General features: G+C 71.1%; 51 protein-coding genes and 1 pseudogene (1 of these 52 cut by a window edge). 20 read left to right on the top strand and 32 right to left on the bottom strand.

What is annotated here, in order from left to right; all coding sequences use genetic code 11:
• Positions 1-156, bottom strand: partial view of a class I SAM-dependent methyltransferase gene (locus POF73_RS24340; RefSeq protein ID WP_272119028.1) — the 5' end (the start) only. The gene continues 1,050 nt to the left of window position 1, outside the view; the window shows 156 of its 1,206 coding nt (coding positions 1-156); it begins with the start codon at positions 154-156; its stop codon lies beyond the left edge, outside the window.
• A gap of 441 nt (positions 157-597) precedes the next feature.
• Between POF73_RS24340 and POF73_RS24335 the strand changes: the two genes are divergently transcribed.
• The 7 genes from POF73_RS24335 to POF73_RS24305 all read left to right on the top strand — a co-directional run bounded on the left by POF73_RS24335 (position 598) and on the right by POF73_RS24305 (position 8,119).
• Positions 598-1,806 carry a flavin-containing monooxygenase gene (locus POF73_RS24335; RefSeq protein ID WP_272119026.1) on the top strand — a complete coding sequence of 403 codons (1,209 nt, stop codon included), beginning with the start codon at positions 598-600 and terminating at the stop codon, positions 1,804-1,806.
• Between the two features lie 186 nt (positions 1,807-1,992).
• The gene (locus tag POF73_RS24330) at positions 1,993-3,501 is read left to right on the top strand and encodes a flavin monoamine oxidase family protein (protein ID WP_272119023.1); all 1,509 of its coding nucleotides are present in this window, start codon (positions 1,993-1,995) and stop codon (positions 3,499-3,501) included.
• Positions 3,502-3,634: 133 nt separating this feature from the next.
• Positions 3,635-5,860, top strand: coding sequence for an acetate--CoA ligase family protein (locus tag POF73_RS24325; protein ID WP_272119021.1), 2,226 nt, complete (start codon positions 3,635-3,637; stop codon positions 5,858-5,860).
• 25 nt (positions 5,861-5,885) lie between these two features.
• Positions 5,886-6,722 carry an enoyl-CoA hydratase/isomerase family protein gene (locus tag POF73_RS24320; protein WP_272119094.1) on the top strand — a complete coding sequence of 279 codons (837 nt, stop codon included), beginning with the start codon at positions 5,886-5,888 and terminating at the stop codon, positions 6,720-6,722.
• A gap of 30 nt (positions 6,723-6,752) precedes the next feature.
• Positions 6,753-7,430 carry a flavin reductase family protein gene (locus POF73_RS24315; protein ID WP_272119020.1) on the top strand — a complete coding sequence of 226 codons (678 nt, stop codon included), beginning with the start codon at positions 6,753-6,755 and terminating at the stop codon, positions 7,428-7,430.
• A 67-nt stretch (positions 7,431-7,497) separates the two neighbouring features.
• Positions 7,498-7,653: a hypothetical protein gene (locus POF73_RS24310; RefSeq protein WP_272119019.1), complete on the top strand. Its 156-nt coding sequence runs from the start codon at positions 7,498-7,500 to the stop codon at positions 7,651-7,653.
• A 94-nt stretch (positions 7,654-7,747) separates the two neighbouring features.
• A complete protein-coding gene (locus POF73_RS24305) occupies positions 7,748-8,119 on the top strand; it encodes a zinc ribbon domain-containing protein (protein WP_272119017.1) in 372 nt (123 codons plus the stop codon).
• A 79-nt stretch (positions 8,120-8,198) separates the two neighbouring features.
• Here the strand turns inward: POF73_RS24305 and POF73_RS24300 are convergent, their stop codons facing one another.
• Entirely contained in the window at positions 8,199-9,536 is a 1,338-nt protein-coding gene (locus tag POF73_RS24300) for an MFS transporter (protein ID WP_272119015.1), read from the bottom strand.
• 71 nt (positions 9,537-9,607) lie between these two features.
• Between POF73_RS24300 and POF73_RS24295 the strand changes: the two genes are divergently transcribed.
• Complete coding sequence (locus POF73_RS24295) at positions 9,608-10,651, top strand: GlxA family transcriptional regulator (RefSeq protein WP_272119013.1); 1,044 nt, start codon at positions 9,608-9,610, stop codon at positions 10,649-10,651.
• Here the strand turns inward: POF73_RS24295 and POF73_RS46285 are convergent.
• The 6 genes and pseudogenes from POF73_RS46285 to POF73_RS24265 all read right to left on the bottom strand — a co-directional run bounded on the left by POF73_RS46285 (position 10,559) and on the right by POF73_RS24265 (position 15,737).
• Positions 10,559-11,017 carry a hypothetical protein gene (locus POF73_RS46285; RefSeq protein WP_443049630.1) on the bottom strand — a complete coding sequence of 153 codons (459 nt, stop codon included), beginning with the start codon at positions 11,015-11,017 and terminating at the stop codon, positions 10,559-10,561. The two genes, POF73_RS24295 and POF73_RS46285, sit on opposite strands and share 93 nt — an antisense overlap.
• Before the next feature lie 79 nt (positions 11,018-11,096).
• Positions 11,097-11,888: an RNA-guided endonuclease InsQ/TnpB family protein gene (locus POF73_RS24285; protein WP_272119011.1), complete on the bottom strand. Its 792-nt coding sequence runs from the start codon at positions 11,886-11,888 to the stop codon at positions 11,097-11,099.
• 283 nt (positions 11,889-12,171) lie between these two features.
• Positions 12,172-12,243: pseudogene (locus POF73_RS24280) on the bottom strand (helix-turn-helix domain-containing protein); the annotation flags it as partial.
• Between the two features lie 273 nt (positions 12,244-12,516).
• Positions 12,517-13,566: an alcohol dehydrogenase catalytic domain-containing protein gene (locus POF73_RS24275; protein ID WP_272119010.1), complete on the bottom strand. Its 1,050-nt coding sequence runs from the start codon at positions 13,564-13,566 to the stop codon at positions 12,517-12,519.
• On the bottom strand, positions 13,566-14,717 hold the full coding sequence (locus POF73_RS24270; protein WP_272119009.1) for an acyl-CoA dehydrogenase family protein: 1,152 nt from the start codon (positions 14,715-14,717) through the stop codon (positions 13,566-13,568). Before POF73_RS24270 ends, POF73_RS24275 begins: the two co-directional genes overlap by 1 nt.
• Positions 14,718-14,825: 108 nt before the next feature.
• A complete protein-coding gene (locus tag POF73_RS24265; protein ID WP_272119007.1) occupies positions 14,826-15,737 on the bottom strand; it encodes an SDR family NAD(P)-dependent oxidoreductase in 912 nt (303 codons plus the stop codon).
• A 96-nt stretch (positions 15,738-15,833) separates the two neighbouring features.
• Between POF73_RS24265 and POF73_RS24260 the strand changes: the two genes are divergently transcribed.
• Positions 15,834-16,760, top strand: a complete 927-nt coding sequence (locus POF73_RS24260) for a cyclase family protein (protein WP_272119005.1) — start codon at positions 15,834-15,836, stop codon at positions 16,758-16,760.
• Positions 16,761-17,192: 432 nt separating this feature from the next.
• On the opposite strand, the gene POF73_RS24255 is transcribed toward POF73_RS24260, so the two are convergent.
• The 3 genes from POF73_RS24255 to POF73_RS24245 all read right to left on the bottom strand — a co-directional run bounded on the left by POF73_RS24255 (position 17,193) and on the right by POF73_RS24245 (position 20,175).
• Positions 17,193-17,654 (bottom strand): ATP-binding protein, encoded by a 462-nt coding sequence (locus POF73_RS24255; protein ID WP_272119092.1) that lies wholly within the window; start codon positions 17,652-17,654, stop codon positions 17,193-17,195.
• Between the two features lie 508 nt (positions 17,655-18,162).
• Positions 18,163-19,038 carry an acyl-CoA dehydrogenase family protein gene (locus POF73_RS24250; protein WP_272119003.1) on the bottom strand — a complete coding sequence of 292 codons (876 nt, stop codon included), beginning with the start codon at positions 19,036-19,038 and terminating at the stop codon, positions 18,163-18,165.
• A 3-nt stretch (positions 19,039-19,041) separates the two neighbouring features.
• On the bottom strand, positions 19,042-20,175 hold the full coding sequence (locus POF73_RS24245; RefSeq protein ID WP_272119001.1) for an acyl-CoA dehydrogenase family protein: 1,134 nt from the start codon (positions 20,173-20,175) through the stop codon (positions 19,042-19,044).
• 151 nt (positions 20,176-20,326) lie between these two features.
• Here POF73_RS24245 and POF73_RS24240 point away from each other — a divergent pair, with 151 nt between their 5' ends.
• Positions 20,327-21,835, top strand: coding sequence for a class I adenylate-forming enzyme family protein (locus POF73_RS24240; RefSeq protein WP_272118999.1), 1,509 nt, complete (start codon positions 20,327-20,329; stop codon positions 21,833-21,835).
• Between the two features lie 3 nt (positions 21,836-21,838).
• On the opposite strand, the gene POF73_RS24235 is transcribed toward POF73_RS24240, so the two are convergent.
• Positions 21,839-22,351 carry an EF-hand domain-containing protein gene (locus tag POF73_RS24235; RefSeq protein WP_272118997.1) on the bottom strand — a complete coding sequence of 171 codons (513 nt, stop codon included), beginning with the start codon at positions 22,349-22,351 and terminating at the stop codon, positions 21,839-21,841.
• 237 nt (positions 22,352-22,588) lie between these two features.
• Complete coding sequence (locus POF73_RS24230; RefSeq protein ID WP_272118995.1) at positions 22,589-22,969, bottom strand: STAS domain-containing protein; 381 nt, start codon at positions 22,967-22,969, stop codon at positions 22,589-22,591.
• Positions 22,970-23,343: 374 nt separating this feature from the next.
• On the opposite strand from POF73_RS24230, the gene POF73_RS24225 reads away from it, so the two are divergent.
• Complete coding sequence (locus tag POF73_RS24225) at positions 23,344-23,928, top strand: sigma-70 family RNA polymerase sigma factor (protein ID WP_272119090.1); 585 nt, start codon at positions 23,344-23,346, stop codon at positions 23,926-23,928.
• Positions 23,925-25,427 (top strand): MDMPI N domain containing protein, encoded by a 1,503-nt coding sequence (locus POF73_RS24220; RefSeq protein WP_443049626.1) that lies wholly within the window; start codon positions 23,925-23,927, stop codon positions 25,425-25,427. The genes POF73_RS24225 and POF73_RS24220 overlap by 4 nt, the downstream gene beginning before the upstream one ends.
• Before the next feature lie 165 nt (positions 25,428-25,592).
• On the opposite strand, the gene purU is transcribed toward POF73_RS24220, so the two are convergent.
• A complete protein-coding gene (gene purU / locus POF73_RS24215) occupies positions 25,593-26,474 on the bottom strand; it encodes a formyltetrahydrofolate deformylase (protein WP_272118992.1) in 882 nt (293 codons plus the stop codon).
• 47 nt (positions 26,475-26,521) lie between these two features.
• Complete coding sequence (locus tag POF73_RS24210; RefSeq protein ID WP_272118991.1) at positions 26,522-27,022, bottom strand: SCO4402 family protein; 501 nt, start codon at positions 27,020-27,022, stop codon at positions 26,522-26,524.
• Positions 27,023-27,139: 117 nt separating this feature from the next.
• On the opposite strand from POF73_RS24210, the gene POF73_RS24205 reads away from it, so the two are divergent.
• Positions 27,140-28,447 carry an ABC transporter substrate-binding protein gene (locus POF73_RS24205; protein ID WP_272118989.1) on the top strand — a complete coding sequence of 436 codons (1,308 nt, stop codon included), beginning with the start codon at positions 27,140-27,142 and terminating at the stop codon, positions 28,445-28,447.
• A 35-nt stretch (positions 28,448-28,482) separates the two neighbouring features.
• Here POF73_RS24205 and POF73_RS24200 read toward each other — a convergent pair whose 3' ends face one another.
• Both POF73_RS24200 and POF73_RS24195 read right to left on the bottom strand, forming a co-directional pair.
• Positions 28,483-30,492, bottom strand: a complete 2,010-nt coding sequence (locus POF73_RS24200; RefSeq protein ID WP_272118988.1) for a hypothetical protein — start codon at positions 30,490-30,492, stop codon at positions 28,483-28,485.
• 202 nt (positions 30,493-30,694) lie between these two features.
• Positions 30,695-32,080 carry a transcriptional regulator gene (locus tag POF73_RS24195; RefSeq protein WP_272118986.1) on the bottom strand — a complete coding sequence of 462 codons (1,386 nt, stop codon included), beginning with the start codon at positions 32,078-32,080 and terminating at the stop codon, positions 30,695-30,697.
• A gap of 318 nt (positions 32,081-32,398) precedes the next feature.
• Here POF73_RS24195 and POF73_RS24190 point away from each other — a divergent pair, with 318 nt between their 5' ends.
• The 3 genes from POF73_RS24190 (at position 32,399) to POF73_RS24180 (ending at position 35,514) form a co-directional block, all read left to right on the top strand.
• Entirely contained in the window at positions 32,399-33,061 is a 663-nt protein-coding gene (locus tag POF73_RS24190) for a bifunctional DNA primase/polymerase (protein ID WP_272118984.1), read from the top strand.
• Between the two features lie 93 nt (positions 33,062-33,154).
• Positions 33,155-33,925, top strand: a complete 771-nt coding sequence (locus tag POF73_RS24185) for an ABC transporter ATP-binding protein (RefSeq protein WP_272118982.1) — start codon at positions 33,155-33,157, stop codon at positions 33,923-33,925.
• Positions 33,922-35,514 (top strand): transporter, encoded by a 1,593-nt coding sequence (locus POF73_RS24180; RefSeq protein ID WP_272118980.1) that lies wholly within the window; start codon positions 33,922-33,924, stop codon positions 35,512-35,514. The genes POF73_RS24185 and POF73_RS24180 overlap by 4 nt, the downstream gene beginning before the upstream one ends.
• Before the next feature lie 25 nt (positions 35,515-35,539).
• Here POF73_RS24180 and POF73_RS24175 read toward each other — a convergent pair whose 3' ends face one another.
• Positions 35,540-36,406: an alpha/beta fold hydrolase gene (locus POF73_RS24175; protein WP_272118978.1), complete on the bottom strand. Its 867-nt coding sequence runs from the start codon at positions 36,404-36,406 to the stop codon at positions 35,540-35,542.
• A 692-nt stretch (positions 36,407-37,098) separates the two neighbouring features.
• Positions 37,099-37,791 carry a metal-dependent transcriptional regulator gene (locus POF73_RS24170; RefSeq protein WP_062703554.1) on the bottom strand — a complete coding sequence of 231 codons (693 nt, stop codon included), beginning with the start codon at positions 37,789-37,791 and terminating at the stop codon, positions 37,099-37,101.
• Positions 37,792-37,940: 149 nt separating this feature from the next.
• Here POF73_RS24170 and POF73_RS24165 point away from each other — a divergent pair, with 149 nt between their 5' ends.
• Together POF73_RS24165 and POF73_RS24160 are read left to right on the top strand one after the other, a co-directional pair.
• Positions 37,941-38,066 (top strand): hypothetical protein, encoded by a 126-nt coding sequence (locus tag POF73_RS24165; protein WP_272118976.1) that lies wholly within the window; start codon positions 37,941-37,943, stop codon positions 38,064-38,066.
• Positions 38,067-38,118: 52 nt separating this feature from the next.
• The gene (locus POF73_RS24160; RefSeq protein WP_272118975.1) at positions 38,119-38,874 is read left to right on the top strand and encodes an SIS domain-containing protein; all 756 of its coding nucleotides are present in this window, start codon (positions 38,119-38,121) and stop codon (positions 38,872-38,874) included.
• 135 nt (positions 38,875-39,009) lie between these two features.
• On the opposite strand, the gene POF73_RS24155 is transcribed toward POF73_RS24160, so the two are convergent.
• The 4 genes from POF73_RS24155 to pdxH all read right to left on the bottom strand — a co-directional run bounded on the left by POF73_RS24155 (position 39,010) and on the right by pdxH (position 42,437).
• The gene (locus tag POF73_RS24155; RefSeq protein WP_272118974.1) at positions 39,010-40,455 is read right to left on the bottom strand and encodes a PAS domain-containing protein; all 1,446 of its coding nucleotides are present in this window, start codon (positions 40,453-40,455) and stop codon (positions 39,010-39,012) included.
• Positions 40,456-40,590: 135 nt separating this feature from the next.
• Entirely contained in the window at positions 40,591-41,031 is a 441-nt protein-coding gene (locus tag POF73_RS24150) for a GNAT family N-acetyltransferase (RefSeq protein WP_272118973.1), read from the bottom strand.
• Positions 41,024-41,434 (bottom strand): RidA family protein, encoded by a 411-nt coding sequence (locus POF73_RS24145; protein ID WP_272118972.1) that lies wholly within the window; start codon positions 41,432-41,434, stop codon positions 41,024-41,026. Before POF73_RS24145 ends, POF73_RS24150 begins: the two co-directional genes overlap by 8 nt.
• 334 nt (positions 41,435-41,768) lie before the next feature.
• Positions 41,769-42,437 carry a pyridoxamine 5'-phosphate oxidase gene (gene pdxH / locus POF73_RS24140; RefSeq protein WP_272118970.1) on the bottom strand — a complete coding sequence of 223 codons (669 nt, stop codon included), beginning with the start codon at positions 42,435-42,437 and terminating at the stop codon, positions 41,769-41,771.
• 334 nt (positions 42,438-42,771) lie between these two features.
• On the opposite strand from pdxH, the gene POF73_RS24135 reads away from it, so the two are divergent.
• Together POF73_RS24135 and POF73_RS24130 are read left to right on the top strand one after the other, a co-directional pair.
• On the top strand, positions 42,772-43,872 hold the full coding sequence (locus tag POF73_RS24135) for a citrate synthase 2 (protein ID WP_272118968.1): 1,101 nt from the start codon (positions 42,772-42,774) through the stop codon (positions 43,870-43,872).
• Between the two features lie 228 nt (positions 43,873-44,100).
• On the top strand, positions 44,101-45,477 hold the full coding sequence (locus POF73_RS24130) for a serine/threonine-protein kinase (protein ID WP_272118965.1): 1,377 nt from the start codon (positions 44,101-44,103) through the stop codon (positions 45,475-45,477).
• Positions 45,478-45,517: 40 nt separating this feature from the next.
• Here the strand turns inward: POF73_RS24130 and POF73_RS24125 are convergent, their stop codons facing one another.
• The 9 genes from POF73_RS24125 to POF73_RS24085 all read right to left on the bottom strand — a co-directional run bounded on the left by POF73_RS24125 (position 45,518) and on the right by POF73_RS24085 (position 56,920).
• On the bottom strand, positions 45,518-46,150 hold the full coding sequence (locus POF73_RS24125; RefSeq protein ID WP_272118962.1) for a TetR/AcrR family transcriptional regulator: 633 nt from the start codon (positions 46,148-46,150) through the stop codon (positions 45,518-45,520).
• Positions 46,138-46,884: an enoyl-CoA hydratase family protein gene (locus POF73_RS24120; RefSeq protein ID WP_272118960.1), complete on the bottom strand. Its 747-nt coding sequence runs from the start codon at positions 46,882-46,884 to the stop codon at positions 46,138-46,140. The genes POF73_RS24125 and POF73_RS24120 overlap by 13 nt, the downstream gene beginning before the upstream one ends.
• Entirely contained in the window at positions 46,881-48,458 is a 1,578-nt protein-coding gene (locus POF73_RS24115; protein WP_272118959.1) for a 4-coumarate--CoA ligase family protein, read from the bottom strand. The genes POF73_RS24120 and POF73_RS24115 overlap by 4 nt, the downstream gene beginning before the upstream one ends.
• A 37-nt stretch (positions 48,459-48,495) precedes the next feature.
• Entirely contained in the window at positions 48,496-49,635 is a 1,140-nt protein-coding gene (locus POF73_RS24110; protein ID WP_272118958.1) for an acyl-CoA dehydrogenase family protein, read from the bottom strand.
• Positions 49,636-49,690: 55 nt separating this feature from the next.
• Complete coding sequence (locus POF73_RS24105; protein ID WP_272118955.1) at positions 49,691-51,538, bottom strand: acetyl/propionyl/methylcrotonyl-CoA carboxylase subunit alpha; 1,848 nt, start codon at positions 51,536-51,538, stop codon at positions 49,691-49,693.
• A 5-nt stretch (positions 51,539-51,543) separates the two neighbouring features.
• Entirely contained in the window at positions 51,544-53,142 is a 1,599-nt protein-coding gene (locus POF73_RS24100) for an acyl-CoA carboxylase subunit beta (protein ID WP_272118952.1), read from the bottom strand.
• Positions 53,139-54,917, bottom strand: a complete 1,779-nt coding sequence (locus tag POF73_RS24095; protein ID WP_443049641.1) for an acyclic terpene utilization AtuA family protein — start codon at positions 54,915-54,917, stop codon at positions 53,139-53,141. The genes POF73_RS24100 and POF73_RS24095 overlap by 4 nt, the downstream gene beginning before the upstream one ends.
• A gap of 65 nt (positions 54,918-54,982) precedes the next feature.
• Complete coding sequence (locus tag POF73_RS24090) at positions 54,983-55,777, bottom strand: TIGR03084 family metal-binding protein (RefSeq protein ID WP_272118948.1); 795 nt, start codon at positions 55,775-55,777, stop codon at positions 54,983-54,985.
• A gap of 153 nt (positions 55,778-55,930) precedes the next feature.
• The gene (locus POF73_RS24085) at positions 55,931-56,920 is read right to left on the bottom strand and encodes an EamA family transporter (RefSeq protein WP_272119086.1); all 990 of its coding nucleotides are present in this window, start codon (positions 56,918-56,920) and stop codon (positions 55,931-55,933) included.
• Between the last annotated feature and the right edge of the window lie 104 nt (positions 56,921-57,024).

Below are 57,024 nucleotides of genomic sequence, written 5' to 3'. Positions count from 1 at the left end.
CAGCAGCGCCGTACCTTCGCAGGCCAGACGGTAGGCGACCTCGGCTTTCATACGGTCGTCCGCGACGACGACCCGGCCGGGCGGCGAGGCGGCGCTCTCGGAATGCCACCGGGCTGATCGGGCGGTGTGGGCTTCGGTCCAGCGGATCGTGGACACGACGTACTCCTCGTGATCGAACGTGCGGGGGCACGAAGAGCACTTCGACGAGGAGCGGGAGAGAGCGCCTGGGCCAGGACCGGCCGGACGCCGCGGGCCCGGCGGGAATGGCCGGACAGCCCCTACGGCACAGGCGTGAGCATCAGGGCAGGCAGGGCTACCGCTCCCGCGTCGAAGCGCGAGAGGAGACGTCGCCGAGAACCATGCCGAGTGTCACGATCAGCCCTTTCACAGAGGTCACGCAGAGGCTCGCACAGCCCTCTGCCCGCAGGCAACCGGCGACAGGCCATATCCGGACTCGCCCGAAGCCCACCCCACAGCCACAACCAGGAGACCTACGCCACAGACCCCACCCACTCCTCCTACAGCCGTGATCGATCCGCAACCAATTCCGGGCTTGACCGAGACCCATCAAGCGGCTGCGTGATTACGCTCCCGACCATGGCCGACACCCCCCAACACACGGACCACCCCGCCGCGGACCACCCGGTCTATGTCATAGGCGGCGGCCCCGGCGGACTCTCCGTCGCATACGCGCTGCGCGCCCAAGGGCTGCGGGCTGTCGTGCTGGAGAAGTCGGACCGGGTCGGTGCCTCGTGGCGGCGGCACTACGACCGGCTTCATCTGCACACCACCCGGCGGCTGTCGGGCCTGCCGGGGCTGGCGATACCGCGCCGCTTCGGGCGCTGGGTGGCCCGGGACGACGTCGTGCGCTACCTGGAGAAGTACGCCGAGTACCACGACCTGGAGATAGTCACCGGCGTCGAGGTGTCACGGATCGAGCCCGCCCCCGACGGCTCCGGCTGGCTGCTGCGCGCCACCGGTGGCCGTGAACTGACCGGCGCCGCGGTCGTCGTGGCCACCGGCCACAACCACACCCCGCGCCTCCCGGACTGGCCCGGCCGCGACACCTACACCGGCGAGTTCCTGCACGCCGGCGAGTACCGCAACCCCGCGCCCTACGCCGGCCGCGACGTCCTGGTCGTCGGCGTCGGCAACACCGGTGCCGAGATCGCCGTGGACCTGGTCGAGGGCGGCGCCTCGCGCGTGCGGCTGGCGGTTCGCACCGCGCCGCACATCGTGCGCCGCTCCACCGCCGGCTGGGCCGCCCAGTTCACCAGCATCCTGGTACGGCGGCTGCCGGTCCGTCTCGTCGACCGGCTGGCGAGGCTCATGGCCAGGCTCAGCGTGCCGGACCTGTCGGCCCGCGGACTGCCGCGCCCCGACAGCGGGCTCTACAGCCGGGTCAAGGAGGGGGCGATCCCCATCCTCGACGTCGGCCTCATCGACGCCGTACGCAACGGCCGCGTCGAGATCGTGGCCGCCGTCGACGGCTTCGAGGATGACAAGGTCGTCCTCGCCGACGGCAACCGCGTCTCGCCGGACGCCGTCATCGCCGCCACCGGATACGTCCGCGCCCTGGAGGACCTCGTCGGCCACCTCGACGTGCTGGACACGCACGGCAGGCCCGTCGTCCAGGGCGCCCGCACACCGGCCCACGCCCCCGGCCTGTACTTCACCGGCTACACCAACCCCATCAGCGGCAACCTCCGCGAGATGGCGATCGACGCCCAGAAGATCGCCAAGGCCGTCGCCGGCGGCCGAAAGGGCGACCACGGCAGACAGGTCTCCCGGCTGCCGGTGACCTAGACACCCGGACGCCTGGACGCCTGGACGCCTGGACGCCTGGACACCCTCAACTCTCCTACGTATCCCTCCTGTTACTTACGAGTCAGTTGTGACGAGAGAGCTGTACCGCGCTGCCGCACAGGGCCAGAATGTGAGCACTGTTCAACTTTTCTGCTCCACTCCCTCTCGCCCTGACGGAGGACGCACGTGGCAAGCGAAAGACAGCTCCCCGGCACCGCTCGACTCTCCCGGCGCTCCCTGCTCGGCGGCGCGGCTGCCGCCGCCGGTGCCGCAACCCTCACCGCCACCGGCACCGGCACCGCCTCGGCCGCCGCCGCCCGCGAGGTCGACGTCGCCATCGTGGGCGCCGGTCTGGCCGGACTCACCGCGGCCCGCGACCTGGTGGCCGCCGGCAGATCGGTCGCCGTCCTGGAGGCCCGCGACCGCGTCGGCGGCCGCGTCATGGGACTCGGCCTCGCGGGCGGCGGCGTCACCGAAGGCGGCGGTGAGTTCATCGGCCCCACCCAGGACCGCATCAAGGCCCTCGCCGACTCCCTCGGCGTGCAGACCTTCACCACCTACAACTCCGGCAACAACCTCCTCTACAAGGACGGCAAGAAGACCCCCTACGCCACCGACGGCGTCCTCGGCTCCGTCCCGCCCATCGACGCGGCAGGGCTCGCCAACGCCGCGATCGTGCAGGCCACCCTCGACGACCTGGCCAAGCAGATCCCGGTCGACGCGCCCTGGACCGCGGCCAAGGCCGAGGAGTGGGACCGGCAGACCTTCGAGACCTGGCTGCGCGCCAACGCCGTCATCCCGTCCGCCAAGTTCCTCTTCGACGTGGCCTGTACGTCGATCTTCTCCGCCGAACCCCGCGAACTCTCCTTCCTCTTCGTCCTCTTCTACATCGCCGCCGCCGGCAATGCGTCCAACCCCGGCACCCTGGAACGCCTCACCGAGACCGCGGGCGGCGCCCAGGAACTGCGCTTCGTCGGCGGCTCCCAGCTGGTGCCGGTCAAACTCGCCGCCACACTCGGCGACCGGGTGGTGCTGGGCGCCCCGGTGCGCACGATCGCCAAGTCGGGCGGCAAGTACGTGGTGACCGCAGACGGCATCACCGTCACCGCCAAGAGGGTCGTCGTCGCCGTACCCCCGCCCCTCGCCGCCCGTATCACCTACGACCCCCTCCTCCCGGCCGCCCGCGACCAGCTCACCCAGCGCCTGCCGATGGCCTCGGTGGGGAAGGCCATCGCCATCTACGACACCCCCTTCTGGCGTGCCGACGGGTTCAACGGCCAGGTCGTCAGCGACACCGGCGTGATCAGCTCCACCTTCGACAACTCCCCGCCCGACGCCTCCTACGGCGCCCTCATGGGCTTCATCGAGGCCGACGCGGCCCGCAAGCTGGACGCGGCGAGCGAGGCGGAGGTCCGGGCGGCCGTACTGAAGGACTACGCCACCTACTTCGGCCCGAAAGCGGCCTCCCCCACCTCCTTCGTCCTGCAACGCTGGAACAACGAGGCCTACACCCGCGGTGGCCCCGTCTCCATCGCGGCGCCCGGCGTCCTGACCCAGTACGGCCCCGCCCTGCGCGAACCGGTCGGCGGCATCCACTGGGCCGGAACGGAGACCTCCACGCACTGGATGGGCTTCATGGACGGGGCGGTGCGGTCGGGCGAGCGGGTGGCGAAGGAGGTGCTGGCGGTGCTGTGAGCGACGCCGGCCCGGCATTGATCCGATCCCCGTTCCGCCAACTTTGCGTGCACAACCGTTCCTGACATGGCGTCAGTTCCTTTAATCTGACACTGCGTCAGTTAATCGCTGTCACACAGGAGCGGGCGGACCGATGCTTGGATCAACCCACGGCACCCTCACCACCGACTCCCGCCGGGCCCGGGTCATCGCCTGTGGCGAGCAGCCCGGACCCGCCGTCCACGGCCGGCCCGCCGAGGTCGACGATCTCGACGTCAGCGGCCGTCCCCTGTACTCCGACGTGCCCGATCTGGACCGCTTCTTCCGGCCGGAGTCGGTCGCGGTGATCGGCGCCTCGGATGCGGAGGGCCGGCCGAACACCGGTGTCACCCGCCAGCTGATCGCCTGGTCGGAGCGGGTCGGCGCCCGGATTCTCCCGGTGCATCCGAGCCGCCCGTCCGTCTTCGGCATCCCCTGCTCTCCTTCCGTCGCCGACCTGCCCGAGCAGGTCGATCTCGCCGTACTGCTGGTAGCCGACCCCCTTCCGGTGATCGAGGAACTGGCCGAGGCCAAGGTGAAGTTCGCCGTCGTCTTCGCGTCCGGGTTCGCGGAGACCGGCGAGGAGGGCGCCGCCGCGCAGGACCGGCTGACCGCCGCCGTAGAACGGTCCGGGATGCGACTGCTGGGCCCGAACACCAACCTCAACGCCTTCGAGCGGTTCCGCGACGACCTGGGCGGGCCCGCCATCGCGCTCATCACCCAATCCGGTCACCAGGGCCGCCCCGTCTTCGCCCTCCAGGAGCTCGGCATCCGGCTCTCCCACTGGGCGCCGACCGGCAACGAGGCCGACCTGGAGACCGCCGACTTCATCTCCTACTTCGCCGAACGGCCCGAGGTCGGCGCCATCGCCTGCTACGTCGAGGGACTCAAGGACGGCCGCGCCTTCCTGCTGGCCGCCGACCGCGCCGCCCGCCGCGGGGTGCCGGTCGTCGCCGTCAAGGTGGGCCGCACCGAGACCGGCGCCCGCACGGCCGCCTCACACACCGGCAAGCTGACCGGCGCGGACGCGGTGGTGGACGCGGCGATGCGGCAGTACGGCGTGATCCGGGTGGACGGCCTGGACGAACTCCAGGACACTGCCGCCCTGTTGGCCCGCGCGCGGCCGCCCCGCGCCGACGGCGTCGTCGTCTATTCGATCTCGGGCGGCACGGGCGCGCACTTCGCCGACCTGGGGACCGAGGCCGGGCTCACGCTGCCGGAGCTGTCGGAGGCCAAGCAGGCCGAGCTGCACCAGTGGATACCCGAGTACCTGAGCGTGGCCAACCCCGTCGACAACGGCGGGCATCCGGTCGGCGACCACCGCGGCCGGAAGATCATCGACGCCCTCCTCGACGACCCCTCGGTGGGCGTGCTGATCTGCCCGGTCACCGGACCCTTCCCGCCCCTCAGTGACAGGTTGGTCCAGGACCTGGTCGACGCCGCCGAGCGGACGGACAAGCTGGTCTGCGTGGTGTGGGGGTCGCCGGTCGGTACCGAGCCGGCGTACCGCGAGGTCCTGCTCGGCTCCTCGCGCGTGGCCACCTTCCGCACGGTGGCGAACTGCATCACCGCGGTCCGCGCCTACCTCGACCACCACCGCTTCGTCACCGGCTACCGCTCCCCCTTCGACCGGGCGCCCCGCACCCCGTCCCCCTCCTTCCGCAAGGCCCAGCCACTGATGCGCCCGGGCCAGCAGCTGAGCGAGCACGCGGCGAAGCAGCTGCTGCGGGCGTACGGCATCCGGGTGCCGCGCGAGCAGCTGGTGACCAGCGCGGCGGCGGCCGTACGGGCGGCTGCACTGGTCGGCTACCCCGTGGTGATGAAGGCGTCCGGCGCGCGGATCGCCCACAAGACCGAGCTGGGCCTGGTCAAGATCGGACTGACCTCCGCCAGCCAGGTCCGGGACGCCTACCGGGAGTTGGCCGACATCGCCCGCTACGAGGACGTCTCCCTGGACGGTGTCCTCGTCTGCCAGATGGTCGAGCGGGGCGTCGAGATGGTCGTCGGAGCCACCCACGACGAGCTGTTCGGGCCGACCGTGACGGTCGGGCTCGGCGGGGTGCTCGTGGAGGTCCTCGGCGACTGTGCCGTACGCGTGCCGCCCTTCGGTGAGGAGCAGGCGCGGGACATGCTCGGCGAGCTGCGCGGGCGGGCCCTCCTCGACGGGGTCCGGGGGCGCCCCCCGGCGGATCTCGACGCGCTGGTCGAAGTCGTCCTGCGGGTGCAGCGCATGGCCCTGGAACTGGAGGACGACCTCGCAGAGCTCGACATCAACCCGCTCATGGTGCTGCCCAGGGGGCAGGGCGCGGTGGCGCTGGACGCGCTGGTGGTGTGCCGCTGACATGGGTACCGACGACGACGTGAACATGCCCATTTCCCCCCGTGTGCCCGGAAATTCCGTCGATTCATTGGTACAGCACGCCACTGACAATCAGGTCTGCCGCATCACTCTCAACCGCCCCGAGGCCCTCAACGCGATCACCCCTGACCAGCGGGAACGCATCATCGAGCTGCTCGCCGACGCCTCCGCCGGCCCCGCCGTGCGGGCCGTCGTACTGACCGGAACGGGCCGCGGCTTCTGCGCCGGGGCGGATCTGCGGGGCGGGGCGGCGGCCGCTGAGCGCACGTCCCGTGACCAGGTCCCGGGCGATGTCGCCCGCACGATCCGGCTCGGCGCCCAGCGGTTGATCGCGGCCGTCCTCGACTGCGAGAAGCCGGTGATCGCGGCGGTGAACGGCACGGCGGCCGGCCTCGGCGCGCATCTGGCGTTCGCCTGCGATCTCGTACTGGCCGCCGAGTCCGCCCGGTTCATCGAGGTGTTCGTCCGCCGCGGCCTCGTCCCCGACGGCGGCGGCGCCTACCTCCTCCCGCGCCTCGTCGGCCCCCAGCGGGCGAAGGAGCTGATGTTCTTCGGCGACGCGCTCACCGCGCCGGACGCCGAACGCCTCGGCCTGGTCAACCGGGTCGTGCCGGACGAGGAGTTGGCCAAGACGGCCCGCGAGTGGGCCGAACGCCTCGCAACCGGCCCGACCCGCGCCCTCGCCCTCACCAAACAGCTCGTCAACGCCTCCCTCGACACCGACCGCACCACCGCCTTCGCGGCGGAGGCGGCGGCGCAGGAGATCAACATGACGACGGAGGACGCCCGGGAGGGAGTGGCGAGTTTTGTGGAGCGCAGGGGTGCCGAGTTCAAAGGAGGCTAAGGCTTCCTATCTGACGCATCGTCAGGTTCAATGGCTGACGTGATGGGACATGCAGGGATGGCGGCCGCCGCCGTCCGTTACCTCAGGTTGGCCCACGAGGCACCGTCCGAGACGGAATCCGTCGAAGTACTGCCGCGCCCGGAGTTGCGGTGTGTCAGCGAGGACGAGCGGGCCCCCGTGGACCAGGCCGAATTCCGCCGGGCCCTGGGGAGCTTCGCGACCGGCGTCACCGTTGTCACGGCACCCGCCGCCAACGGCAATGACGGCCCCGCTGGCTTCGCCTGCCAGTCCTTCTCCTCCCTCTCGCTCGACCCACCGCTCGTCGTCTTCATGGTCGGCCGCGCGTCGACGACGTGGCCGCGTATCGCCCGTGCGGGCGTCTTCTGTGTGAACGTCCTGAGCGCCGGCCAGGGCGAGCTGTGCCGCGCCTTCGCAGTAAGCGGGGCAGACAAGTTCTCGGGAGTTACGTACGACGCGGCACCCATCTCTGGCTCCCCCCGCCTCGCGGGCACGCTGGCATGGATCGACTGCACGATCCACGCGGTGCACACAGGAGGCGACCACCTAATCGTGGTGGGGCGGGTGAACGCGCTGGGGACATGTGACGAGGACAAGGCCCCCCTACTGTTCCACCGCTCTCGCGTGCAGGGTGCCCCGTCCCTCAGGTCCGGGAAGATCGCGTGCCCTCACGGAGCAGGGCAGGAGTAGCCGAATCCCCGTCAGGGCGCTTCGGCGTCCCACCCGGGGCGACTGCGCGCCGCATGGCCATTGGCGCATGGGAAGGAAGCCCGCGCCGGGGTTCACCGAGCAGTGCAGGCAGCTCACCGAAGCTCGGCAAGAGAACGAGTGGCTGCGTGCAGGAAATGCCGATGTGCAGCAGCAGGCGTTGAAGGACTTCGCCAAGGCCAGAGCCGCTGCTCAAGGCCCGTGAGGCGAACCGGCGTAGGGACTGGTGCGAGAAGACCTCGACCCTACTCGCCCGCGCTTACGACCTGGTTCGGTTCGAGAAGCTGAACATCAAGAACATGACCGCCTCCGCTCGGGGGACAGTCGAACGGCCAGGCCGACGCGTGAAGCAGAAGGCCGGGCTTAACAGAGCGATCCCCACCCAGGGCTGGGGGCTTCCCCGCCGCCGGACTGAGGAGAAAGCTCCTGGCCGGGTCGAGGACGTCCCGGCCCCGTATACCTCTCTGCGATGCAGCGCCTGCGGATGGATCGAGAAGAACTCACGCAAGAGCCAAGCCGAGTTCGTCTGCGTATCCTGCGGCTTCACCTGCAACACGGACGAAAACGCAGCGAACAACGTCGCGGCAGGACAGGGCGGGATTCCCCTCCCCCAGGCGCCAAGCCTGTGCCGGAGGGACGACACCGCCCACACAACGGTCGAGCGTCCGTGAACCTCAACCCAGATGGGTTGGAATCCCCCTCTTTCAAGAGGGGGAGGATGTCAAAAGGGGCGGTTCCTCTGGTGGAGACCTAGGCCGCCACCACCGTCGGAGCCGGACGCCGCCGGATCACCAGGGCCATCAGGGCCGCCGCCGCACACAGCGCCCCCGACGCGTACCAGACCATGTCGTACGTACCGAAGACGTCCCGCGCGACCCCGCCGAGGAAAGCGACCAGCGCGGCGCCGACCTGGTGGGAGGCGAGGACCCAGCCGAAGACGATGGCGCTGTCGTCGCCGTACTGCTCCCGGCACAGGGCGACGGTGGGCGGGACGGTGGCGACCCAGTCGAGGCCGTAGAACACGATGAAGAAGAGCATCGGCGGGTGGACGCTCGGCGCGAGCAGCATCGGGAGGAAGAGCAGCGAGATGCCGCGCAGGGCGTAGTAGACCGCGAGCAGCCGACGCGGCTCGAAGCGGTCGGTCAGCCAGCCGGAGGCGATCGTGCCGACCACGTCGAACACGCCGATGACCGCGAGCAGCGAGGCGGCCGCCGTGATGCGCATGCCGTGGTCGTGGGCCGCCGGCACGAAGTGGGTCTGGATGAGGCCGTTGGTGGAGGCGCCGCAGATCGCGAAGGTGCCGGCCAGCAGCCAGAAGGGGCCGGTGCGGGCCGCCGAGAAGAGCACCGTCACCGCCCGGCGCGCGGCGCCCTGCACGGGGGCCGGCTTGGGCACGAACTCCTGCGCGCCGTACGGCTTCAGACCCACGTCGGCCGGGTGGTCACGCAGCAGCAGCCAGACGAAGGGGACCACCACGAGGGCCGCGAGGGCGACCGTGACGACGGCCGGCTGCCAGGTGTGCTTCTCGACCATCCAGGACAGCAGGGGCAGGAAGATCAGCTGGCCGGAGGCCGAGGCGGCGGTGAGGATGCCGGTGACCAGGCCGCGCCGCTCGGTGAACCAGCGGTTGGTGACCGTCGCGGCGAAGGCCAGCGCCATCGAACCGGTGCCGAGTCCCACCAGCAGGCCCCAGCACAACAGCAGCTGCCAGGCCGCCGTCATCCAGTACGTCAGCCCCGAGCCGAGCGCGATCATGCTCAGGGCCACCGCGACGACCCGCCGGATGCCGAAGCGGTCCATCAGCGCGGCGGCGAACGGGGCGGTCAGACCGTACAGCGCGAGGTTGATGGAGACGGCGGCCCCGATCGTGCCGCGCGACCAGCCGAAGTCGTCGTTCAGCGGGTCGATGAGCAGCCCCGGCAAGGAGCGGAAGGCGGCCGCGCCGAGGATCGTCACGAAGGCGACGGCGGCGACGAACCAGGCGCGGTGCACTGAATGTGTGCGGTTCCGCCGCGGGCGGGACTTCCTGATCGGCCGACTGTCCTCTGCGGTGGCTGCTGCCTCGGTCGTCTCGGTTGTCTGGGTCACGACATAGAGCTTCGGGCCTGTGATCGTCCGAAACGAGTGGCCCGAGGGACAGCATTCGTTAGGATCGGGCCATGGATACGGCCAGCAGCGCGGCGCGCGCCCAGCAGGAACCCTTCCGACCGCATCGCGTCGTCGTCCTCGCCCTCGACGGCCTCCTCCCCTTCGAGCTGGGCATCCCGCACCGCATCTTCGGCCGCCCCAAGGACGCGCGGGGACGGCATCTGTACGACGTCGTCACCTGCTCGATCCGGCCACCGGGCCCGGTGCGGACCGACGCCGACTTCGCCGTCCAGGTCGAGCACGGCCCGGAGGCCCTGGCCACCGCGGACACGGTCGTCGTACCGGCGCTGTACGAGCACGGCCCGCTCTACGAACAGGGCGTCCTCACCCCCGAACTGGCCGCCGCCCTCGCCCACATCCGCCCCGGCACCCGGCTCACGTCCATCTGCACGGGCGTGTACGTCCTCGCCGCCGCCGGTTACCTGGACGGCCGCCCCGCCACCACGCACTGGGCCGACGCCGAGCGCTTCCAGGCGCTCTTCCCGCGGATCGAGGTCGACCCGAACGTCCTGTTCATCGACGACGGCGACGTGCTGACCTCGGCCGGGGTGGCGGCCGGGATCGACCTGTGCCTGCACATGGTCCGCAGCGACCACGGCACGGCGGTCGCCAACGACGTGGCCCGCCGCACGGTCGTACCGCCGCACCGGGACGGCGGCCAGGCCCAGTACATCCACCGCCCGGTCCCCGACCCCCAGCAGGCGTCCACGACCACGGCCCGCGCCTGGGCCCTGGGCCGCCTGCACGAGCCGCTCCAACTGCGCGACATGGCCGACCAGGTGTCCATGTCCGTGCGGACCTTCACGCGCCGCTTCCGTGAGGAGGTCGGCGTCAGCCCCGGCCAGTGGCTCACCCAGCAGCGGGTGGAACGCGCCCGGCACCTGCTGGAGTCCTCCGACCTGTCCGTCGACCAGGTCGCCCGGGACGCCGGCTTCGGTACGGCCCAGTCGATGCGACAGCACCTACAGACGGCCCTCGGCGTCACCCCCACCAGCTATCGGCGCACCTTCCGCGCCGGCGGCAACGTCGACGTCCAGGTCCCCAGCGGCACTTGACCTCTCCAGACGGGCATCGTCCTGCCGGGCCCAGCCCCGGCGCGGCCCATCCCGGCGGGCCTCGCCCCACCAGCCGAGCGCCGTCAGCAGCACGGGATGCGCCCCGGCCAGCACCCCGAGCCCCATGAACCCCACGGCTCCGCCCGCGAGCCCGACGGCCAGATGACGCCGACCCCTGGCCGGGGCCAGCCGCATCCCCAGCACCGGGGCTCCGGCGATCTCGCCGATCACATGGGCCGCCGCGAGAGTCGCACCCAGGGTGTAGCCGCCGGGCCGCTCCCGCACCAGGAACACCAGAGCGGAAGCGACGTCTCGATAGCTGACATCCTCCCCGGCCTGAAGGCCGGGGGCTCCATCCACCCGCATAGTGCGGGTCCTGGTGGGTTCCTGTTTCATCGAGCACCGCCCTGGCTAGGCAGGGTCTTACACGCTCTCCGCAGGCGTTTTACTTCTCGGCCTGCCCGGCCGCGAAGATGCGCCGTCCTTCGGCGCGGATGTTGCGTTCTGCGTTCTCGTCCCGGTCGTGGGATGCCCCGCAGGAGCACGTCCACTGCCGGATGCGCGGTCCTTCCAAGCCCTTCGGGCCCTCGATGCTGCCGCAGACGGAGCACGTCTGGGTGGAGGGGAAGAACCGGTCGACCTTGGCGAAGTCGCGCCCGTACCGGGCGCACTTGGCTTCCAAAGTGCGGGCGAACATGCCAAGTGACTGGTCGTGCACACTCTTTGCTCGCTTGCCGCTGCCCATGCCTTTCACGTTCAGGTCCTCCAGGTACACGGCTTGGCTTTCGCGCGTGATCCTGGTGGTTTCCTGTTCGATGAAGTCGCGCCGTTTGTCGGCGATCTTGGCGTGGATCCTGGAGACGGCGAGCTTGGCCTTCCTTCGGTTGTTGGAGCCCTTCTGAGAGCGGGACAGCTTGCGCTGTGCGCGACGGAGCTTCTTCTCCTGGCGGCGGAAGAACTTCGGTGAGGCGATCTTCCTGCCGCGCAGCACCGCATAGGAGGACAGGCCCAGGTCGATGCCGGTCTCGGTGTCGTCCAGGTCCAGTTCCGGCATTGGCTTGTCTTCGGTCTCCACCACGAAGCTGGCGAAGTACCGGCCGGACGGGTCCTTGATGATCGTGACCGATGACGGTTCGGACGGCAGCGGACGTGACCAGCGCACCGCCACATCCCCGAGCTTCGCGATGAACAGGCAGCCGTTGTCCCGCGACTTGAAGCCGTTGCGGGTGAACCGCAATGACTGACGGCCGGACTTCTTCTTCATGCGCGGGGGGAGCCATCTTCGGCCCCTTGCGCACACCCCGCTTGGACGCGAAGAAGTTCCGGTACGCGGCATGCAAGTCCGCGAGCGACTGAACCAGCGCCACCGACGGCGCTTCGGACAGCCACTCCCTCTCGGACGTCTTCTTCGCGGCCGTGATCACCATCTTCTGCAAGGTGACGTCCGAGATGTACGGCTCGCCGTTCCGCCACGCCGCCCGGCGCTCCCGCAGGCCGTCGTTGTAGACGACACGGGCACAGCCAAAGAAGCGCGCCAAGTCCCGCTGCTGCTGGGTGGTCGGATAGATCCGCTCGTTGTACCGCAGTTTCATGACTCACCTCCCCGGCGTGGTCGTGATCAACTGTCCGTGACCTTGCGCCAGTAGAGTGACTAATTGTCAACTGGGTTCCTGCCTCGCCAGCGGACCGTTCCGCCTATCCCCGCCCTGAAGGACGAGGCCCGCGGCGGCAGTAGAACTGGTCATGCAGATGACGGTGGGCGCCCCCACTGACAACCCGGCAGCCACTTTCCGAGCCTGTGGAAAACTTGCTGTCCCGGCCTGTGGAAAATGCCGCCGGGCTCCCTCGGAAAGTCCGTTGAGCACTCAGAACGTGAGCACTCCACGAGCCACCTTCCCCGCCTCCGCGTCCGCCGCCGCCCTCTCGAACTCCTCCACCGGATACGTCTGCGTCACCAGCTCGTCCAGCAACAGCCGCCCCGCCCGGTACAGATCGGCGTACAGCGCGATGTCCCGCTGCGGCCTCGACGACCCGTACCGGCAGCCCAGGATCGACTTGTCCAGATACATGGAGGACACGACGAAGGACGCTTCGGCCCCGGCCGGCGGAACCCCCAGCAGAATCGCCTGTCCGTGCCGGTCGAGCAGATCGACGGCCGCCCGGATCAACTCGACGCGCCCCACGCACTCGAAGGCATGGTCCGCGCCCGTCGGCAGCAGCTCCCGCACGCCCTCCACCGACGTCAGGAAGTCCGTCGCCCCGAACTGCCGGGCCACCGCCTCCTTCGCCGGATTGGCATCGACGGCGACGATCCGCAACGCACCCGAGATCCGCGCCCCTTGCAGGACGTTGAGCCCGATCCCCCCGGTACCGATCACCAGCACACTGTCCCCGCGGTCCACCTTCGCCCGGTTGAGCACGGCGCCCACTCCGGTCAGCACCCCACACCCGATGAGCGCGGCCGAGGGCAGCGGAATGTCCTTCGGGATCGGCACCACCTGCACGGCCTTCACCACGGTCCGCTCGGCGAACGCGGAGTTGGACGCGAACTGGAACACGGGCCGTCCGTCTCGCATGAACGGCTGCCCCGGCCGCCCTATGGCCTGCCGGCACATGGTCGGCCGCCCCCGGTCGCACTCGGCACACACACCACAGTTGGCGAGCGTGGACAGCGCCACATGGTCTCCGGGCCCGACATGGGTGACCCCCACACCAACCGCTTCGACCACCCCCGCGCCCTCATGCCCCAACACCACAGGAACGGGGAAAGGTATGGTCCCGTCCACCACGGACAGATCGCTGTGGCACAACCCGGCAGCCGAGATCGCGACCAGCACCTCCCCCGGCCCCGGATCCCGCACCACCAGGTCGTCCACGACCTCGACCCGCTTGCCGTCGAACAACACACCGCGCATCAGACGACCCCCTTGGGCTCCCTGGGCAGACCGAGCACCCGCTCGGCGATGATCGTGCGCTGAACCTGGTCCGAGCCCCCGTAGATCGTGTCGGCCCGGGAGAACAGGAACAGATGCTGCAGAGCGTCGAGTTCATACGGCGACGAGGGCGCCCAGTCCCGCGGCCCCACGCCCGCCACCGCGCCCCGCACCTGCATCGCCAGCTCCCCGAGCCGCTGATGCCAGCCACCCCACAGCAGCTTGGCAGCACTGGGCGCCCCCGCGTCCCCGGCCCGCCCCAGCGTGCGCAAGGCGTTCCAGCGCATCACCCGCAGCTCGGCCCACTGCCGCACCAGCCGCTCCCGCACGACGGGATCGTCCACCGCACCGGACCGCACGGCCGCCTCCACGACCCGCCCCAGCTCCTGCGCGAACCCGATCTGCTGGGCGAGCGTCGAGACCCCCCGCTCGAACCCGAGCAGACTCATCGCGACCTTCCACCCGGCGCCCTCACCGCCGACGACATGCTCCACGCGCGCGTGCGCGCCGTCGAAGAACACCTCGTTGAAGTCACTGGTCCCGGTCATCTGCCGAATGGGCCGCACCTCGACACGTCCCGGCTGATCCATCGGAACCAGCAGAAAGCTCAGCCCGTGATGCCGCCGGGAGTCCGGCTCGGTCCGGGCCAGCACAAAACACCAGTCGGCCTCATGAGCGAGGGAGGTCCAGATCTTCTGCCCGGTGACCCGATACGTCCCGTCCGGCCCCCGCTCGGCCTTCGTACGCACCCCGGCAAGATCCGACCCCGCCCCGGGCTCGCTGTACCCCTGACACCACAGCTCCTCACCAACGGCGATCGCCGGCAGAAAGCGGCCCTTCTGCTCATCTGTCCCGTGGGCGAGCAGAGTCGGGGCCAGCAACTTCTCCCCGATATGCCCGGACCGCCCGGGCGCCCCCGACCGCGCGTACTCCTCGGCCCAGACGACCTGCTGGGTGAGCGAGGCGGTCCGATTCCCATACCCGCCCTCCCCCCACCCGAGCCCGATCCATCCGGCCTTCCCGAGGGTCCGTTCCCAGGTACGACGGTCCTGCGCACCCTCGACGTGCTCGGAGAGCCACGCCCTGACCTCCACCCGAAACACGTCATCCGCAGCACTGAACCCAAAGTCCACCGACATCTCCTCCAGTCGCCGGGCCAGGCCAACCCCTCGGGGCGCGGGGAACTGCGCGACAAGCCACGATCGACCCGCAGCCGCCCCACAACACATCCCCCCGAGCTCTTAGGCGTTGGGCCGCGCACCCTCCCGCGCGGCCTTCTCCATGGCCTCCAGTTGAGCCAACATCGGCATCGGATCCACCCCCACCGACCCAGCCAACGCCTCCGCAATCGCCCCTACCGTCCACCCGCCGGAGGCATACGCGGCACGCAACTCCCTCGGCTGCGCCCACACCGCGATCTTCGGCCCGGCGACCGTGTACACCTGCCCGGTAATCCCCTGCTCCCGAGCCGCATCCGACAGCAGGTAGACCACGAACGCGGCCACGTCCTCCGGCTCCCCGATCTCCGCCAGCTCCATGGGCACGTTGGCAGACATCCGCGTACGAGCGACCGGCGCGACGGCGTTCGCGCTCACCCCGTACTTGTGCAGGCCCAGCGCGGCGCTCCGCACCAGCGAGATGACCCCGCCCTTGGCCGCGCTGTAATTGGCCTGCGAGACCGACCCCTGATGATTGCCGCTGGTGAACCCGATCAGGGTCCCCGCCCGCTGCTTCCGCATCACGGCCGAAGCGGCCCGGAACACGGTGAACGTCCCCTTCAGATGAGTGGCGACCACCGGATCCCACTCCTCCTCGGTCATGTTGAACAGCATCCGCTCCCGCAGGATCCCGGCCACACACACGACCCCGTCGATCCGCCCGAAGGCCGACACGGCCGTATCCACGACGCGCTGCCCGCCCGCCATCGTGGAGATGTCGTCCCCGACCGCGACGGCCTCCCCGCCCGCCGCCTCGATCTCCTTCACCACGGCCTCGGCGACCTCGCTGGTGGGCGACGCGCCGTCCATGGAGACGCCGTAGTCGTTGACCACGACCCGCGCCCCTTCGGCGGCGGCCGCGCGCGCGACGGCCCGCCCGATCCCCCGCCCGGCGCCCGTCACGGCGATGACCTTGCCTGCCAAGAAGTTCCCCACGCCCCGGCCCCTTCCCGCAGTTTCTGACGGTCCGTTAGATTCGCATCAGATTCTACGACCCGTCAGATACACGGAGACAAGCCCCGGGGAGGACTCATGTCACTGCCGGACGCGTTCCACGAGATCGCCAAACGCGTGAACAACTGGGGGCGTTGGGGGTCCGACGACGAGATCGGCACGCTCAACCTGATCACCGACGAGGTGGTCCGCGAGGCCGCCGCCTGCGTCCGCACCGGCCGCCGCATCCCCCTCGCCCTCCCGCTGCAACAGGACGGCGTCCAGACCGGGTTGATCCCCGGACGCGTCAACCCGTTGCACGCCATGGTGCAGATCAACCAGGAGCTCTTCGGTCCGGGAACCGTCGCCTGCAGCGACGACACCGTGACCATGGGGCTGCAGGCGGCCACCCACTGGGACGCACTCACCCATGTCTCGCACTCGGGCCGGCTCTACAACGGCCGCCCCGCCGACACCATCACCCCGCACGGCGGCGCGGAGTTCAGCGGCATCGACAAGGCCCGGCACATCGTCTCGCGGGGTGTGCTGCTGGACGTGGCACGCGCGCGTGGCGTCACGCGGCTCGACGGCGGGCACGCGGTCACCCCCCAGGACCTGGAGGCGGCCGAGGAACTGGCGGGCACGCGCGTGCGTGCCGGCGACATCGTGCTCGTCCGCACGGGGCAGATCCAGGTCTATGCCGCCGGGGACAAGCACGCGTACGGCTATCCCTCACCGGGTCTGTCGATCCGTACGCCGGAGTGGTTCCACGCGCGCGACGTGGCGGCGGTGGCGAACGACACGCTCACATTTGAGATCTTTCCGCCGGAGATGGAGGATCTGTGGCTGCCCGTGCACGCGCTCGACCTGGTGGAGATGGGGATGCTCCAGGGGCAGAACTGGAATCTCGAAGAGTTGTCCACAGCCTGTGGAGAAGAGGGCCGTTACGCGTTCCTGCTGTCGGCGATGCCCGAGCCCTTCGTCGGCGGCACGGGGACTCCCGTGGCACCCGTGGCCATACTCTGACGCCGCGACCTGCGGCACCACGACTGCGTCACTGAGGTCGGCTGGCGGCGCGGCTTCCCACTCTCGGCTTCGTCCGAGCGGGAGGTGCCCCCACCGCCCCGAGCACGGCACCGCGCGCCGCCATCCGACTCCGGCGTACCCGCCCCGGCCCTCCTGGCCCCGAGAGAACCGACGCCGAATCACGACCCACACTCGGCAAGGGCTTCCGTCACCGAAGCCCTCGTCGTCCCCTCGCGGCGAATCGCTGACCACAAGCGTGATCAACCGGACACGCGGCGTCAACACCCAGTCGGGGATTTGTTACTTACGCCCTATTTGCAGAAGACGCGCATGGAAGCACAACCCGGCGCACCCATGCCTGTCCGAACTGCGGTGACAGCGCTTTCTGCAACTGTGCATCGAATCCAGTCGAATTCTTTCGGCGTGCGCCCGTCAGACCGCCTCGTAGGCGAACCCTTCATAGGTCGACGCCCCACTGCCGTAGGCGGAGGCAGACCCCTCCGACTCGACGGCGCGGTCCAGTTCGCACCAGATCCGCTTGCCGACACCCTCGGAGCTCCAGCCCCACCGGTCCGCGAGACCGTCGACGAGTGCGAGGCCCCGGCCGCCCGTGGCGTCTCCGTCGACACAGCGGGGCACGGGCGCACGGCCGCTGCGGTCGGCCACCTCCAGCCGTACGGTGGCGCACTCCTCGGCCGCACAGGGCAGCGACAGCCGCAGCACGGCCGGACGGCCGGTGTGCACCACGGCGTTGGTGACCAGTTCGGAGACGAGCAGGATCAGCGTCTCGGCGAGCGGTTCGTCGACCTGTATCCCGGACCCGGCGAGCCGCGAACGGGCCCACCGGCGGGCTCGCCCCACTTCAGCAGGGTCGGGCCGGATCTCCAGCTGCACTTGAAGCACCTGCACCGTTCACACCATCCGAACCGGCGGACACATAGCCCCGCGCCTCACGAGGGCCACGATCCTAGCCATTTTTTTCATGGCCAGAACAATGGCCAAAGCCAGGGTCACGGAACGTGAATCCCTTAGCTGACAGCATGGTTGACGTACAGTCACCCCAACAAGCGCTTCGGGCATATTCCAGCGCGAAGGAGTACCCGTGCGGCATACTGTGCGACGCTTGCTGCGAGGAGTCGAACAGGTGGGGGCAGAAGGCCCTCCCACCCAGCGAGCAACGGCGCGCACCGCCGATTCCGGAGCCACCTCAAGGGCAACTCCGGCACGGCTCGTGCTCGGAACCACTCGCATCTCACACAAGGTACCGGAGCGGACCGCCGACTCCAGGCCGTGACGAGTCACACGTAGGACACAACCCGATATCAACGCTCCGTAATTCCGGTATGCCACAATCCGCGACATCCATACGGGGCCGATCGGCGACACCGCAGTCCAGGGCCCTTCACCTCGATTCGACGAGAAGCGTGGCCGCCAATCGCTCCTCACTCTGCGTAGCGTCCGCCGTACGGTGCGTTCGCACCCATGCGCGCTTCAGATGCAGGTGGACCTCGAACTCCCAGGTGAATCCCATGCCGCCGTGCACCTGGAGACAGTCCCGCGCGCCGCGTACGGCCGCCTCGTCGGCGAGCAGCCGGGCGGTGTCGACGTCGACGGGGTCGGCGGTGACGGCCGCCGCGTAGACGGCCGCGCGGGCGGTCTCCGTCCGCACCAGCATCTCCGCGCACAGATGCTTGATCGCCTGGAAGGCCCCGATCGGCTGCCCGAACTGCTCGCGCGTCCGGGCGTGTTGCACGGCCAGCTCGCACGCGCGTGTGGCGCCGCCGAGTTGCTCGGCCGCGGTGAGGAGTACGGCGACGGGGTCCGCGTCCGAGGCCACGGGAACCCGGTGCAGGGGCGTCAGCGGGTCGACCGACCGCAGCGGTACGGCCCCGGTCGCGTCGCCCCGTACGACGTCGGCCTCGGCGAGCCACTCCACCAGGCCGTTGCCCACGGCCGCCACGACGACCTCGCCGGTGGCCGCTCCCGGCACCTCCTCCGCCGCGAGATGCGTGGCCACCAGGGGGCCGGGCAGCAGTGCCCGACCCGCCTCCTCGAAGGCCAACACCGTCTCGGGCAACCCGAGTCCGACCCCGCCGTCCGCCTCCGGCAGCCGTAGCGCGAAGAACCCGGCCGCGCCGAGCTCCCGCCACAGCGCCCGGTCCAGGCGTCCGGGCTCGTCGGCCGCGGCCCGCAGCGCCTGCGCGTCGAAGCGCCGCGTCAGCAGTTCCCGCACGCCGTCCCGCAACGCCCGCTGGTCGTCCGTGAGTTGGAAACGCATCCGTCATCGCCCCTTCGGCAGCCCGAGGATCCGCTCGGCCACGATGTTCCGCTGGATCTGCGAGGTGCCGGCGGCGATGGTGTACGACAGCGAGGACAGCCGGTCGAGCACCCACGGCCGGTCGAGGTCGAGCGAGTCCGGCCCCAGGACGTCGGCGGCGGCGTCGTAGAGCTCCTGACGGGCGTGCGAATACCTCAGTTTGAAAACCGAACCCCCGACGCCCGGTACCCCGCCGGTCAGTTCCGCCTCGCTCACGTTCCACTGCGTGAGCCGCCACAGAGCCCGGAACTCGGCGTTCAGCCGCCCCAGCCTCCGGCGCAGCACCGGGTCGTCCCAGCGGCCGTTCTTGTGCGCCTCGGCGGCGAGTTCGCGCAGCACACGGCGGCAGGCGACGACCTCGCCCACGAAGGCCGTGCCGCGTTCGAAGGACAGGGTCACCATCGTCACGCGCCAGCCGTCGTTCTCGCCCCCGACCCGGTTGGCGACCGGCACGCGGACCTCGTCGAGGAACATCTCGGCGAACTCGGCCGACCCGGCCAGGGTTCTCAGCGGCCGTACGGTGATGCCCGGCGCGTCCATGGGCATGGCGAGCCAGCTGATGCCCCGGTGTTTCTCTGCCGCCGGGTCGGTGCGCACCAACAGCTCGCACCAGTCGGCCACTTCGGCATGGGAGGTCCAGATCTTGGACCCGCTCACCACATAGTCGTCGCCGTCCCTACGCGCGCGTGTGCGCAGTGCCGCGAGGTCGGATCCGGCGTCCGGTTCACTGAAGCCCTGGCACCAGACCTCGTCCCCGCGCAGGATCGGCGGCAGCCAGCGCGCCCGCTGCTCGGGGGTTCCCTCGGCGGCGATGGTGGGCCCCGCGTGCAGCAGCCCCACGAAGCCCGCGCCCACGTAAGGGGCGCCCGCCTTCTCGGTCTCCTCCAGGAAGATCAGGCGGGTGCTCGGCGAGGCACCCCAGTGGACATCGCCGTACCCGGCGTCGTACAGCCTGCGCTGCCAGCCGAGGTCGTAGGCGCGGCGCCCCGGCCAGTCGTCCGGGGAGGGCTTCGGCGGGAGTGCGGGCAGCACTTCGCCCAGCCACTCCCGCAGCCGCGCCCGGAACTCCTCCTCCTGTGGCGTGTGGGCGAGGTCCATGTGCGGCCACTCCATATCTGATGAGCCGTCAGATATCGCTCTGCGGGAAGGCTAAGTCCCGCACCCCTGGACCGACAAGGCGGTGGGCCCTACGCTCTGCCCACGATCTGACTGACCGTCAGCTACACCTATCCGGTGGCAGGGGGCCGTCATGTACGACATCGCTCACACCCTGAGTTCCTCGCGCACCCTCTGGGACCTGGTCGCCGCCCGCGCCGCGCACACCCCCGACCGCCCGGTCCTCCTCCAGGACGCCCGCTCGCTGTCCTTCGGCGAGCTACGCGCGCGTGCCGAGCGGGTGGCGGCCGGCCTGTACGACATGGGCGTACGCCCCGGCACGGTCGTCGCCTGGCAGCTGCCCACCCGGATCGAGACGGCCCTGCTGTCCTTCGCGCTGGCCCGCCTCGGCGCCGTGCAGTCGCCGGTCATCCCGTTCTACCGGGACCGTGAAGTCGGGTTCGCGCTGCGGGAGTCGAAGGCGGAGTTCTTCGCGGTGCCGGGCGAGTGGCGGGGCTTCGACCACACCGAGATGGCGCGGCGCCTCGGCGCGAAGGGGATCTTCGAGGCGTACGACACCCTGCCCGACGGCGATCCCGCGGTGCTGCCCCCGCCGCCCGCCGAGGGCACCTCGGTGCGCTGGATCTACTGGACCTCGGGGACCACGTCCGACCCCAAGGGCGTCCTGCACACGGACCGTTCCCTGATCGCGGGCGGCTCCTGCCTGGCGCACGCACTGCGTCCGAGGGCCGACGACATCGGGTCGATCGCCTTCCCGTACGCCCACATAGGCGGCCCCGACTACATGGTGATGCTGCTGCTGTACGGCTTCCCGGCGGTGATGTTCGAGCAGTTCGCGCTGCCGGACGCGCTGGAGGCGTACCGCGCGCACGGCGTGACGATCGCCGGCGGGTCGACGGCCTTCTACTCGATGTTCCTGAACGAGCAGCGCAGGCAGCCGGACGGCGCGAAGGTCGTCCCCTCGCTGCGGCTGCTGGCGGGCGGCGGGGCGCCGAAGCCACCGGAGCTCTATCACGCCGTGGTCCGCGAGATGGGGGTGCAGCTCACCCACGGCTACGGCATGACCGAGGTGCCGATGATCACGATGGGGGCGCCGGACGACACGGCGGAGAACCTGGCGACGACGGAGGGACGGCCGCCGCGGCAGATGGAGGTCCGGATCGTGGAGGGGGAGGTGCGGCTGCGCGGGGAGGCGGTGTGCCGGGGCTATCTGGATCCGGCACAGTCTGCGGCGGCCTTCGACGAGGAGGGGTTCCTGCGGACCGGTGACCTCGGGTATCTGACGGGCAGCGGGCATCTGGTGCTGACCGGTCGCCTCAAGGACGTGATCATCCGCAAGGGCGAGAACATCTCGGCGAAGGAGATCGAGGATCTGCTGCACCGGCATCCGGCGGTCGGAGACGTCGCGGTGATCGGGCTGCCGGACCCGGAGCGCGGGGAGCGGGTCTGCGCGGTGGTGGAACAGCCGGCCGGCGCGGAGCGGCTCACCCTGGGGGCGCTGACGTCGTATCTGCGCGGGGAAGGGCTGTCGACGCACAAGCTGCCGGAGCAGCTGGAGGTGGTGGACGCCCTTCCGCGCAACGAGACCCTGCGGAAGGTGCTGAAGTACCGGCTCAGGGAGCGGTTCTCGGGAACGGCGTAGGGATCACTCGGGGACCGTGAAGTAGCGGGCGAACGCCGTCACGATCTCGCCCTCGGCCACCTTGCCGTCGCTGTCCGCGTCCAGTGTGGCGGCCGCCGCCCGGGCCACGTCCTCCTGGACGCCGAGGCTGACGAGCACGCGCGCGGTGTCGTCGACGGTGGCGTATCCGTCGCCGTCGGGGTCCGCCACGGCGAGGGCGCCGTGCAGGAAGGGGCGGGCGATCTCCGCGAACCGCTCCGGGTTGTCGCGCAGCCGCTTGACCGCGCCGTTCACGAACTCCTCGCGGGTGATGCGCTGGTCGCCGTCGCGGTCCGCGATGCCGGCCATGCCCTGCCAGAACGCCTCCGCGCCGATGTACAGGGCCTGGCCCTTGTCGGAGCGGGCGGTGGTGCCGAACTCCGCGAGCAGCGCCTTGGCCGCCGCGTTGAAGTCCTCACGGTCGATGTAGCCGTTGCCGTCCTGGTCGAAGCCGGCGAACCGGGCCGCGATCCTGCGCTCGTACTCGCTGCTGACCATGTCTTGTGGGGCCGCCTTACGTCACGTGGGGTGCATCTGCAACGGAGCGTACGACGCCGGGGGCGGTCGGGGCGCGGTAAAACGGCGGTTGTGCCAAGACCGGGGGAATTTTGGGACAACGATGTGGCACTTCGAGGGACTCGGCACTGCTCAGGCCGCTGGTGGGGTATTTGCCCGGCTCAGACCGCCGAAGCGATATCGGCCCGGCTCAGACCGCCGATGCGGTATCGGCCCGGCTCAGGCCGACAGCGGTCCGGCGTCGTCCGCGACCGCCGCCGCGACGTCCGGATACACCTCGAACAGCCGCCGCACGCCCAGTGCCCCCAGGACCCGGTTGACGTGCGACCCGTCCGCCGCGCCCTGTGCCGGGAGTATCAGCCGCAGGCTGCCCTGGCAGGAGCGGATCAGCCGGCGGGACGCGATGAGGACGCCGACGCCGCTGGAGTCGCAGAACATGACCTCGGAGAGATCCAGGACGAGACTGTGCCGACCCTCGGCCACCGCGTCATGCACATGCTGTCGCAACGCCGGCGAGGTCACCAGGTCCAGCTCGCCCGACACCTGGAGCACGGCCCAGTCGCCCCGCTCGCCACCGGTCACTTTCAACGTCACCACCACGCCCCTCGCTCGCCGGACTCGCCGAAACGGAAGCCACACCTACGCTTCCTTGCAGCGCGGCTGCCCAGCGGCTGTTCCCTGAAACTCCCTCCAGAAAACGGTCACCGATCAGAAAAGGCTTGTTCCAATCGCATTCGATCCTGTTCGATCAGGTCTGATCACCCGGTGACCGGGTAGCCGAGCGGGACCGAGCCCCCGCGAGACCCCCGTCACGAGCGGGAGGCCCTCTACCACGGGTGCGAGGTACGTCACCAGCCATGACAGTCCGAGGGGCGCACATTGCCACAAAGGGGCGTGCGTTCTCAGACGTGCCGACTACATTCGAGGAGACGGTGGACGCAGGCTGGACGGCACGGACCGGTGAGGGGGGCCGTATGGCGAAGAGGGACGCACCGCCCCGCTGGGACCGCAAGATGCAGCAGCGCCTGGCGCGCGGCGAGGCGGCCGCCCTCGGCGAGCTCTACGACCGGTTCGCCTCGCTGGTGCACGGCCTCGCGCACACCGTGCTGGGCGACGAACGCGCCGCCGACCACCTCACCCGCGACGTCTTCGCGCACGTCTGGGAGCACGCGGACACCTACGACCCCAAGCAGGGCCCGCTGCGCTCCTGGGTCGCCGCGCTGACCCACCGCCTCGCGGTGCAGCGGCTGCGCGCCACCGAGACCGCCGCCCTGGTGCAGGCCGGCCACGGCTCCACCGAGGAGCTGGAGCGCAAGGTGCGGCACGCCTCGGTCGCCGCCCGCGCCGACTACATCGTCCAGTCCATGCCCGTACCGCTGCGCGCCGCGCTGGAGCTGGCGTACTTCCAGCGCCGCGACTACCGCCAGACCGCCGCCGACCTCGGCGTCACCGAGGACGAGGCCCGCCGCCGCCTCCGCCTGGGCCTGCAACTGCTCTCCACGGCCCACGACGCCGGAGCCGCCCCCGGGGCGCCGCCGGGATACGGGGGTGCGGTGTGAACAAGGCGGGACGTTTCGAGGTGTACGACGACCATGAGGGGCGCGGGGGACACGAGGGACACGGAGGCCGGGAGCCGAATGACGACTCCCCGCACGGCGGCTCCTCCCACGACGACTCCCCCGGCGGCAAGGAACATGACAAGAACAGGGCGGAGAGCGGTTCCGGAGACACCACCCGTGGAGCCGACGGCATGAGCAGCGGCCAGGGCGACGGCCACGACCCCGCCGTCCCGAAACCGGACCCGGACGAGCCACCCCGCATACCGCTCCCCCGCGCCTCCGTCGAGGACACCGGCCGGCCCCTGCCCGATCTGGCCGACCTGCCGGATCTCGCCGACCCGGCGCCGCGCCGGCCCCCGCTCGTCCTCGAACACCGGGTCCTGAAGTCGCTGCTCGGCGCGTGGGCGCTGGCCGCCTGTTCGCCGGAGGAGACCGCGGCCGTGGAGGAGCACCTCGGCGACTGCGGCTTCTGCGCGGACGAGGCACTCCGACTGCGCGAGGCCGTCGGCCTGCTGCATCCCGCCGAGACCCTCGACCTGGACCCGTCCCTGCGCACCCGCGTCCTGGAGGGCTGCCTGGAGCGCCGCCCGCCCCGCATTCCGGTGCCCGGGTGGGCGACGCCGTACGACGCGGAGACGGCCCGGCTCGACGCCCTGCTGCAGGACTTCGGCGACGCCGAGTGGCACGCGCCCGTGCGGCTGCGGTGGTTCGAGAGGGACGAGCCGACGAGCCGCCGTACGACCGTCGCCGGGGTCATCGCGCATCTGCTGGCGGTCGACGGGCTGGTGGCGATCGCGCTCGGCCTGGAGGACCCGATGGGCGACGTCGGCGCGGACCGGCCGACCCCGTCCGCGCGCACGGAGGCGTACTGGCGGGCCTCGCACTACCCGCCCACGCGCGCGGTACGGGCGCCCTGGCGTGAGCAGACCCACGACCTGGTCCGCACGGTGTCCTTCACGGGCGACGGCACCGAGGGTGGCATCGGCGGCGGGGGCAAACTGTCCGTCCCCTACGGCGACTTCGAGCTGCCGCTGCGCGACGCGATGCTGGACCGCGCCTTCGAGTGCTGGGTGCACGCCGAGGACATCGCCGAGGCGGTGGACTACCCCTACGAGGCGCCGTCCGGCAGCGATCTGCACCAGCTGGTCGGCCTCGCGGCCCGGATGCTCCCCACGGTCCTGGCGGCCCGCCGCCGCGTGGGCCTGGCGGCGCCGTCACCGGGTTCCCACCGCCACCTCGTCCCGGTCGGCGAGCCCGGCCGCAGTCTGCGCCTGGAGATCGAGGGTTCGGGCGGCGGGGAGTGGCTGATCCCGCTGGACTCTCCGGCGGCGGTCGGTTCCGCGGAGCACGAGGTGGCGCATATCGCGCTCGACGGCGGGGAGTTCTGCCGCCTGGCCGCGGGACATGTGTCTCCGACGGAGGCCGCGGCGGGACAGATGGGTGACCGGGAGGCGATCAGGGATGTGCTGTTCGCTGCGGCGAGCTTGAGCCGGATGTAGGGGTGGGTTGCCGATTCGTCGGCGGCTGCGGGTGCGTGGGGGCCGTTCGCGCAGTTCCCCGCGCCCCTGGAGATACGTCCACTGCACGTACTTCAGGGGCGCGGGGAACTGCGCGAGCAACCACCGACTACCCGTAGCCGCCCGCCAAGCAGAACCCCCGCGCTCCTAGGCGAAAACGACCGTCCGCCGCCCGTTCAGCAGAATCCTTCGCTCGGCATGCCACTTGACCGCGCGAGCCAACGCCTGGCACTCCACGTCCCGCCCGACCGCGACCAGCTGGTCCGGCGTGACGTCATGCCCCACGCGCTCGACCTCCTGCTCGATGATCGGCCCCTCATCGAGATCGGCGGTGACGTAATGAGCCGTCGCGCCGATCAGCTTGACGCCCCTGGTATGAGCCTGGTGATACGGCTTCGCACCCTTGAAGCTCGGCAGGAACGAGTGGTGGATGTTGATGATCCGCCCGCTCAGCTCCTTGCACAGGTCGTCCGAGAGGACCTGCATATAGCGGGCCAGCACGACCAGCTCGATGCTCTCCCCGCGCACGATCTCCAGCAGCTGCGCCTCGGCCTCGGCCTTGTTGTCCCTGGTCACCGGGATGTGGTGGAAGGGGATGTCGTACGACCCCACCAGCTCGGCGAAGTCGGTGTGGTTGGACACCACGGCGGCGATCTCCACCGGCAGCGCCCCGATCCTGGCGCGGAACAACAGGTCGTTCAGGCAGTGCCCGAACTTGCTGACCATCAGCAGGACCCGCATCTTCTCCTCGGCCCGATGGATCTGCCAGTCCATCTGGAAGGAGTCACCGATCGCCGCGAAACTCGCCCGCAGCTTGTCCACCGTCACCGGCGCCTCCGCCGAGAAGTGGACGCGCATGAAGAACAGACCCGTGTCGTGGTCGCCGAACTGCTGGCTGTCCTCGATGTTGCAGCCGGTCATGAAGAGGTAGCTCGACACGGCGTGCACGATGCCCTGCTTGTCGGGGCAGGCAAGGGTGAGGACGTACTGGTCGGAGGGGACCGCGGCTCGGTCGGACTGCTCGCTCATGCAGCAAAGGGTCCCATATCCGGGGCCCTCGGCGGACAGTCGTCCCGTTACGCGGACCGCGTCATGATCCGCAGCACTTCGAGGGTGCGCGGCGGGGCGTCCGGCTCGTCGCCGTCGGCCATGGCCATCCGGACATGCGCGTCCCGCGCCGCCCGCACCGCCTCCGGCCACCCCTGGTTCTCCATGTACGCGGAGACCGGTGCGTCCGGGCCGACCTGGTGCATGATCCGCAGCACCCGCAGCACCGCGGTGTCCACGAGTGCCGCCTCCTGCGAGTCCCTGAATATGGTGCCGACGTATTTCTCGGCGGACCAGTTGTCCAGCCAGGTGTCCTCGACCAGGCGGTACACGGCGTCGGTGACGTCCCCGTATCCGTCGATCCCGGCCAGCCAGACGTCCCGCTGGAAGACCGGATCGGAGAGCATGTGCAGCGCGGAGCGCACATTGCTGCGCCAGCGCCACCACGGCATGTCGTTGAGTGGCATGCCGCCCATGGTGGAGGAGCGACGGCCGCGACGGGAAGAGCTATCCGAACCTTGCACGGTCACCGATCGTACGTTCCGCCCCACTCACGCATCACAGACCCCTGCAATTCACCTTCTCGTCACCACGTGATAACCAAGGGTCACGCGCGGGTTTGTTGTGTGGCGGAATCGTCACTGTCCATGACCGGCAGGCGACGCACCCGCAGCACCTTCCTCCCCACGATCACCAACCGGCCCGTCCGTGCGACCGTCCGGACGGCGGCGGCCCTGGTGGCCGGCGGGTCACTCGTCGCCGGTTGCGGGGTCATCCCCGGTACCACGGGGGGTTCCGGGGATGGCTCGATCACCGTCATGACCTGGGCCCCGGAGGACACCAAGGCCACCAACAAGCCCGGTATGCCCGCCTTCGCCCAGGCCTACGCCCGCTGGGTCAACGCCCGCGGCGGCATCAACGGCCACAGGCTGAAGGTCCTCACCTGCAACGACCACAACGACAGCGTGGCCGCGGCACAGTGCGCCGACCGCGCCGCCGAGGAGAACGTCGTCGCGGTCATCGGCTCCTACAGCCAGTTCGGCGACACCTTCCTGCCCTCGCTGGAGGGCGCCGGCATTCCGTACATAGGCGGCTACGGCGTCACCAACTCCGAGTTCACCAGCCCGCTCTCCTATCCCGTCAACGGCGGCCAGCCCACCCTCCTGGCGGGCCTCGGCAAGGAGCTGGCCCGCCGGTGCGGCCCCGTCGCGCTGGTACGCCCGGACAGCATCGCGGGCGACGAGCTGCCGCCCCTGCTGAACTCCGGCCTCAAGGCGGGCGGACACCGGGCCGCCGGCGACCAGCTGGCCGAGGAGGACGCCACCGAGTACAGCGGGCAGTCCGGACGGGCCCTGGAGTACGCCGCCGGCCCGACGCAGACGGGCTGTGTGGTGCCCGCCCTGGGCGACCGCACCACTACGTTCATGGACTCCTTCCGGCGTTCCCGCGACGACTACGCCGGCGTGCGCACCGCAACCGTCCTGGGCAGCGTCGACCAGACCGTGATCAACGCGAACGGCGGGGCGTCGGGCCCCTACGAGGGGTCGTACATCACCGGCTGGTACCCCGTCGCGACCGATCCGCGCTGGGACGGCATGAAGAAGGTGATCAGCGAGCAGGCCTTCGGCGACAACCGCATCGACCCCGCGGACGCCGGTGTGCAGACCACATGGATCGCGTACACGGTGTTCAAGAAGGTCGTCGAGTCGCTGGGCGACGACGAGGTGACCGCCGACTCCGTGCGAGAGGCCCTGAACGGCGGCCTGAAGGTCTCCACGGGCGGGCTCACCCCGACCCTGCGGTGGAAGTTCCAGGACGTCCTGGCCGCCGTCGGCTTCCCCCGGCTGGTCAACCGCGAGGTGACCCTCCAGGTCGTACGGGACGGCCGGCTGGTGGCGGCCCGCAAGGGCTTCATCGACGTGACGAAGACCCTGCAGAACGCCGAAGTGAACTGACCACCCCCTGGCCGGTCCGGCCGGCCCGGCCGCGGCTACAGCTGGGTCGGCTGGCGCTCCGTCAGGCCGTACTGCTTGGCGATGGGGTTCCACAGCTGCGCGGCCGTCTTCTTCTGCTCGCTGGCGGTGCCGCTGGCACGGTTGCCGGCCTGGGTCTGGCCGGTGGCGCGGGCCTGGCCCTTCTTGCACAGCTTCTTGTTGCCGGCGACCTGGTCGGCCCACGCCGCGTAGTGGTTGTCGGCGGACGCCGACGCCTGCCACGCCTTGGTCAGCGCGCCGGTCAGCGCGGCGTGGTTCGGGAGCTTGTCGACGGAGAGCTTGGACAGGTCGGTGACCAGCTGGTTGCGCTGCTTGGCGGCGCCGCGCAGGTCCTGGGCGGCCTGGCCGAGGTTGCCGCAGGACTTCACGGCGGCCACCGCGTTGATCACCGCCGTACGGCTGTCACCGCTGTCGGCGAGCAGCTTGTCCAGCGCGATCGCCTGCTGCTCGGCCGGGTCGGCGGACGACGAGGCGGAACCCTCGGTCGCCGGGGCCGTGGCGGAGACGGGTCTGTTGTCGTCGCTCTTCTCGTCGTCCCCGTCCCCGCCGGCGAGCAGCGCGCCCGCGCCGATGCCGAGGACGGCGATGCCGATGCCGACGGCCGCGATGACCGGCAGCCGGGAGCCGGTACGGCCGCCCCGGCGGCCACCGTCGTCGTCATCCGGGCCGTAGGAGCCGTGCGGGCCGTTCGAGCCCGGCGGGAAGTACGCCGGCCCTTGCCCGCCCTGCTGCTGCGGTTGCGGCTGCTGGAAGCGCGGCAGCTGCTGGGTGGCCGCGGCCGGGGGCTCGCCGCCCGGCTCGCTGCGGAAGAGGCTGTCGAAGTCGGAGAGCGGCTGCCGCTCCGCCCCGCCGTGCGGCGCCGCGCCCGGCCGGCCGGTCACCGGCGGGATGTACCGCGTGGCCTCCGCGTCGGGCCCGGCAGCGGGCGGCATCGATCCGGCAGCGCCCGCGGGACCGGCGCCGCCGCCCTGCCGGGCGCGCCCCAGGATCTGCGTGCTCTCGTTGGACACCTCGGGCGGCAGCGCCCCCGGCCCCACCGGCGGGATGTACTGCGTGGCACCCTCGTCCGCGCCGGGCGCGGAGGATGCGGGAGCCGGACCGCCCGGACCGACGGGCGGCAGATAGCTGGTGGCCTGGTTGTCCGCACCCGCGGGGGCGGCACCGACCGGCGGGATGTACTGGGTGGCGCCCTCGTCGGCCGGAGGCAACGGCGCCCCGAAGCCACCGGCACCGGCGTGCGGCAGGAGCTCGTTGGTGCCGCCGTGCACGGCGGGCGGCAGCGCACCCCCGGCGCCAGGAGTGCCGTACGTCTGCCCACCGGCGGGCGGCAACGGCGCGCCCCCACCGTGCGCCCCGTACGCCTCCCCACCCGTGGTCGGCGGCGACGCCGACGGACCGCCCTGCCCGTACCCAGGCTGCTGCGGCGCGGGCATCGGGGAACCGGCCTGGGCGTCATGCCCGTAGGACGGCGCGCTCGGCGGCGGGTTCTGGGCACCCTGCCCGTCGGCGTCATGCCGGTACGACGGCGTGCTCTGCGCACCGTGTCCACCGGCGTCATGCCCGTACGACGGCATGCTCGGCGGCGCGCTCTGCGCACCCTGCATGCCCCCGCCGTATCCGGCGCCGTCCTGCGGCAGCGGCTGGGACGGTACGCCTCCGACGGCGTCCGGCGCCGTGCCCCAGGTGTCCGGTGTCGGCGTCTGCTGCTGCTGTTCCTGCCAGGGCCGGCCGGGCGGTGTCCCCCAGGACTGGCCTGGCGCGGCCTGCGGCGGAGCAGGCGGATTCTGCGGGTTCTGGCCGGGTCCCCAGGAGTTGCCCCACGCCTGGCCGCCCGGCGGTGCCGAGGGCGGGGGTGCGGTCGGTGGCGTGGCCGGTGCCGGGGTCGGCTGGCCGGCGTGCCCGCCCGTCATTCCCGGCAGCAGCGGCTCACCACCGTCCGAGGGCAGCACGATGCCTTCGCGCGCGGGTCGCGCCGCGGGCTCCTCGCCCTGTCCGCTCTGCGTCACCGGGACTCCTACGAATGGGGGACCTTCGGAATCGTCGGCTCACGCTACCGGGTCCGCCGTTCCGGGTGCTACGCGGCCGAGGACGTGACCTGCGTCCCTGTGACCGCGGTAACAGCACCGGCCCCCAATCCGCTATATACGCCCCCCATTTTCCGCCGGAGCCTTCGTTTCCCTGCCGTTCACGCCGTCGTACCCACCGATTTCACGCCGCGGCCTGGAGGTCCAGCCGTGCCCCGAACTCCCTTACCACGGGCTCGTCCCGGTACGGCTCCAGTCGTTGCTGGAAGTCCTCCAGATACTCGGCGCCCCTGTTGGAGCGCAGGGTCTCCAGCAGTTCCACGGCCTTCAGCCCGGTGTGGCAGGCCTGTTCGACCTCGCGCTGCTGCGCCTGCGCTGTGGCGAGCAGCACATAACCGATGGCCCGGCGTCGTGCCTTCGTCTCCGGCAGTGCGGCGAGCGACTCCTCGGCCCTGCGCGCCGCTGCCTCGGCCTGGCCGAGATCGCGATGGCAGTGTGCCAACTCGTCGGCGAGATAGGCCTCGTTGAAGTGCGTGATCCACGCCGGGTCGTCCCCGGACTCCGGATCGGCCGCCTCCAGCGCGCCCACGGCCCGCCCGGACGCCACCTGGGCGGCCCGCGCGTCGCCCATCAGGGCGTGACCGCGCGCCTCGGCGGCATAGAACATGGCCTCCGCGCGCGGGGTCACGCGCCCCCGCGCCCCCTCCTGCGCCGCCCGCGCCAACTGCGCGATCTCCCGCGGGTTCCCGAGCTGCGCGGCGAGATGGCTCATGGAGGCGGCCAGCACATACCCGCCGTATCCGCGGTCGCCCGCCGCCTGCGCGAGCCGCAGCGCCTGGATGTAGTACCGCTGGGCGAGCCCCGGCTGCCCGGTGTCGACGGCCATGTACCCGGCGAGCTCGGTCAACCGCGCGACGGCGGCGAAGAGTTCACGCCCGACCGCCTCCCGGTACGACCCGGCCAGCAGCCCGGAGACCACGCTGTTGAGGTAGTGCACGACGACCGGGCGCACATGCCCGCTGCCGTACTGGTGATCAAGGTCGACGAGCGCCTGCGTCATCGCCCGCACGGCCTGCACGTCGGACTGGCCCACGCGCGGCCCCGCCGAGCGCCCCACCTGTGAGTCGGGCGACGAGATCAGCCAGTCCCGGCTGGGCTCGACCAGCGCGGACGCGGCGACGGACGAGCCGGACAGGAAGTCCCGCCGCCCGACGTCGCTGCGCCACAGCTCGCAGACCTGCTCGATGGCCCCCAGTACCGTCGGCGAGAACTGGAGACCGACGCCGGACGCGAGGTTCTTGCCGTTGGCCATGCCGATCTCGTCGATCGTGACCGTACGGCCCAGCTTGCGGCCGAGTGCCTCCGCGATGATCGCCGGCGCCCGTCCCCGTGGCTGCTGTCCGCGCAGCCAACGCGCCACGGACGTCTTGTCGTAGCGCAGATCGAGGCCGTGCTCGGCGCCACACATGTTGACCCGGCGGGCCAGCCCGGCGTTCGAGCAGCCCGCTTCCTGGATGAGCGCCTGCAGCCGTTCGTTCGGCTGTCGCGCGACGAGAGGCCTTGCGGCCATGGCGTACCCCCTGTGGCTGCGGTGCCTGCCCACGCACCGAGTTGACGTTCTTCCACGGCCGAAATCCGAGCCCGGGGCACCGGCTGTGCACCGCAGGATTCCGGCCGTGAAGATCAATGCCCCGTCGGCATACCGAAAATGCGAGGCTTGCGAGGATTGCCGGGGTAAAGGCGGAAGCCGACCCCACAGGTGGCTACCCAGCTCCGGCCACGGTTCCTCCCGCGCGCCCCCAGACATGCACCCATGCGCCCCAAATGCGAATTCAATGCTCCTCCCCCGCGCGCGCGACGCCCGTAACCCGAGGTGGGTGCGGGAGTTGTGTTCAGCGTGGAAGAGACGATCCCGGCCACCGAAGCCGCACAGATTCCGAAGCAGCGCGGCGAAACGCTGCTGGAGACCGCCGTTCGCTACGCCGAGGAGCGCCACTGGGACGTGTTCCCCGGGACCTGGCTGGAAGCCCTCGACGGCGTCCAGCACTGCTCCTGCGGCGACACCGACTGCCCCGCGCCCGGCGCGCACCCCGCACGTCCGGACTGGGCGACACAGGCCACGGGGAGCGCGACGGTCGCGCGCCGCATGTGGCAGAAGCAGCCCAACGCGTCGATCCTGCTGCCGACGGGGCGCACCTTCGACGCGATCTCCGTCCCGGAGACGGCCGGGTTTCTCGCGCTGGCCCGGATGGAGCGGATGGAGCTGTCGCTGGGGCCGGTGACCTTGACGCCGAATCGCCGGATGCATTTCTTCGTGCTGCCGGGTGCGTCGGTGAAGGTGCCCGAGCTGGTGCGCAAGCTGGGGTGGTCGGTCGGGTCGCTGGACCTGGTGGCGCTCGGCGAGGGCGCGTGGGTCGCCGGGCCGCCCACCCGGTTCGGGTCCCGGGGGGCTGTGCAGTGGGCGTGCCGGCCCACGCCGGCGAATCGGTGGCTGCCGGACGCGGAGGAGTTGATCTCGCCGCTCGCCTATGCGTGTGGGCGTGATCGGTAGCGCCCTCTCATCTGCCGGGTTGCCGATCGACGCCGACTGCGGGTTGCCTGCGGTTACTCGCGCAGTTCCCCGCGCCCCTTAGGGTTGGCACCCATGACGTCGGCCGTTCGTGTACGTGGGTTGTGGAAGCGCTTTGGGCAGCAGGTTGCTGTCGCCGGAATCGACCTGGAGTTGCCCTCGGGCAAGTTCATCGGGCTTGTCGGCCCCAATGGTGCCGGGAAGACCACCACCCTCTCCATGGTGACCGGGCTGCTGCGGCCCGATCAGGGGTCCGTCGAGGTCGTCGGGCACGACGTCTGGCAGGACCCCGTTGAAGTCAAGGCGCGGATCGGGGTGCTGCCCGAGGGGCTTCGGCTCTTCGAGCGGCTCTCCGGACGGGAACTGCTCGCGTACACGGGGCGGTTGCGCGGACTGCCCGGCGCCGAGGTCGACAAGCGGGCCACGCAGCTGCTGGACGTACTCGATCTGGCGGGGGCCCAGCACAAGCTGGTCGTCGACTACTCGACCGGCATGCGCAAGAAGATCGGGCTCGCGGCCGCGCTGCTGCACAACCCCGAAGTGCTGTTCCTGGACGAGCCGTTCGAGGGTGTCGATCCCGTCTCGGCGCAGACCATCCGGGGCGTCCTGGAGCGCTACACCGCCTCCGGCGCGACCGTCGTCTTCTCCTCCCACGTCATGGAGCTCGTCGAGTCGCTGTGCGACTGGGTCGCCGTCATGGCCGCCGGGCGTATCCGGGCCCACGGCACCCTCTCCGAGGTGCGCGGCGAGGCGGCCTCGCTGCAGCAGGCGTTCCTCGAACTCGTCGGTGCGAACGGCCGCGACGCCGGGACCGACCTCGACTGGCTGGGCGGCGGGGCGCGATGAGCCCGGACGTCACAGCGGTCGTCGTACGGCTGAAGCTGTCGCTGCTCAGGAACGGGCTGCGGCAGTCCGGTGGCCGACGGGCCGCCTACGTCGCCTCGGCCGCCGCGGTGCTCCTGTTCGCCGCGCTCCAGCTCCTCGGCCTGATCATGCTGCGCGGCACCGAGCACGCCGACCCCCTGGTCGTCCTGCTGGTGGCCGTCCTCGCGCTCGGCTGGGCCGTGATGCCGCTGTTCTTCCCCAGCGGCGACGAGACCCTCGACCCGACCCGGCTGGTGATGCTGCCCCTGCGTCCCCGGCCCCTGGTGCGCGCCCTGCTCGCGGCCTCGCTGATCGGCATGGGCCCGCTGTTCACGCTGTGCCTGTTCGCGGGTTCGGTGATCGCGGTCGCGCGGGGCGCGTTGGCGTACGTCGTCGGCGTCGTCGGTGTCGTTCTGGCCCTGCTGGTGTGCGTGGCGCTCGCGCGGACCGTCGCCGCCGCCAACATCCGTCTGCTGACCAGCCGTAAGGGCCGCGATCTGGCGGTGCTGAGCGGGCTGTTCGTCGCGGTCGGGGCGCAGGTCGTCAACTTCGGGGCGCAGCGGCTCGGTTCATCGGGCCTGGCCCAGCTCGACCCGGCGGCGGACGTGCTGCGCTGGGTGCCGCCGGCCTCCGCGATCGGGGCCGTGCGGTCGGTGAGCGAGAGGTCGTACGCGACCGCTCTCCTCCAACTCGCCCTGAGTGCGGCCGCGTTGGTCGTCCTGATCGCCGTGTGGTCCCGGCATCTGACCCGGCTGATGACCTCACCCGACGGCTCCACGCTCCAGGCGGCCACGGAGACCTCGGTACGGGGACGGACCTCGACCGGGCTGTCCCGCCTGCTGCCGGCCGGCCGTACCGGCACCGTGATGGAGCGCAGTCTGCGGTACATCTGGCGCGACCCGAAGACCAAGGCGGCCTGGGTGACCTCGCTGGCCATCGGTCTGATCGTGCCGCTGTTCAACGCCCTCCAGGGCACTGGCTCGATCTACTTCGCCTGCTTCGCCGCCGGGATGCTCGGCATCATGATGTACAACCAGTTCGGCCAGGACACCTCCGCGTTCTGGATGGTCGCGATGACGATCTCGTCCCCCCGGGACGCCTACGTCGAACTGCGCGGCCGGGCCCTGGCGCTCCTGCTGATCACCCTCCCGTACGCCACCCTCGTCACCGTCCTGACGACGGCGCTCCTCGGGGACTGGCCGGGGCTCCCCGAGGTGCTGGGCCTGTCCTTCGCCCTGCTCGGCGCGATGCTGGCCACGGGTGCCTGGACGTCGGCGCGCTTCCCGTACTCCATCCCGCAGGAGGGCTACAAGAACGTCGCTCCCGGCCAGACGGGCCTGGCCTGGATCTCCATCTTCGGCGGCATGATCGCGTCGGCCCTGCTGTGCGCACCGGTCATCGCGGTGACGATCTGGCTGAACGTCAGCGAGAACGGGGACGCGTGGACGTGGCTGCTGCTGCCGGGCGGGGCGGCGTACGGGGCGGCGATCACGCTGCTGGGACTACGGCTGGCGGCGCCGCGAACGGCGGCCCGCCTGCCGGAGATCCTGACGGCGGTGAGCAAGGGCTGACGGCCGAGCTCAGCGGCACCCGGCATCAAGTGCGTACCGCGTCCAGGAAAGGCTCGATGGCGGCCCGCCACCCCTCCGGCTGGTCGTAGTGCACGAGGTGCCCGGCGTCGGACACCTCCGCATACTCCCCGCGGGGCAGCACCCGGACCATCTCCTGCGCCTCGGCCCGCCCCAGCTCACCGTCGAGCCCACGGACGACCAGCGCCGGGCACTGCACCTGCGCCAGCTCCTCCCAGTGCGCGTCGAACACCCAGGTCTCCCGGGAGGTGAGCATCTGGTCCGGCACGAACACCGGCCGCCAGCCGTCCTCGCACTCGTGCATGACCTCGGCGTAGAACTCCCCGCGCGCGGCGTTCGGCCGCTCGACCCACGGGTCGTCCTCCCCGAACCACTTGCGCACGTCGGCGAGCGTGGCGAAGGGCACCGGCCAGGACTTGAACCAGTCCGCCCACTCCCGCTGCGAGGCCGCCCCGAGTGCGGAGGCCCGCATGTCGCAGATGATCACGCCGCGCACCAGGTCGGGCCGCTTGGCGGCGAGCTGCCAGGCGGTCAGCGCGCCCATGGCGTGGCCGATGAGGACGGCCGGGGCGAGACCTAGCTGTTCGAGGGCGGCCTCGGCGTCGTCGACGTACGCCTCGCGTGTGAAGGAGGCCTGCGGCGACTTGTCGCTACGGCCGTGCCCGCGCTGGTCCAGGGCGACCGCGCGGTGCCGCTCGGAGAGCCAGCGGGCGGTGGAGGCCCAGTGCGAGGCGCGGCCCATGAGGCCGTGCAGTAACAGGACACCGGTGGTTCCGTCGGGTTCCTTCGCGGGGTCGGTCTTGGGAGGGTCGCCGAACTCCCATGCCGCGAGACGAACGCCGCCTGTCCCGGTCACGTCGATGCGCCGCGCCATTGGTCCTGGCACCCCCCTAGCTCCGCTCGGCCCGCTCGCTCCCACTCGATGCGGCCGACCCTGTGAACCGCGTCCTGTCTGCCTTGCCTGCCGTATCCGCTGCCGCTCCGGCGGGCACCGAGCGCCACCTGTGTCACACGCGCCGTCGATGCCCTCGCATGCGATGTGCATGTCCTGTGTGTCTCACGTGATCTTATGCGCACATCCCTGAAGCGCACGTTCCGCGTGACCTGTCACCCCGCAGACTATCGAACCCGTATTCGAAAATAGGGTCTCCGCGGCCAACACCGCTCATTCGAGTGACCCCCGGCAAGGATTGATCGCCACCGCCGAGGGGAGACCTTCACCGGGAGGCGGACCGCTCGGGGAAACCGGTCCGAGGGGAATGACCCTGAGAGCTCGGGGCTCCGGGTCAGCACAGGGGAGGACAGGCCCCGGCGCCGTAAGGCGCCGGGGCCCTCTCCACAACCACGGCACATCCGCCCGCCCCCTCACCGGCCGCTCGCATGCGATCACGGCCCAGAGCCCTCAGGTCATATGCCTCTCGCGACAGCCTTGCACGCGAAGAGTTCCAGCGCTGCGATTTGGCGCACTGAATCTTGGAATCAACGCGTTCGGCAGAACGCCACAACTCCCGCTCCCGTACCGGGAATTACGCGGAACGGAACCCGAGATGGACAGCTGCCGGTGGGTCAGCGCTTCGCGACGAACACATGCGAGGCGACGTCCGCCTCCAGCTCCGCAGCCTCACCGCCGCTACCGACCAGCACACCACCCGCGGACTCGGTCACGCTCACCACCGAGCCGGGCTGCACCCCCGCCCGACGCAGCGTGTACATCAGCTGCGCGTCGGTCTGGATCGGCTCCCCGATGCGCCGCACCACGACCGTCTTGCCCTCGACACCCGGGTCCAGATCGGCCAGCGAGACCATGCCCTCGTCCAGGAACGGATCGGCGCCGTCCTTCTCGCCGAGCTCCTCCAGCCCCGGGATGGGGTTGCCGTACGGCGACTCGGTCGGGTGCCGCAGCAGCTCCAGCACGCGCCGCTCCACGGCCTCGCTCATCACGTGCTCCCAGCGACACGCCTCGGCGTGCACCTGCTCCCACTCCAGCCCGATCACGTCGACGAGCAGACACTCCGCGAGGCGGTGCTTGCGCATGACACGGGTGGCCAGCCGCCGACCCTCGTCCGTGAGCTCCAGATGCCGGTCGGTCGCCACGGACACCAGTCCGTCACGCTCCATCCGCGCCACCGTCTGACTGACGGTGGGTCCACTCTGGTCCAGCCGCTCGGCGATCCGGGCGCGCATGGGGACCACACCTTCCTCCTCCAACTCAAGGATGGTGCGGAGATACATCTCCGTGGTGTCGATCAGTCCGGACATACGTGCCCCTCGATTAGCTCTGCGATTAGCTCAGCCGGAAGCGAGACAGCTCCACGGCGCGTGCGCTGGCCCTGTAGTCAATTCTGCCGGATACCACTGACAACCGTGCCGCGCAGTTGAAACCAACGGGTTAAGCGAGGATCCACCCCATGGCCCACAGCCGCACGGCCCCGCAGCCGCCCACGGCGGGAGGGGACATCCGCAACGGACGGCAACGGGCCGCCGCGGGCGTCCCCGGCCGTATTGACACCGCACTGGTCCAGACCGCACGGTGATCCGCGACACACACGCGCCCGCACCACCCAAGCCACCCCGGAGGGGCCCCGCATGAGCGACAGCAGCCCGGCCGACCAGTTCTTCGACGCCGCGATCGGCCTGCTCCACCGGGTCCGTGCAGAGGAAGCCGAGAACATCGAGGCAGCCGGCACCCTGCTCGCCGACACCGTCGCCGCCGAGGGCCGCCTCTTCGCCTTCGGCGCCGGCCACTCCTCCCTCGCCGCCCAGGACATCGTCTACCGCGCGGGCGGCCTCGCCCTGATGAACCTGCTCGCCGTCCCCGGCGTCGTAGGCGTCGACGTCATGCCCGCCACCCTCGGCTCCGCCCTCGAACGCGTGGACGGCCTGGCGAGCGCCGTCCTGGACAGCTCCCCCCTGCGCGCGGGCGATGCCCTGATCATCATCTCCCTCTCCGGCCGCAACGCCCTCCCCGTGGAGATGGCCGTCAAGGCCCGCGCCCTCGGCGTCAAGGTCATCGGCGTGACCTCAGTGGCGTACGCCTCGGAGACGAAGTCCCGCCATGTCTCCGGGACCTACCTCAAGGACCACTGCGACATCGTCCTCGACTCGAAGATCGCGATCGGCGACGCGACCCTCACCCTCGACACCGTCCCGGCCCCCTTCGCCCCGGCGTCCACGGTCGTCACCACGGCACTCCTCCAGGCGGTCATGGCCACGGCAGCCGGCTCCCTGGCCACCCGAGGCATCGAGCCCCCGCTCCTGCGCTCCGGCAACGTGGACGGCGGCCACGACTGGAACGGCGAGGTGTTCGAGAAGTACGGCGACAGGATCTTCTACCGGCAGTGAACCGCCGACGGACCGGCGCGCTCCCGGATCTCCCGGACCTCCAGGATCCCCCGGACCTCCAGGATCCCCCGGACCTCCAGGATCCCCCGGACCTCCTGGAGCTCCCAGACCTCCCAGACCCCCCGGGAGCCCCCGCTACTCCGCCTCCAGAACCCCCGCCAAATCCAGCGCGGAGGCGATCCGCACCGCGACATCCTCCGCGTACACCGCATCACTGCGCTCGAACGCGCTGCGCCCCGAGCCCCGCAGAAACGTGACGACCCCCAAGGTCCGCCCCCGGCTCCGCAACACGGCACACAACGCGTGCACGGCGTCCGCCGGCCACTGCCGTCCCACGGCCCACTCACGCGCCCGCTCCGCCGGCATGTTCCCCGCATCGGCCCGCACCGACCCGGCCCGAGCCACGCACTGCAACGCCGGATGACCCTCGGCATAGCGCACCGGCAGCCCGGCCTCCCCGCCGAGCAGACTCGGGCCCGGCGCCCCGGACGGCGTCACGGCGACCCGGACGAGCCGTACCGGCTCCGCCGTATCCGTATCCGAATCCGTGACAGCCCCACCGGCCCCACCCGCGGCCCGGTCGATCAGCGCATGGTCGGCGAACCCGGCCAGCGCGAAGTCCAGATGCACGGTGGCCGCCTCGACAGGGTCCTCGCACTCGGCGGCGGCACGCGCGGCCCGATGCAGCTGGTTCGTCCGGAACCGCAGCAGCGCCGCCTCCTGCTCGCTCTGCTTGGCCGCGGTCACGTCCTGGAAGAGCCAGCCCACCCCCAACGGCACCGGCTCCTCCGCGAGCGGCGAGGCCAGCCGTACGAAGCCGCACCGCCAGCACCGCCGCCGCTCGCCCTCCGGTGTCCGTACGCTCACCCAGATCTCGGCCGGCGCGGGCGGCGCGCCCTCCGCCAGCACATGCGTGAGCGCGCTCTCCAGCTCCTCCACCCCTTGGGCGAGCAGCTCACCGAGCGGCCGGCCGAGCACGGACGTACGCCCGATGCCCAGCGCACGGGCCGCGTGCGCGTTCACCACGGCCGGCCGCAGATCGGCGTCGACCAGGACGACACCCCACGACGCGTCCTCGAACAGGGCCTCGCTCAGCGCGATCGACCGCTCCAGATCGATCTGCGCGTGCACCTCGCTGAAGGCGCAGTACACCCCGGCGGGCTTCCCGTCCGGACCGCGTACGGCCGCCGACTGGGTCCGTACGAGAACCCGGCCGCCGTCCTTGGTCAGCAGTGCGAACTCGTGCACCTGCCGCCCGGGAGCGTGCATGGCGGACATCAGCCGCGCCTCGACCTCCTCGGCGTCGGCCTCGCGCACCGCCCATCCGGCGAAACCGTGCCGCCCGACGGCCTCCGCCGCGGACCACCCGAGGATGCGCTCCGCCTCACGGTTCCAATGGGTGACGACCCCGTCGCCGTCGAAGGCGCACAGGGCAGCGTCCATCCCGTCCAGCAGCGCGGCCAGCAAATCGGAGCCGCCTGCCGAACCCTCCGAACCACCCGACGACTCGTCCGGACCGTCCCGCTCGGGTTCGTCCGGCCCCAGCTCGTCGGTGGTCCCACTACGCCGGGAAGCACTCACCTGGACCCCCTGCCAAGCTGCGTCCGCACGTACGACGCGTCGGTTCGCTCACTTGCAATCATCTAACTGGAACGTGACGCAGCACACACCGTGTTCCCCAAGATTGAAGGAATCGTTGTACGAGCCGTCGCCTGCCTACTCCAACCGCAGGTCCACCCATTGATCGCTCTCACCGTCCAGTACATACCGATCGATCTCGACGAATCCCCGCGCCCCGGCGAACCGCAACCCGTCCTCGTTGACGGCCAGCACACAGGTCTCGACCGCCCCGGCGCCCAGCACGCGCGCGTGGGCCAGCCCGTCCTCGTACAGCTCCGCGCCGTAGCCACGCCGCCGGTACTCGGGCAGCACGCGCGCGATGACCGTCGCCACCGCGCCCTCGCCCTCCGGCGGGCGCACCGTCGAACAGCCGACGAGGACGTCACCGGCGTACGCGTTCCGCAGGCGGTACCGCCCGGCGCGCTCCCGCACCTCGTCGAGGTCCATGGCCGCGGGCGGGACGATCACGTTGTGGACGTGCCGCCACTCCTCCAGCATGACCTCACCGTCGACCGGCGCAATCCGAAGATCAGACATGAGAGCCGCCTCCCCGGCGCGCGTACACCTCAATCTCGATCTTCATACGAGGATCCGCGAGCCCGCACATCATCATCGTCGCCGCCGGCCGCACCTGACCGAAGTGCCGCCGCAGCACCGGCCAGCACGGCTCGAAGTCGGCCCGCTCCGGCAGCAGATACCGCACCCGCACCACATCGGCGAACGAGGCCCCCGCCTCCTCCAGCGCGGCCCCCACGTTCCGCAGACACTGCTCGGCCTGCTCCACCACGTCCTCGGAGATCGTCATCGTCGTGTAGTCGAACCCCGTCGTCCCCGACACATGCACCCAGTCCCCGTCGACCACGGCACGCGCGTACCCGATCTGCTCCTCGAAGGTCGAACCGCTGAGAATCGCCCGCCGCTCCGCCTGCTGCTTTGTCATGCACGGAACGCTAGGTGACCGGCACGGACAGATCCAAGGAAAAAAGCGGTTGATCGGGGCCGGACCGCTTCCTAGGGTGTGGTGCACACGAGAAGGGAGGTGGTTCGGCAGATGTATGAATACCGGACGCGTGAGGTGGCTGCGGGCTAGCGGCCCGTCACCCCACCCAGTGCGGTGCCGGACCAGCGCGTGACAGACGCGTGCAGCCGGCCCAATCCCAGCAGTCACCCGACCCGCGAGCTCGCCGGTACGTCCGGCCGGCTCCTTCGCCGCCAGGCGGAGGAACCCGAGCTCGCGGGTCGTCTGCTTTCCCGGCCCTCACGCGGCGCCCGGTTCACGGGCTGAGCCGCTCCACCCGCCAGCTCCCGTCCTGCTGCGCGACATACCGCAGCCGGTCGTGCAGCCGGTTCTCGCGTCCCTGCCAGAACTCCACCAGCTGCGGCGCCACCCGGAAACCTCCCCAGTGCGGCGGCACCGGCACCTGCTCGCCCTCGGGATAGCGGGCGGCCAGCTCGGCGTAGGAGGCGTCGAGATCGGCTCGGGTCGCGATGATCGAGGACTGCGCACTGGCCCAGGCGCCGAGCTGGGAGCCGTGCGGGCGGGTGCGGAAGTAAGCGGCGGTCTCGTCCCGTCCGGTGCGCCGGGCCACGCCCGTGACGATGACCTGGCGGGCCATCGGGTGCCAGGGGAACAGCAGCGAGACGTACGGGTTGTCGGCGAGGTCGCGGGCCTTGCGGGAGTCGTAGTTGGTGTAGAAGACGAAGCCCTGCTCGTCGAACTGCTTCAGCAGCACCGTACGGGCGCTGGGCCGGCCCTCCGCGTCCGCGGTGGAGACGATCATCGCGTTCGGCTCGAAGAGATGGGCCTCCGCCGCGGCCTGCTTGAACCAGCGCGCGAACTGCTCGACGGGAGTGGCGGCCAGGTCGTTCTCGGCGAGGCCCTCGGCCCGGTACTGCTTGCGCATCGCGGCGGGGTCGAGGGGGGCGGCGTCTCGGTCGGTCACGCGGTCATCTTGCCGTATGCGGCGGGCACCGTACGGGACGGTGTTCCCGATTACTGGATGGCACTGAGTGCCGCAAGACCTCCCCAAATGTGGCACTCGGGGATATCGTGCTGTTGCCGTCGCGGTTGGATGACCGCCAGCCGCACGGGGCATCACAGGGGTACGCCCCGGACCGCGAGTCCGCCGCGGCCCGGAACCCCGGAGGCCTGCAGCCTGGCATCCGAGCCCGGGTCCGTGACCGTGTATCCACCGGGCGTACGCGCCATCTCTGCCGACCGGCATGTGTCGTCCCACCACAACCCCACCTGTCTCACACATCACGAGGAGCCGCCTGATGTCCGACTTCGTACCCGGGCTCGAAGGAGTCGTCGCGTTCGAGACGGAGATCGCCGAACCGGACAAGGAGGGCGGCGCTCTTCGGTACCGGGGCGTCGACATCGAGGACCTGGTCGGCCATGTCTCGTTCGGCAACGTCTGGGGACTGCTCGTCGACGGTGCCTTCCGTCCCGGACTGCCGCCCGCCGAGCCCTTCCCGATCCCCGTGCACTCCGGCGACATCCGTGTCGACGTCCAGTCCGCGCTCGCCATGCTCGCGCCCGTGTGGGGCCTGAAACCCCTTCTGGACATCGGCGAGGAGCAGGCCCGCGCCGACCTGGCCCGGGCCGCCGTCATGGCCCTGTCCTACGTCGCCCAGTCCGCGCGCGGCCAGGGCCTGCCCATGGTCCCGCAGCGCGAGATCGACAAGGCGCAGTCCGTCGTCGAGCGGTTCATGATCCGCTGGCGCGGCGAGCCCGACCCCAAGCACGTGGCCGCCGTGGACGCCTACTGGACATCCGCCGCCGAGCACGGCATGAACGCCTCCACCTTCACGGCCCGCGTCATCGCCTCCACCGGCGCCGACGTGGCCGCCGCCCTCTCCGGCGCCGTGGGAGCCATGTCCGGCCCGCTGCACGGCGGCGCCCCCTCCCGTGTCCTGCACATGATCGAGGAGATCGAGCGCACCGGCGACGCCGAGGCGTATGTGAAGCAGACCCTCGACAAGGGCGAGCGTCTGATGGGCTTCGGGCACCGCGTCTACCGCGCCGAGGACCCTCGCGCCCGCGTCCTGCGCCGCACCGCCCGTGAGCTCGGCGCGCCCCGCTTCGAGGTCGCCGAGGCCCTGGAGAAGGCGGCCCTGGAGGAGCTGCACAATCGCCGCCCGGACCGGGTGCTGGCCACGAACGTCGAGTTCTGGGCCGCCATCATGCTGGACTTCGCCGAGGTACCGGCGCACATGTTCACGTCCATGTTCACCTGCGCCCGTACGGCGGGCTGGTCGGCGCACATCCTGGAGCAGAAGCGCACCGGCCGCCTCGTCCGCCCCTCCGCCCGCTACATCGGCCCGGGCCCGCGCGACCCGCGCGAGGTCGAGGGCTACGAGGACATCGCGCACTGATCCCTGCCCCTGCGTCACGCGGAGCCGACCAGCTCCGCGTGACGCCGCTCGGCGGCCGGCGCGAACCATGCCCGTGAAGGTCGGCGACGACGGCATACGGAACGTGACTGATCCACTCCGCCAGTATGCTGAGGCGGCTGCGGCATCCCACCATCACCCGTCCCCACGTGGTGAGTTACGGCCTGCGGCGATCAGGACGTCTCACTGCATGAGGGGGATGGGGAACAGGTGCTCATAGCGGGCCGCTACCGGCTGATCGAGTCGATCGGGCGCGGTGGGATGGGCGAGGTCTGGCGGGCCTACGACGAGGCGCTCGCCCGGCAGGTGGCCGTCAAGCTCCTGCTGCCCCAGGACGCCGACCCGACCGCCACGCCCCGGTTCCGGATGGAGGCGCAGACCGCGGCACGCATCGACCATCCGAACGTGGTCGGCGTACGGGACTTCGGTGAGCAGGACAACCAGCTCTTCCTGGTGATGGAGCTGGTCGAGGGCGACAGCCTCGCCCGGACCCTGGCCCGCTCCGGCGCCCAGCCCGCCGAACGCGTGGCCCGGATCGCCGCCCAGGCCGCCGCGGGACTGGCCGCCGCGCACCGGCAGGGCATCGTGCACCGCGACATCAAGCCCGGCAACCTGCTCCTGGACGCCGACGGCACCCTCAAGATCGGCGACTTCGGGATCGCCCGTTTCATGGACGACCCGGGCGCGGCGCTCACCGCCACCGGGCAGATCGTCGGCACCAGCCTCTACCTCGCCCCCGAGCGCGCCCTGGGGAAGCCGGCGGGCCCGGCCTCCGACGTCTACGCGCTGGGCTGTGTGCTCTACCAGCTTCTGACCGGCCGCCCGCCGTTCCACGCGGACACCGCCGTCGGCATCCTCCACCAGCATCTCGACGCCGCCCCCGTTCCGCCCCGCGAGCTGGGCGTCTGCGGCCTGCCGCCCGCCTTCGAGAGCTACCTCCTGGGCCTGCTCGCCAAGGACCCCGAGCATCGGCCCGGCGCCCAGCAGGCCGCCGACTGGTTCGCCGAGGGCGCCTGGCAAGGGCGCTCCGAGCCACTGCCCGACGCGACCTCGCCGTCGCGGCGACGACCGCCGGTCGCTGCGGCGTCGGCCGCCGGGTCACAGCAGGTGGGCGAGACCAGCACGCCGACGACGTACATGCTGCCGTCCGCCCGCGGGCCGGCGCCCACCGATGGACCGGGCCCGAGGTCCAGGTCGGGATCCGGGCACGGGTCCGGATCCGGGCGCGGGTCCGCGTCCAGGCACGGGGCCGCGTCCAGGCACGGGTCCGGGAGCGGGCACGGGTCCGGGAGCGGGACGCGGCGCGTGGTCGCCATGGCCGCCGGAGCGGTGCTCTTCGTGGCCGCGATGCTCCTCGGCATGCTGTGGTTCGCCCCCGACGACACAGGCACGCAGGGCACGAAGTCCGAGACCCCGCCCGGCCCGGGCGCGTCCGCGCCGGCGTCCCCGCCGGCATCCCTTCCGTCCTCGACGGCCTCCCAGCAGGACCAGGACAGGCGCGACCGGGATCGGGGCCAGGACCAGAACCAGCACGAGCAACCGCGGCAACGCGGGGCGCAGCAGGACGACGACGGTGAGGACGACTGACGACGCCGAACCGCCGCCCGCCCACGGGACGGCAACGCCGTCAGCCCAGCGTCTCCTCCAGCAGCGCCGCCCACTGCGCCACGACGCGGTCGCGGCGGGCGGTGTCGTCGGTGAGGAGGTTGGCGAGGCCCAGGCCGCGGGCCATGTCGAGGAGGCCCTGGACCGTTTCGCGTACGCCGGGGCGGGACTCGTCGGCGCCCAGCAGGTCCACCGCGATCCGGTGGGTCTCGCGGCCGACGCGGGCCTCCAGTTCCGTCACCCGGGGGCGCAGCTGCTCCTCGTTCGAGGCGGCCACCCACAGGTGCAGGGCCGCGCGGAACAGGGGACCGGTGTAGAGGTCGACGAGGGCGGAGACGACCGCGTGCCGGTCGCCCGAGGCGCCCTGCGGGAACAGGGCGCGCAGGGCCGTCGAGCGTTCCTCGGCGACGTACTCCACTGCCGCCGTGAAGAGGTCCTCGCGGGTCGGGAAGTGGTGCTGGGCCGCGCCACGGGAGACTCCGGCGCGTTCGGCGACGACGGAGACCGTGGAGCCCGCCCAGCCGTGTTCGGCGAGGCAGGCCACGGCGGCCTCCAGGAGCCGCTGCCGGGTGGCACGGCTGCGATCCTGCTTGGGCACGCGGTCGGCCCGGTCCGCCCGGTCCACGCGGTCGCCGACTGTGCTCACACCACCCATTCCGGATCCCGTCTTTCGAGGAAGGCCGTCATCCCCTCGCGCGCGGTGTCGGAGGAGAAGAGCCGGGCCGAGAGTGCGGTCAGGTCGGCCGCGTCCCGGTCGAAGGTTTCCAGCACCTTAGCCGTGAGCAGCGCCTTCGTCTCGGCCAGGGCTTCGGGAGCGGCCCTGCGCAGGCCGTCCAGCAGGGGCTCCAGTACGGCGTCCACATCCTCGCCCTCCGCCGTGAGCAGGCCGATACGGGCCGCCTCCGGCGCGGTGAAGCGTTCGCCGGTGAGGTAGTAGCGGGCCAGGGCACGGGGGTCGGTGCGCGGAAGGACCGGGAGGGAGATGACCGCGGGGGCCACCCCGATCCGGACCTCGGTGAAGGCGAAGGTGGCCTCGCGTGCCGCCGCCGCCATGTCACAGGACGCCAGCAGGCCCAGGCCGCCCGCGCGGACGTGTCCGGTGACGCGGGCGACGACCGGTTTGCGCAGTTCGACGATCTGCCTGAGCAGGGCCACCAGCGCGTCCGCCGGCGGCGGGTCGCGCAGGTCCGCACCCGCACAGAACGTGTTGCCGGTGTGGGTGAGGACGATCGCGCGTACGCCGGCGTCCTTGGCGCAGTCCGTCAGCGCGTCGGCGAGTTCGCCGACCAGGGCCGCCGAGAGTGCGTTGCGGGTGTCCGGGGAGTCCAGGCTGAGGGTTTCCACGGCACGCGCGCGTGTGCGGCCGATCAGCGTCGTACGTCCTGTCATGTGCTCTCCTCGGGCGCCCGCAGTTCGCGGCGCAGGATCTTGCCGGAGGCGGCCCGAGGGACACCGTCGATGAAGGTGACCTGGCGGACGCGCTTGTAGGGGGCGACGCGTTCGGCGACGTACATCATGACCTCGCCTTCGGAGAGGTCGGTGGCGGACGGCTGGCGGACCACATAGGCGTGCGGGACCTCGTTGCCCTCGTCGTTGTAGACGCCGACCACCGCGGCGTCGGCGATGCCCGGGTGGGTGAGCAGAAGGGCCTCCAGTTCGGCGGGGGCCACCTGGAAGCCCTTGTACTTGATGAGTTCCTTGACGCGGTCCACGACGAACAGCCAGCCGCCCTCGTCCACATGGCCGACGTCGCCGGTGTGCAGCCAGCCGTCGGTGTCGATCATCGCAGCGGTGGCGTCGGGGCGGCGGAGATAGCCCTTCATGACCTGGGGGCCGCGGATCAGGATCTCGCCGGACTCGCCGACGCCGAGGTCCTTGCCGGGGTCGTCGAGGGAGACGATCCGCATCTCGGTGCCGGCGATGAGCCGCCCGACGGTGCCGGCGGGGGCGTCGTGCATGGCGTCGAGGGGGACGACGTGGGTGCCGGGCGACAGTTCCGTCATGCCGTACGCCTGGCCTACCGGTGGCAGGCCGAGGCGCTGTGAGCAGGTGGCGGCCAGGCTCGCGTCCAGGGGCGCGGCGGCGCTGATGATGTACCTCAGGGACGACAGGTCGTACTGCGCGACCAGCGGGTGCTTGGCGAGGGCCAGCACGATCGGCGGGGCCACGTACAGGCCGGTGATGCGGTGGTTCTGGATGGCCGCGAGGAAGGTGCCCAGGTCGAAGCGGGGCAGCACGACGACCGTGGCGCCCAGCCTCAGGGGCGCGTTCATCAGCGCCGTGAGGCCGTAGATGTGGAAGAAGGGCAGGACGGCGAGGATGCGGTCGCCCGGGCCGGCCGGGACGGCGGGTTCGAGCTGGGCGAGGTTGGTGGCTATCTGGCGGTGGGTGAGCATCACGCCCTTGGGGACGCCGGTGGTGCCGGAGGAGTACGGCAGGGCCGCGACGTCCGTCGCGGGGTCGATGTCGACCCGCGGTTCGGGGGCCGCAGACGCCAGCATGTCGATCAGCGAGCGGTGTCCGGGCGCACTGTCGCAGACGAAGATCTCCTCCACTCCGCCCGCGAGTTCGGCGGCTCGGCGTGCCGTCTCCAGCAGGGGCGAGACGGTGACGATCCAGCGCGCCGCCGAGTCCGTGAGCTGCTTGCCGAACTCCTCCGGCGTGGCGAGCGGGTGCACGGTCGTGACGACGGCACCCGCGCGCGTGGCCGCGTAGAACGCCGTCGGGAAGGCGACCGTGTTGGGGCTGTGCAGGGCGAGGACGTCGCCCTTGCGGACGCCGGCCTCGGCGAGGGCGGCGGCGATGCGCCGGTGGAAGCGGTCGAGCATGTCGTACGTGAGGGTGGTGCCGTCCGTGCCGTCGATGAGCGCGGGCGCGTCCCCGAACTCGGCGGCCCGGCCCAGGACCGCCTCGTGGATGGGGAGTTCTACGGCCGGGACGTCTGCGTACTCGCTGCGGAACACGGTTCCTCCTCGCGACACGGTGCCGGACGGGTGCCGGTCAGTACGACTTCGGCAGGCCCAGGGTCTGGTGGGAGATGTAGTTGAGAATCATCTCCCTGCTCACCGGAGCAATACGAGACACGCGCGCCGCGGTTATCAACGAGGCGAGCCCGAATTCGCGCGTGAGCCCGTTGCCGCCGAGGGTGTGCACGGCCTGGTCGACCGCCTTCACACAGGCCTCCCCGGCCGCGTACTTGGCCATGTTGGCGGCCTCACCGGCGCCGACGTCGTCCCCGGCGTCGTACAGATACGCCGCTTTCTGCATCATCAGGCGGGCCAGCTCCAGGTCGATGTGGGCCTGGGCCAGGGGATGCGCGATGGCCTGGTGGGCGCCGATGGGAGCCTTCCAGACGGTACGGTCGCGCGCGTACTCGACGGCACGCGCGAGGGCGTAGCGGCCCATGCCGATCGCGAAGGCGGCCGTCATGATGCGTTCGGGGTTGAGGCCGGCGAAGAGCTGGAGGAGGCCCGCGTCCTCGTCGCCGACGAGTGCGTCGGCGGGGAGCCGTACGTCGTCCAGGACGAGCTCGAACTGCTTCTCCGCCGCGTCGAGTTCCATGTCGATCTTGCGGCGCGTGAAGCCGGGCGCTTCACGGGGGACGATGAACAGGCAGGGCTTGAGGGTGCCGGTGCGGGCGTCTGCCGTACGGCCGACTATGAGGGTGGCGTCGGCTATGTCTACGCCGGAGACGAAGACTTTGCGGCCGGTGAGCAGCCAGTCCCCGGTGTCCGGGTCGCGTCGGGCCGTGGTGGTGATGCGGTGGCTGTTGGAGCCGGCGTCGGGCTCGGTGATGCCGAAGGCCATGGTGAGGGTGCCGTCGGCGAGGCCGGGGAGCCAGTGCTGTTTCTGGGTGTCCGTGCCGAAGCGGGCGATCACTGTGCCGCAGATGGCGGGAGACACGATCATCATGAGCAGGGGGCAACCTGCGGCGCCCAACTCCTCCAGGACTATGGAGAGTTCGGCGATGCCGCCGCCTCCGCCGCCGTATGCCTCCGGCAGGTTGACGCCGAGGTAGCCGAGTTTGGCCGCCTCCGACCAGAGGTCTTCTCGGGTGAAGGTGCGGCCGTGGCGGGTGCCGAGGGCGGATACGGCGGCTCGTAGGGCCTTGTGTTCATCGGTTTCGACGTGGGTGGTCATGGGACTCCTTCGGGCTGCGGGTTCGATGTGGCTGGTCGCGCAGTTCCCCGCGCCCCTAGGGGGTGTTTTGCACTACCGCCAGCAATGAGCCGACCGTCACCTGCTGACCAGGTACGGCGTTCAAAGCGCTCAGCGTCCCCGAGACGGGTGCCGTGATCTTGTGCTCCATCTTCATCGCCTCCAGCCACAGCAGGGGCTCTCCGGCCCGTACGGCGGCTCCTGCGGTCACGCCGTCGGCGACCCGTACGACCGTCCCCGGCATCGGCGCGAGCAGCGAACCCGGCGCGTGCTGTGCCGTCGGGTCCGGGAAGCGGGGTAGTGCGGTGAGGCGGGTGGTGTTCGCGTGGATCTCGTCGCCGTATCGCGCGACCTCGTAGCTCCTTCGTACGCCGTCCACTTCGAGTACGACGAGACGCGCGTCGGCGTGCACGACGCGTACGCCGTCGGCCTCCAGGCCGCCCGCGCGCGTGTGGCGGTAGCGGACCTCGGTCTCCTCGCCCGCCATCGTGTACCGCTTGACCTGCGGCTGTGAGGGAACGTTGCGCCAGCCGCCGAATCGGGAGCGGTCGTGGGCGTCGGCGAGGGCGGCGGCCAGGGGGGCGCAGGGGTCGGGGGTGGGCTCGGTCAGGTCGGTGAGGTGGCGGTCGTAGAAGCCCGTGTCCATGCGGGCGCTCGTGAACTCGTCGTGGCGGAGGGAGGCGACCAGGAGGTCGCGGTTGGTGAGCGGGCCGTGGATCGTCGACTGCTCCAGCGCGGCCGCCAGCTTGCGGATGGCCTCCGCCCGCGTGGGGGCGTGGGCGACGAGTTTGGCGAGCATCGGGTCGTAGTGGACGCCGATCTCGTCGCCGTCGGTGAAGCCGGTGTCCAGGCGGACACTGTCGGGTACGGCGAAGCGGTGCAGGGCGCCGGTCTGCGGGGCCCAGTCGCGGGCCGGGTCCTCCGCGTAGAGGCGGGCCTCCACGGCGTGGCCACGCGCGCGTGGCGGGGCGTCGGGGAGGGCGTGGCCTTCGGCGATGCGGAACTGTTCCGCGACCAGGTCGAGGCCGAAGACCGCTTCCGTCACGGGGTGTTCGACCTGGAGGCGGGTGTTCATCTCCAGGAAGTGCGCCTGGTCGCCGGCGACCAGGAACTCGACGGTGCCGGCGCCGACGTAGTCAACGGCGCGGGCGGCGCGTACGGCCAGCGTGTGCAGTTCGTCGGTGAGCGGCTCGGGGAGTCCGGGCGCCGGGGACTCCTCGACGACCTTCTGGTGACGGCGCTGGAGGGAGCAGTCCCGGGTGCCGAGGGGCCAGACCGTGCCGTGGGTGTCGGCGAGGATCTGCACCTCGACGTGGCGGCCGTTCTCGACGTAGGGCTCGACGAACACCTCACCGTCGCCGAAGGCGCTCGCGGCCTCGGAGCGGGCGCTCTGCAGGGCCGTGTCGAGGTCGTCCAGGTGGCGCACGACGCGCATGCCGCGCCCTCCGCCGCCCGCCGCCGCCTTCACCAGGACGGGCAGGTCGGCCTCGGTGACCTCGCCCAAGGGCGCCAGCCCCATCAGCTCCTTCGCCCGTGTCTTGGACGCCATCGCCTCGATCGCCTCCGGGGGCGGGCCGACCCAGACGAGGCCCGCGTCGAGGACGGCGCGTGCGAAGTCGGCGTTCTCGGAGAGGAAGCCGTAGCCGGGGTGCACGGCGTCCGCACCGGCCGCCACCGCCGCCTTCACGATCAGCCCGGCGTCCAGGTAGGTGTCGGCGGGCGCCGCTCCCGGCAGCCGTACCGCCGCGTCGGCCACGCGTGCGTGGAGGGCGTTCGCGTCGGGGTCCGAGTGCACGGCGACCGTCCGGATTCCCAACTCACGGCAGGTGCGGAAGATACGGCAGGCGATCTCGCCCCGGTTGGCGACCAGCAGAGTCGAAATCATCAGCCTCACATCCGGAAGACGCCGAAGCCACCGCGCGCGCCCTCATAGGGCGCCGTGTGGATGGCGGACAGGCACATACCGAGGACCGTGCGGGTGTCGCGCGGATCTATGACGCCGTCGTCGTACAGCCGCCCGGACAGGAACATGGGCAGCGACTCCGACTCGATCTGCTGCTCCACCATGGCGCGCAGCGCCGCGTCCCCCTCCTCGTCGTACGGCAGGCCCTTCGCGGCCGCCGACTGCCGGGCCACGATCGAGAGCACGCCCGCGAGCTGCTGGGGGCCCATGACGGCCGACTTGGCGCTGGGCCAGGCGAAGAGGAAGCGGGGGTCGTAGGCGCGACCACACATGCCGTAGTGGCCGGCGCCGTAGGACGCGCCCATGAGGACGGACAGATGGGGCACGCGGCTGTTGCTGACCGCGTTGATCATCATCGCGCCGTGCTTGATGATGCCGCCCTGTTCGTACTGGCTGCCCACCATGTAGCCGGTGGTGTTGTGCAGGAACAGCAGCGGGATGTCGCGCTGGTTGGCGAGCTGGATGAACTGGGCCGCTTTCTGGGACTCCTCGCTGAACAGGACGCCCTGTGCGTTCGCCAGCACGCCGACCGGATAGCCGTGGAGCGCCGCCCAGCCGGTGGTCAGGCTGGTCCCGTACATCGGCTTGAACTCGTCGAAGTCGGAGCCGTCGACGATCCGGGCGATGACCTCGCGCGGGTCGAAGGGCGTCTTGAGGTCGCCGGGGACGATGCCGAGGAGGTCGTCGGCGTCGTACTTGGGCGGTTCGGCGGGGCCCGGATCGCCGTACGCCTTGCGGTGGTTGAGGCGGGCGACCACGCGCCGTGCCTGGCGCAGCGCATCCGGTTCGTCCACGGCGAAGTAGTCGGCGAGACCAGACACACGCGCGTGCATCTCCGCGCCGCCCAGCGACTCGTCGTCGCTCTCCTCGCCGGTGGCCATCTTCACCAGCGGCGGTCCGCCGAGAAACACCTTGGCGCGTTCCTTGACCATGATCACGTGGTCGGACATGCCGGGGACGTAGGCACCGCCCGCCGTCGAGTTGCCGAAGACGACCGCGACGGTGGGGATCCCGGCCGCCGACAGCCGCGTCAGGTCCCGGAAGATGGCGCCGCCGGGGATGAAGATCTCCTTCTGGGAAGGAAGATCGGCGCCGCCCGACTCGACGAGGTTGATGACGGGCAGCCGGTTGGCGAGGGCGATGTCGTTGGCGCGCAGGGCCTTCTTCAGCGACCAGGGATTGCTCGCTCCCCCGCGCACGGTCGGGTCGTTGGCGGTGATCAGACACTCCACGCCCTCGACCACTCCGATGCCGGTGACCAGGGACGCGCCGACCGTGTAGTCGCTGCCCCAGGCGGCCAGGGGGGACAGCTCCAGGAACGGCGTGTCCGGGTCGAGGAGCAGCTCGATGCGCTCCCGGGCGAGCAGCTTGCCGCGTTTGCGATGCCGTTCGACGTACTTGGGGCCGCCCCCGGCGAGCGCCTTGGCGTGCTCGGCGTCGAGCTCGGCGAGCTTGCCGAGCATGGCCTCGCGGTTGGCCCGGTGGTCGGGGCCGTTGATGTCCAGGGTGGACGGCAGGACGGTCACAACAGACTCTCCGGGATGTCCAGGTGACGGGAGCGCAGCCATTCCCCGAGGGCCTTGGCCTGCGGATCGAAACGGTGCTGGGCGGCGACGCCCGCGCCGAGGATGCCCTCGACCACGAAGTTGAGGGCGCGGAGGTTGGGCAGGAGATGGCGTACGACGGTCAGGTCGGCGGTCTCCGGCAGGAGCTCGCGGAAGCGGTCGACGGTGAGGGCATGCGCGAGCCACCGCCAGGCGTCGTCCGTCCGCGCCCAGACACCGACGTTGGCGTTCCCGCCTTTGTCGCCGCTGCGGGCGCCGACGACCAGGCCGAGCGGGGCGCGCTTCGTGGGCCCGGGTGACAGGGGCTCCGGCAAGGGATCCGGTACATCCGGCAGGAGATCCGGTACGTCCGGCAAGGGATCCGGTACGTCCGGCAAGGGATCCGACAGTGGCGGCTCCAGCGGGGGCGGCTCCAGCAGGGGCCGCTCCGGCAGCCCGTCCTGTACGGCCCGTACGGCCCGTACGGCCTGTGCGGTGGTGTCGTGGGCCGGCGGCACAGGGATCCGGCGTCCGTCATGGAGGACGGCCACATGGTCGACGGCACCATGGGGGACGTACACATCCTCGAAGACCCCATAGGGCGCGCCCTTTCCGGGCGGCGCCAGCACATGGAAGCCGGGGTAGCTCGCAAGCGCCAGCTCCACGGCGGCCCCGCTGAGGGCCCGCCCGACCGCCGCCTGGTCCCGGTCGCGCACGACCAGCCGCAGCAACGCGCTCGCCGTCTCCTCGCTCGGAGCGTCGGGCCGGTCGGTGCGCACGAGATCCCAGCGGACCTCGGCGGGCGGTGACTTGGCCAGCGCGTCCGTCATCTGCGCGCGCACGAGCTCGGCCTTCGCCTCGATGTCGAGGCCGGTGAGCACGAAGGCGACCTCGCCCCGGAAGCCGCCGAGGCGATTGACGCCGACCTTGAGGGTGGGGGGCGGGGCCTCGCCGCGTACGCCGTCGACACGGACGCGATCGGGGCCGTCCTGGGTGAGCCGTACGGTGTCCAGGCGGGCGGTGACATCCGGTCCCGCGTACCGGGCGCCGGCCGTCTCGTACAGCAGTTGGGCCGTCACCGTGCCGACGTCGACGAAGCCGCCGGTGCCGGGGTGCTTGGTGATGACGCAGCTGCCGTCCTCGTGGAGCTCGGCGAGCGGGAAGCCGGGGTGACGGAGTTTCCCGAGGTCACGGCCCCGCTCATGGAAGAAGGCGTAGTTGCCGCCGGTCGCCTGCGCCCCGCACTCCAGCACATGTCCGGCGACGACGGCCCCCGCGAGCCGGTCGTAGTCCGTCCGTTCCCAGCCGAAGTGAGCGGCGGCGGGCCCGCTGACCAGGGCCGCGTCCGTCACCCGCCCGGTGACGACGATGTCCGCACCCTCCCGCAGGCAGGCGGCGATGCCGAAGCCGCCGAGATAGGCGTGGGCGGCGAGACTGTCCGGATACCGGTCCTGGTACCGCTCCTTGAGGTCGTCGCCCTCGACATGGGCGACGCGCACCGGGACGCCGAGCCGGTCCGCCAGCTTCCGCACCGCATCGGCCAGTCCGGCAGGGTTGAGCCCACCCGCGTTGGCGACGACACGCACCCCCCGCTCGTGCGCCAGCCCGAGGCACTCCTCCAGCTGCCGCAGGAAGGTGCGGGCATACCCGGCGCCGGGGTCCTTCAGCCGGTCCCGGCCGAGGATCAGCATGGTCAGCTCGGCCAGGTAGTCGCCGGTGAGGATGTCCAGGTCACCGCCGGTGAGCATCTCGCGCATGGCGCCGAAGCGGTCGCCGTAGAAGCCGGAGGCGTTGCCGATCCGCAGCGGGCGGGGAGCGCGCGTCACCGCGCGGCCCCCTTCGGCTCCCGGCCCGCGCCGGGTGGGCCCGCGAAGACCTGGGCGATGTCGAACCAGCGGTCGGCGTCGGGGCCTTCGGCGCGCAGGGCGAGGTCGGAACGGTGGGCGCGCTGGGTGACCAGGAGACAGAAGTCGAGCGCCGGGCCGGTGACGCGCTGGGGTGCGTCCTCGGGGCCGAATGCCCACAACTCACCGGAGGGCGAGATCAGTTCGACGCGGAAGTCGTCCAGCGGCGCGGGAAGCCCGTGGACACCGAAGGCGAAGTCCCTCGTCCTTACCCCGATCCACACCACATGCCGCAGCCGGTCGGTGGGTGTGCGCACCACACCCAGGGTCTCGGTGACGTCCATACCGTGGGCCCAGGTCTCCATGAGTCGGGCCGTGGCCATGGAGGCGGCGGACATGGGTGGGCCGTACCAGGGGAACCGCACGCCCTGCGGCGCCTCGCGCAACGCCGTGTCGAGCGCGGCCCGCCCTTCCCGCCACCGCGCCAGCAGCTCGGCGGGCGGCAGCCCGGCCCCCTCCTCCGCACCCTCGTCGACAAAGGATCCCGGCGTCTTCAGGGCCGTTTCCACCAGCGCATGGAAGGCCTCCACGTCGGTCACCGCCAGCAGCGCCGAGTGGTCGGTCCAGGCGAGGTGGGCGATCTGGTGGGCGATGGTCCAGCCGGGGGCGGGGGTCGGGAGCGCCCACTGCTCGGGGCTCAACTCGGCGACCAAGCCGTCGAGTTCGTCACTCTCGGCACGCAGGTCGTCGAACACGGGCGTCGGGTCGGCCATGGGGCGAGCATGGCAGCGGCACCAGAAACAAGCAAGCGTGCTTGCATTAATTTGTTGCCGGACTCTGAAGCCGGACTCTGCTACCGGGTACGTCTTGAGCTCAGGTCACCCAAACGGATCGCGCTGAGGTCACCCAGACCGATCGAGCCGAGGTCACCCGGACTGAGCGGCCGACCCCCTGCGCCCGACCTGCGTCCGCACCGCCCCCATGCTCGCCGCGATCACGAGGGCGATGGCGACGGCCTGGGCAGTGGACAGCGCCTGGTCGAGGATGAGGAACCCGGCGGTCGCGGCGACAGCAGGCTCCAGGCTCATCAGGATCGCGAAGGTCGCCGCGGGCAGGCGGCGCAGGGCGAGCAGTTCGAGCGTGTAGGGGAGTACCGAGGAGAGGACCGCCACGGCCGCGCCCAGCCCGATGGTCACCGGGTCGGCGAGCTTCATGCCGGATTCGGCGATGCCCAGGGGCAGGAACAGGACCGCCCCCACCGCCATGGCGAGTGCCAGCCCGTCGGCCTGCGGGAAGCGTCGCCCCGTACGGGCGCTGAAGATGATGTAGGCCGCCCACATGGCGCCCGCACCCAGGGCAAATGCGACACCCATGGGGTCGAGACTGCCGAAGCCTCCGCCGCCGAGCAGGAAGACACCGGCGAGGGCGAGTCCGGCCCAGACGACGTTGACCAGTCGGCGTGAGGTCAGCACGGAGAGCGCGAGCGGGCCGAGCACCTCCAGGGTGACCGCGGGACCAAGCGGGATGCGGGCGACCGACTGGTAGAAGAGGCCGTTCATCGCGGCCATCGTGATGCCGAAGACGATCACCGTGCCCCAGTCGGTACGCGAGTGACCGCGCAGCCGGGGCCGGCAGATCACCAGCAGCACGACCGCGGCCACGAGCAGCCGCAACGCCACCACACCGAGCGCTCCTGCCCGCGGCATCAGGGTCACCGCGAGGGCGCCGCCGAACTGCACCGAGATCCCCCCGGCGAGCACGAGCCCCACGGGACCGAGCGACCCCCAGCGGCGCGGGACACCGACCGTCGGCTCGGCGACGCCCGGGGCAGGGGACGGCGAGGACGTGGTGGCGGTGGCGGTGGCATCGGGCGTGCTCACGGGCGTTCCAGGGGGCTCGACTCGGGGTGCGTTCATCATGCTGTACTGCCAAGTCCAGAGTAGTGGACTTCGTCAGGTGTGTGAACCGCTTATGAGGCTGTCCCGGAGTGTGGACAGTCAGGTCGGTTTTCGCCGGGAAC

Source organism: Streptomyces sp. HD (genome assembly GCF_028369295.1).
Taxonomy (GTDB): Bacteria; Actinomycetota; Actinomycetes; order Streptomycetales; family Streptomycetaceae; genus Streptomyces.
This window is presented reverse-complemented; position numbering and strand designations above follow the sequence as displayed.

Coding starts and splice junctions, on each gene's coding strand:
- POF73_RS24180 (WP_272118980.1), top strand. CDS start 33,922: ATGAGCCCGGACGTCACAGCGGTCGTCGTACGGCTGAAGCTGTCGCTG.
- POF73_RS24235 (WP_272118997.1), bottom strand. CDS start 22,351: ATGGTCAGCAGCGAGTACGAGCGCAGGATCGCGGCCCGGTTCGCCGGC.
- POF73_RS24195 (WP_272118986.1), bottom strand. CDS start 32,080: ATGGCCGCAAGGCCTCTCGTCGCGCGACAGCCGAACGAACGGCTGCAG.
- purU (WP_272118992.1), bottom strand. CDS start 26,474: ATGAGCGAGCAGTCCGACCGAGCCGCGGTCCCCTCCGACCAGTACGTC.
- POF73_RS24260 (WP_272119005.1), top strand. CDS start 15,834: ATGTCACTGCCGGACGCGTTCCACGAGATCGCCAAACGCGTGAACAAC.
- POF73_RS24310 (WP_272119019.1), top strand. CDS start 7,498: ATGGGAAGGAAGCCCGCGCCGGGGTTCACCGAGCAGTGCAGGCAGCTC.
- POF73_RS24205 (WP_272118989.1), top strand. CDS start 27,140: ATGACCGGCAGGCGACGCACCCGCAGCACCTTCCTCCCCACGATCACC.
- POF73_RS24145 (WP_272118972.1), bottom strand. CDS start 41,434: ATGACAAAGCAGCAGGCGGAGCGGCGGGCGATTCTCAGCGGTTCGACC.
- POF73_RS24170 (WP_062703554.1), bottom strand. CDS start 37,791: ATGTCCGGACTGATCGACACCACGGAGATGTATCTCCGCACCATCCTT.
- POF73_RS24245 (WP_272119001.1), bottom strand. CDS start 20,175: ATGGACCTCGCCCACACGCCACAGGAGGAGGAGTTCCGGGCGCGGCTG.
- POF73_RS24320 (WP_272119094.1), top strand. CDS start 5,886: ATGCCCATTTCCCCCCGTGTGCCCGGAAATTCCGTCGATTCATTGGTA.
- POF73_RS24120 (WP_272118960.1), bottom strand. CDS start 46,884: ATGACAGGACGTACGACGCTGATCGGCCGCACACGCGCGCGTGCCGTG.
- POF73_RS24105 (WP_272118955.1), bottom strand. CDS start 51,538: ATGATTTCGACTCTGCTGGTCGCCAACCGGGGCGAGATCGCCTGCCGT.
- POF73_RS24315 (WP_272119020.1), top strand. CDS start 6,753: ATGGCTGACGTGATGGGACATGCAGGGATGGCGGCCGCCGCCGTCCGT.
- POF73_RS24325 (WP_272119021.1), top strand. CDS start 3,635: ATGCTTGGATCAACCCACGGCACCCTCACCACCGACTCCCGCCGGGCC.
- POF73_RS24095 (WP_443049641.1), bottom strand. CDS start 54,917: ATGCGCGAGATGCTCACCGGCGGTGACCTGGACATCCTCACCGGCGAC.
- POF73_RS24110 (WP_272118958.1), bottom strand. CDS start 49,635: ATGACCACCCACGTCGAAACCGATGAACACAAGGCCCTACGAGCCGCC.
- POF73_RS24240 (WP_272118999.1), top strand. CDS start 20,327: ATGTACGACATCGCTCACACCCTGAGTTCCTCGCGCACCCTCTGGGAC.
- POF73_RS24135 (WP_272118968.1), top strand. CDS start 42,772: ATGTCCGACTTCGTACCCGGGCTCGAAGGAGTCGTCGCGTTCGAGACG.
- POF73_RS24295 (WP_272119013.1), top strand. CDS start 9,608: ATGGATACGGCCAGCAGCGCGGCGCGCGCCCAGCAGGAACCCTTCCGA.
- POF73_RS24275 (WP_272119010.1), bottom strand. CDS start 13,566: ATGCGCGGTGTGTTGTTCGACGGCAAGCGGGTCGAGGTCGTGGACGAC.
- POF73_RS24335 (WP_272119026.1), top strand. CDS start 598: ATGGCCGACACCCCCCAACACACGGACCACCCCGCCGCGGACCACCCG.
- POF73_RS24160 (WP_272118975.1), top strand. CDS start 38,119: ATGAGCGACAGCAGCCCGGCCGACCAGTTCTTCGACGCCGCGATCGGC.
- POF73_RS24225 (WP_272119090.1), top strand. CDS start 23,344: ATGGCGAAGAGGGACGCACCGCCCCGCTGGGACCGCAAGATGCAGCAG.
- POF73_RS24185 (WP_272118982.1), top strand. CDS start 33,155: ATGACGTCGGCCGTTCGTGTACGTGGGTTGTGGAAGCGCTTTGGGCAG.
- POF73_RS24250 (WP_272119003.1), bottom strand. CDS start 19,038: ATGCGTTTCCAACTCACGGACGACCAGCGGGCGTTGCGGGACGGCGTG.
- POF73_RS24305 (WP_272119017.1), top strand. CDS start 7,748: ATGACCGCCTCCGCTCGGGGGACAGTCGAACGGCCAGGCCGACGCGTG.
- POF73_RS24175 (WP_272118978.1), bottom strand. CDS start 36,406: ATGGCGCGGCGCATCGACGTGACCGGGACAGGCGGCGTTCGTCTCGCG.
- POF73_RS24125 (WP_272118962.1), bottom strand. CDS start 46,150: ATGGGTGGTGTGAGCACAGTCGGCGACCGCGTGGACCGGGCGGACCGG.
- POF73_RS24090 (WP_272118948.1), bottom strand. CDS start 55,777: ATGGCCGACCCGACGCCCGTGTTCGACGACCTGCGTGCCGAGAGTGAC.
- POF73_RS24085 (WP_272119086.1), bottom strand. CDS start 56,920: ATGAACGCACCCCGAGTCGAGCCCCCTGGAACGCCCGTGAGCACGCCC.
- POF73_RS46285 (WP_443049630.1), bottom strand. CDS start 11,017: ATGCGGGTGGATGGAGCCCCCGGCCTTCAGGCCGGGGAGGATGTCAGC.
- POF73_RS24165 (WP_272118976.1), top strand. CDS start 37,941: ATGGCCCACAGCCGCACGGCCCCGCAGCCGCCCACGGCGGGAGGGGAC.
- POF73_RS24150 (WP_272118973.1), bottom strand. CDS start 41,031: ATGTCTGATCTTCGGATTGCGCCGGTCGACGGTGAGGTCATGCTGGAG.